Raw genomic sequence first — 56,189 nt, forward strand, 5'->3', positions numbered from 1 at the left:
TGATGTTCTGGTCGCGCTGGAAAGCCAACTCGTCGTGGCGGACGAGGCGCCGTCCGTGCCGGATGTGCTGGCGCTGGAGGAAATGCCATTCCCGGCGATCGATCTCGACGCGATGAAGGAACGCTATCCGGCGTTGCGCAACGCGCTGTAGAGGTGAGCGATGAGGGCGAACTACCGCCGTACCGCGTTGCCTCCCACCACCACCTGCGCGTAACGCTGCGCGCCTTCGGCGGACAGATCGGTCGTGATCGTGCGGGCGTGATCGAGCCCGACCACGGCGCCGCGCGGGGTTTCCGAAATCATGTTGTTGTTGACCAGCGCCATGCCGGCGCCCGGCAACACCGATACGCCGATGCCGACGAAGGCGTTGCGGATGACATTGCCTGATATCGCGACATCGCGGAGATATTTGCCCCACCCGGCGATGATGCCGAACGACGGCGCGTTCTCGATCACATTGCCTGTGACTGTGGAGTCCGCCTCGACATAGATGCCGATCCCGGCGTCGTCGTCGGGTGCAGTGCCGATCGGCCGCTTCGGCAGCAGGTTGCGGATGATGTTGCCTTGGACGACGGCGATGCGTCCGCCTTCGTTGAAATTGCAGACGGAGACGCCGACGGCGGCGCCATCCACCGTGTTGTTGGCGATCACGGCGCCTTCGAACGCAAATTCCGAATAGAGCGCGACCTCGCGGACATTGCTGACGCTGTTGTCGGTGATGTGAATATTAGACGCCGAATTGCCGCGCACGGCCGAATAGTCGCAATTCTTGATGCGGTTGCCCCGCACGATCACATTGCCGGCGCGGAAGGCGTTGATGGCGTTGCCATACTGCCCGGAGCCGCCAGGGCCGGCCTTGATGTCTTCGATGCGGTTGTCGAGGACGAGGGTGCCGTCGTCGCCGATCGCGGTGCGCAGGATTTCGATGCCATTGTCATTGGTATCGGTGATGGTATTGCGCGCCACGATCAGGCCGAGCGCGTCGAAGGATACGACGGCGGTGGTCGCAATTTTCGTGAAGGTATTGCCGGAAATATCGCCCGAGACCTGCTCGAGCCAGATGCCGTTGCCGCCGCTGCCTGATACTTCGCAGTCGGCGATCCGGACGTCGCGACCGCCGAGGCAGTGCACCAAGCCGCGGCGCGTCGGCAGCGGAATGCGACCGCCGTCGAAGGTGATGCCGGTCAGGCCGACGCTGTTGGCGCCTTCGCCCTGCAGCATCGAGGCGCCGCCGGTAAACACGAGCTTGGTCGCGCCGCGGACGCCGACCAGTTGCGTGCCGTTCGAAAGGCGCAGCATGCCGGTGCGATAGACCCCCGGCGGCAGCGCCAGCGGCACTTGCGCGCGTGCCGCCTCGTCGATCGCGCGCTGCAGTTTCACGGTCTGATCGTCCGGGCTGCCGGGGCGGACGCCATATTGCGTGACGTCGCGCCCGAGCGTGGACGTGAGGGGCGCTGCGCGCGCAGCGTCAGGCGACATCGCCAGCGCGCCGGCTGCACCGGCGGCGGACGCTCCAATGAGATGGCGGCGGTTCATGTCCATGGCTGATGACCCTAGCGCGATGCAGGTCGTGGCATTCGCGTTTCATAGGTATCGCGAAAATGCAGTGCAGCATGATGAAGACCGGGAAAGAGGCGGCGATTGTTGGGGGTAGGGTTAATGTTGGGTGCGATAAATTATGCTCGTCGTCCCGGCCAAGCCAACGGGTCGCGCGAATGCGCGCCCGATGACAGGCTCCGCGCGAGCCGGGACCCATACGCCGCGGCCCTTGGAAGGGGCACGAGCGCAGACGGCTTTTCTCACAATTGGCAACGGTGGTTATGGGTCCCTGCGTTCGCAGGGACGACGACGGAGTTAAGCCGCCGTTCTTGCCAGCCGCACCGTTTCCATGAGCATCGCTTCGCCGGCATCGACCAGCTCCTCCAGCGTGATGCGCGGAACACCTTTTCGTCTGGCCGCGCCGCTGCGCGCCAGCGGCGGGATGTGGATGAAGGTGGCAAGGCGGGGGCCGTTACCGGCATCCACGGCTTCAATCGCGCGCCAGCTCAGATAGTTGCAGAGATAGCTTCCGGCGTCGCGCGAGGCGCGGGCATCGAGGCCGGTGTTCTTGGCCACGCGCAGTAGTTTGGCTGTGTGCGGACCGAACCTTTGCGCATCGGCGCCGTCGGCGATCGATCCCTTGCGCGCGCGGGTTTGCGCGGCGTCAGGCCAGAGCATGGTGACGGCATTGCGGGCGCGGGTTTCGATCCGCAGATACGACGTGCGAGAAGCGAGGCCAAACATCAACAGCGCGTGCGGCTGGTGCTTTTGCAGCGCCAGCGGTAATTCGCGGTCGACCGCCTTGTAGGTAACGGGAAAGATGTGGCTGGACAGTTCGACGTCGGTGAAGGCCGGGCGACGCAGCCGCGTCAGACGTGCCACCAGCGACTGCGTGGGATTGTAGGGCGCACCTGGAAACGGGCCGAAGCCGGTGATGAGAATGCGAAGCTTGTCGCTCATCGCATCCACTCCGCGATCTGCTCGGCGGCGACCGCCGGCGTGATGCGGCCGTCGGCGACCTCGGCCTCGGTCTTCTTTACCTTGGCGCGGATCGCGGCATCGGAGCGGAGCCGCGCCATCATGCGCTGCTCCAGCATCGACCACATCCATTTCACCTGCTGTTCGCGCCGCCGGCCTGCGAACTCGCCCGAGGCGTTCATGGCGGTGCGGTGATCCAAAATCTTCTGCCACAGTGTGTCCATGCCTATGCCGGTCAGCGCCGAATAGGTCACGACTGGCGGATGCCAATGCTCCGAGCGCGGGCTCAAAATATGCAGCGCGGAGCGATAGTCGGCCGCCGCCAGATTGGCGCGCTTGACGTTGTCGCCGTCGGCCTTGTTGATCGCGATCATGTCGGCGAGTTCGACCAGACCTTTCTTGATGCCTTGCAGCTCATCGCCGGCGCCGGGCAGCATCAGGGCGAGAAAGAAATCGGTCATGTCACAGACCGCGGTTTCGGATTGGCCGATTCCGACGGTCTCGACCAGCACCACGTCGAAGCCGGCTGCTTCGCACAGCAGCATTGCCTCGCGGGTTTTTACGGCGACGCCGCCGAGCGTACCGGACGAGGGTGAGGGCCGGATGAAGGCGGCTTCGGAATTTGCCAGCCGTGCCATCCGCGTCTTGTCACCGAGGATCGAGCCGCCGGTGCGGGCCGAGGAGGGGTCCACCGCGAGCACCGCGACCTTGTGGCCGCGCTCGATCAGGAACATGCCGAGCGCATCGATGGTGGTGGATTTGCCGACGCCGGGCGAGCCGGTAATGCCGACGCGTACCGCCTTGCCGGTGTCTGATAACAGCGCCTGCACCAGTTCGCGCGCCGCGGCCTGGTGATCGGAACGCCTGCTTTCGATCAGGGTAATCGCACGCGCCAGCGCCGCGCGTTGGCCCGAGCGGAGTTCTTTGGCGAGTTTCCCGACATCGGGGGAAGGATTCTTCGGCAGGGTCATGACTTGGTTTACAACGCCCGCGCCGTGCAGGCGAGGGGGCGCAGTCCTTCAGCGGGCCGACGCGGCTGGGACGGGGCTGCGTTTGAGCTTCCGCCATATCCAGACCAGCACCGGCCAGATCAGCGCGCCGATCGCCATGGCGGCGAGGATCGCGGCGATCGGCCGCTCGAAGAACGGCAGCACGCTGCCGTCGGACTTGATCAGCGAGGTCACAAAACTCTGCTCGATCATGGTGCCCATGACGATGCCGAGCACCATGGCAGCGACCGGATAGCCGTTTTCTTCCATGACATAGCCGATGACGCCGAAGGTTGCGACGATAACGACGCCGAATATGTTGTTGCCGATGGCGAACGAGCCGACGGCGCAGCACAACATGATCACCGGCATCACCGTGGAGCGCGGCGCGCGCAGCACGAGGCTTGCGAGCCGGATCATGATGATGCCGAGCGGGATCATGATGATGTTGGCGATGATGAACATCAGGTAGATCGCATACATGCTCGACGCTTTTTCGGTGAACAGCGTCGGGCCGGGGTTGAGCCCCTTCATGTAAAGCACGCCGATCGCGATGGCCGCGATGGTGTCGCCGGGAATGCCGAACAGCAGCGAGGGCACCCAGCCCGAGGCGATGCTGGCATTGTTGCTGGCGCCGGCTTCGACCAGGCCCTCGACGTGGCCGGTTCCGAATTTCTCCGGTTCCTTCGAAAAGCGTTTGGACATGGCGTAGCTGACCCAGGCGGCCATGTCGGCGCCGGCGCCCGGCAGCACGCCGATGATGATGCCGATGATGTTCCCGCGCGTCATCTGCCAGTTGTACTTTTTGGTGAGCTTCCATTGGCCCGCCAAGATGCTTCCGAACCTGCGCCGCGGGATTGGCGGCGGCTCGGGCGTGAGCATCGCGCGCATGACCTGCGCCACCGCGAATACGCCGACCAGCGCCGGAATCGGTTCGATGCCGCCGAACAGATTGGTCATCCCAAACGTGAAGCGCGGCACGCCGCCGGGGTTTTCGATGCCGATGCAGGCGACGAGCAAGCCGATGAACATGCTGGCGATCGCCTTCACCGGGGAAGACCGCGCGACCAGCGTGGCGCACATCAGGCCGAGGAAAGCGAGCCAGAAATATTCGAAGGTCGAGAACGACAGCGCGATCTCGGCCAGCGGCGGCGCCAGGATCATCAGCGACAGCGTGCCTGCGATGCCGCCCACGGCGGAGAACCAGACACCGGCGCCGAGCGCGAGCTCGGCCTCGCCCTTGCGCGTCATCGCATAGGCTTCGTCTGCGTAAGCCGCCGAGGCGGGCGTGCCGGGAATGCGCAGCAGCGCGCCGGGGATGTCACCGGCGAAGATCGCCATCGTGGATGCGGCGACGATGGTGGCGATTGCGGCGATCGGTGACAGATAGAAGGTGACGGGGACCAGCAGCGCGGTCGCCATGGTCGCGGATAGCCCCGGCAGCGATCCGATGACGAGGCCATAGACCGATGCCGCGAGCATCGCGATGATGACTTCCCAGGTAGAGATGAGCGCAAGCGCTTGGGCGAGGGTGTTGAGCATCGATCACCAGGGCATCGGCAAAACGCCGGGCGGAAGCGGCACGCGCAGCAATTTTGAGAAAATCAGGTGGATGCCGATCGGCGCCAGCAGCGCGAGCGGCAACGCAACCTTCCAGCGGGCGCCGAGCGCCGTCGAGGTCACGTAGACGATCATCGCTGCCGTGAGGATGAAGCCGAGCCGGTCGGCGATAAACACGTAGAACAGCAACAGCGCCGGCGGGAGCAAAGCGCGCAGGCCATAGAGCTTGCCGGTTGGAGGCGGCGGTTGGCCGCCCTCGACCGGAATAAGGTGTTCTTCTTCCTCGAAGCTGCGGCCAATCCCGAACGCGATCGCGAGCCCGCACAGCGCGAGACCGGTGCCAATCACCAGCGGAAAGACGTTGGGCCCGACCGGCTGGCCGGGCACCGGCGGCAACTGCCAGCCGCCATACGCGGCAGCCGCGCCGAGGCCAACGAGAAACAATCCCGTGACGCGATCGGGTAGACGCATGAACTGGCTCCGCGGATATCGGGCGATGTCAGCCGATCAAGATCAGGCCTTGGAGAGACCGGCGGCCTTCATCGCCACGCCCATCTGGGCGTCGCCCTTCTCCATGAATGCGGCGAACTGGGCCGCATCGCCCCACACCGTTCGAAAGCCGCGATTGCTCATAAAGTCCTTGAACTCCTTGGAGTCGTAGACCTTCTTCAGCGACGCGGTGAGTTTCGTCGCCACGTCGGCCGGCAGACCCTTGGGGCCGGCAATGCCGCGCCAGGCGCCGGTCGAATAGTCGATGCCCATGGCTTCCTTCAGCGTTGGCACGTCCGGGAATGCAGGATTGCGGGCTGTAGCCATGACGGCGAGGCTGCGCGCCTTGCCGGCCTCGATGATCGCGCGGGCTTCCGGCACCGAGCAGGTGGTGAGGTCGAGACCGCCGGCAGCCAGATCCTGCATCGCGGGCGCGGCGCCGTTCGACGGCACCCAGGCCACGTGATTGGGGGCAAGTCCCATCGCCTGCATCCAGCCGACCAGTGCGAGATGCCAAATGCCGCCCTGGCCAGTGCCGGAGGCCTTGAACTTGCCGGCAGGGGCGGCCTTGATCGCATCCGCCAGTTCCTTCACGGTCTTGTAGGGCGAGGTGGAACTGACCTGGATGCCGGGCGGATCCTCGTTCATCAACGCCAGCGGCGTGTAGCTCTTGGGCGCCAGTTCAGTGAGCCCCTGCCAGTGCATCATCGAGATTTCCACCGTCAGCATGCCGATGGTGTAGCCGTCGGGCTGTGCGGTCGCGATCGCGGAATGGCCGACCACACCGGAGCCGCCGGTGCGGTTGACCACGTTGAACGGCTGGCCGAGGTCCTTTTCCAACAGCGCCGCGACAATGCGGGCGGTCGCGTCGGTGCCGCCGCCGGCACCCCAGGGCACGATCACGGTCACCGGCCGGGCCGGATAGGCCTGCGCCAAAGCCGGCTTGAAACCGAAGCCTGCGACAGCCGCGGCAGCAACGGATGAAGCCGCGAAGGCGCGGCGCGTGATCTTTTTGGACATTGATGGTTCTCCCTGCGGCGTCCGTGATGCCGGGCGCTCTTGTGATGAGACATTCTAGGCGGCTTTGTGTTGGGGTCGCAAGGCATTGGCGAATGATGGGGGTCGGCGCCGGGTGGCATCTCGCCACATCCGGAAATCGGGTGGCGGGGATCGGGCCACCCGAAATAGGTATCCATCTGCGGCCCCAGTCATCGCGCCGCGATCGCTTACGAAGAGAGAGCCATGACGACAGCCTATTACAGCACCGTGCTGGACCATCCCATGGAAACCGTGTGGGCCCTGATCCGGGATTTCAACAATTATCCGGCGTATATCGAAGGGGTCAGTGAGAGCGTGATCGAGGATGACAAGGGCGGCGACGAAATCGGCGCGGTCAGACGCTTCTGCTATCTCGGCAACTGGATCAGGCAGCAACTCGCCGCTCACTCCGATCAAGCGCATTCGCTGACCTATGCAGGCATCGAGCCGCTGCCGTTTCCGGCCGGGTTGGCGCCGGACGCGACCGGGCCGACGCGCTATGAGGGAACGATGCACCTGCTTCCGGTCGTCGAGGGCAACCGGACCTTCATCGAATGGTCGGTGAAGCTCGACAGCGCGCCGCAGGATGCCGATCGCTGGCAAGCGCTGTTCCAGTCATGGATTCCGGATTGGACGCATTCGCTCGAACGGTCGCTCGCCCGCCTTGCTGCTTGATAATCAATCATTGCGGCCGGTCTTCGTCTTTCTTCGGTCGCGCGCCGCCGAAAATCCTGGCGCCCTCCGGCGTCAGATATGGCTTCAACGTCTCCCAGGGCACGAAGGCGACATACTCGCCTTCGGCATAGGAGCCGACCGCGTAAGGTGCGTAGTAAAAGTTCAGGCCGGAGCTCTTGCCTTCCTCGGTCGATGGCGCCAGTGCGATCGGGCCGATCTTGAGAAGCTTTGGCTCGATGCTTTCGATGGCGCTGACGTCCGTGCCTTCCGCGCCGCGTTTCTTTTTCTCGGTCGTGAGAGAGGCAATGACGCCTTGCCGCATCGCTTTCAGCGTCGGGCCGTTGTCAGCCGTTTCGGTGAAGAACGGACGGATGCTGATGCGTTTGCCCGCTGACTTGTCCCACAGGATGGTGTCGGACGCGCTGTTGGGGTGCGCGCCGCCAGTATATTCGTAATCGGCCCTGACGATGCTGACATAGCGGCCATCGACCACCGAGCGCGTGTCGTATTTCCGTTCATACGACCACGCGTTGCGGAACAGGTCCGGATCCTGCTTGCGTTCCTTGTCGGCATCGGCGCGGCGCGCCGAAGCCCATTTCTTGCCTTCCGCCAGACAATCCGCGGCCAGCGGCGCGTCAGCCTTGATCTTGGCATCGAGTGTGACGCTGACCTCAACCGTTTTGGTCTTGATGGCGAAGTCCGGCTTGGTTTCGGCGGCGAGGGCAACACTCAGCGACGCGGTGCACGCCATTGCACCCGCAAAGCCCATTCTCTGGGCCGCAATGAAGACAGAGTTGCGCAAGGGCGATCCTGTGAAAGGGGCTGGCGGGGGAGCTACTCCGCCGCCTCGCTATGGCCGAGCCGGGCGTTGAGCTTGTGGATCAGCTCTTCGGCGGCGTCCGAGATCACGGTGCCGGGCGGGAAGATCGCTTCGGCGCCGGCCGCATAGAGCGCGTCATAATCCTGCGGCGGGACCACGCCGCCGATGATGATCATGATGTCCTCGCGGCCGTGCTTCTTCAGCGCGGCCTTCAGTTCCGGTACGGCGGTTAGATGGGCCGCCGCCAGCGAGGAGACGCCGAGGATGTGGACGTCGTTCTCCACTGCCTGCCGCGCTGCCTCGTCGGCGGTGGCAAACAGCGGCCCGATATCGACGTCGAAGCCGACATCGGCAAAAGCGGACGCAATCACCTTCTGGCCGCGGTCGTGGCCGTCCTGGCCGATCTTGGCGACGAGGATGCGGGGCCGGCGGCCCTCGGCAGTCTCGAACGCATCGATCAGCGCCTGCACTTTTTCGACCCGGTTGGACATGGCGGACGCCTCCCGCTTGTAGACGCCGGTGATGGACTTGATCTCGGCGCGGTGACGCCCGAACACTTTTTCCATCGCGTCCGAAATTTCGCCGACGGTGGCTTTCGCCCGCGCCGCGTCGATCGCCAGCGCCAGCAAATTGCCGTTGCCTTCGCCGGCGCTGCGCGTCAGCGCGGCCAGCGCCTGATCGACTTCCTTCTGGTCGCGCTCGGAGCGTAGCCGCTTCAACTTGTCGATCTGCAGGCGCCGCACGGTGGAGTTTTCCACCTTGAGCACGTCGATCGGCGCTTCGTTGACCGGCTTGTACTTGTTGACGCCGATCACGGCCTGCTTGCCGGCGTCGATCCGCGCCTGCGTCTTGGCGGAAGCTTCCTCGATCCGCAGTTTGGGCACGCCGGCCTCGATCGCCTTCGCCATGCCGCCGAGCGCCTCGACCTCCTGGATATGGCCCCAGGCCTTGGCCGCGAGATCCCGCGTCAGCCGCTCGACATAATAAGAGCCGCCCCAGGGATCGATGATGCGGTTGGTGCCGCTCTCCTGCTGCAGGAACAGTTGCGTGTTGCGGGCGATGCGGGCCGAAAAATCCGTCGGCAGCGCCAGCGCCTCGTCGAGCGCGTTGGTGTGCAGCGACTGCGTGTGGCCTTGGGTCGCCGCCATCGCCTCGATGGTGGTGCGCATCACGTTGTTGAAGACGTCCTGCGCGGTCAGCGACCAGCCGGAAGTCTGGCAATGCGTGCGCAGCGACAGCGAGCGCGGGTCCTTCGGATTGAACTGCTTCAACAGTTTTGCCCAGAGCAGCCGCGCGGCGCGCATCTTCGCCACTTCCATGAAGAAGTTCATGCCGATCGCCCAGAAGAACGACAGCCGCGGCGCGAAGCGGTCGACGTCGAGGCCTGCCGCAAGCCCGGCACGCAAATATTCGACGCCGTCGGCCAGCGTGTAGGCGAGTTCGAGATCCTGCGTAGCTCCTGCTTCCTGCATGTGATAGCCGGAGATCGAGATCGAATTGTACTTCGGCATCTTTTGCGACGTGTACGCAAAAATGTCCGAGATGATCCGCATCGAGGGCGCCGGCGGATAGATGTAGGTGTTGCGCACCATGAACTCTTTCAGAATGTCGTTCTGAATGGTGCCTGACAATTTCTCCGGCGGAACGCCCTGTTCCTCGGCAGCGGCTACGAACAGCGCGAGGATCGGCAGCACCGCGCCGTTCATGGTCATCGACACGCTCATCTGGTCGAGCGGAATGCCCGCAAACAGCGTGCGCATGTCGTAGATGGAATCGATCGCCACGCCGGCCATACCGACGTCACCGGAGACGCGCGGATGATCGGAATCGTAGCCGCGGTGGGTGGCGAGGTCGAACGCGACCGAAAGACCCTTCTGCCCGGCGGCGAGGTTGCGGCGATAGAACGCGTTGGAATCCTCCGCCGTGGAGAAGCCGGCATACTGCCTGATCGTCCAGGGCTGGTTGACATACATCGTCGGGTAGGGGCCGCGGAGGTAGGGCGCGCTGCCCGGCCAGGTCTCCAGGAAATCGATGCCTTCGAGATCGGCCTCGCTGTAGGTGGGCTTTACGGGGATGCCCTCAGGCGTCAGCCACGGCTCGGCACTGCCGGCGGGCTGCGCGGGCGCGGTGGGTTCAAAGGCGATATTCGCAAAGTTCGGTATGCGGCTCATGTTACCCATTATACCATATCTGGCTGGCCGAGATCGCCACCCCTAATCATGGTCCGGATGCTGGTGGCTGACGATGGTCGCCATCTTCTCCGGGCCGTAATTCTGCTGCGTGGTCTGGCTCGGCAGGTTGGCGATGCCGACCACCCAGCCGAGCCGGGATTCGGTGCCATATTGCCGGGTTGGCACGACGAGGTCTGGGCGGTCGAACGTGCCGGTCATGATCTCGATCCGGGGGCCGCCGATCAACCGGTAGGTCAGCGGCGTGCCGCAGGCCGCGCAGAAATCGCGCTCGGCGATAGAGGAGGACTGGAACGACGCCGGCTTGCCGCGGGTCCAGGTGAAATGCTCGTGCTCGATATCGGCCAGGGAGGCGAAGGGCGCACCCGATGCCTTCTGGCACATTCGGCAATGGCAGATGCTGACCTTGGGCGGCACTTTCGACACGGCAAAGCGGATGGCGCCGCACTGGCAGCCGCCGGTCAGGACCGTCTTGTGGTTGGTTTCCGTCATGCTCGCTCCATCCGCTGCCAGGCCGCTTGCAGCATCGCCAGCGCGTCGCCGCCGGCAAAGATGAAGTCGGCGACACCGGCGGAACGCAGCGCGGCCTCCTGTGTGCCAGGCCGCCCTGCCAAATAGATATGCTTCGCACCGGCCGCTTGAAGGGCCTTCGCGGCGTGTTCAGCGTGTTCCGCGTACACCTTGTCGGAGGAACACAGGCAAGCCATTGTAGCGCCGGACGCCGCGAAGGCGTTGGCAAGCGCCGCCGGGTCGGCAAACCCTTGGGTGTCCAGCGCCTCGATGCCGCCGGTCTCGAAGAAGCTCTTGGCAAAGGTCGCACGCGCCGTGAAAGCGGCGGGCGTGCCAAGATTAGCGAGGAAGATCTTCGGCCGGGCGCCCGATGCCTTGAGCTTTTCGTCCGATTTGTCGCGCAGCGCTTCAAACGGCGCGGCCAGCCGTATCGGCGTGAGCGGATCGAACTTGTACTTCGCCTCGCCATACGGCGGCAGCACGATCGGCGCAGCTTCCAGCACAGCGATTTCGTCCTCATGCAGGTTCGGAAATTCGCTGGCGCCGGTCAGCACGTCCCTGCGCTTGGCAATATTGGCCTCGCGCGCCGCGCGGGTTGCGGCGACCTTGCGCTGGATGACGTTTTGTTCGAGGCCGGCGAACATGCCACCAGCCTTCTCGATTTCCTGGAACAGCGACCATGCAGCTTCGCAGAGCTGCCTCGTCAGCGTTTCGATGCCGCCGGAGCCCGCTGCCGGATCGCTCACCTTGGCGAGATTGGATTCTTCCAAAAGCACCAGTTGCGTGTTGCGCGCGACACGCCGCGCGAACGGATCAGGCAGCCCAAGCGCCAGCGTGTGCGGCAATACGGTGATGGCGTTGGCGCCGCCGAGGCCGGCGGAGAAGGTCGCCATCGTCGCGCGCAGCATGTTCACATAAGGGTCGCGCTGCGTCAGCATGCGCCAGGCGGTATCGGCGGCGATGAACAGCGGTTTGGGCGTCAGGCCACAGGCCTGCTCGATCCGCGCCCACAACAGCCGCAGCGCGCGGAATTTTGCCAGCGTCAGAAACTGATCGGCATCGGCGGCAAGCCGTGCATAGACCATGCCCTGCGCATCTTCGAGCGTAATCCCGGCCTGTTCGATCGCGCGCAGGTAAGCGACGCCGGAGGCGAGCACGAATGCAAGCTCCTGCGCTTCCGATCCTCCGGCATCGTGGATCACCCGTCCATCGGCCGCTGCGAACGGACCCTTAAAGCCCATGGCGGTGAGGCCCTGGATCGCACTGGTAACCGCGGGCACGATTTCGTCCCAGCTATGGGGACTGGAGCCCGACACCGCACAGGATCCCAGCGGGTCGAGACCGAAACGGATATCGCAGGCCGCGGGATTAAGTCCTTTGCGTTTGATGTATTCGGCGACGTGAATGGCCGCCATGCGCGACTGCGGGCCGATCTGCAGCTCGATGCCGATGCCGGCGTCGAGATAGATGCCGTCGAGAACCGCTTCGACGGCTTCGGCCGAAGGGTCCAATCCAAACCCGTGGGCGGCATTGGCGCCAGCGAACACCAGTATCAGCCCGGTGGCGCCGTTTTCGAGATCGTGCAGCGCCTGCGCGTTGGCCGCTTTGGCGTCGGGATGATCGATCTGCTGCATAACCTGCCAGGGCACGGCGGCGGCACGACCGGCGACCGGCGCGGCGCCTTTCGCGCGGCGATAGATCGGATCGATTTTCAACCCGTCGGACGTCTTGCTGACCAGTTTCTCGAACGGTGCGCCTTTCAGCACCCCGTCGACCAGCTTGCGCCAGTCCTCGTAGGTCGCCGCCGGAAACTCCGCGGCCAATGTCAGCTCATCGTTATCGGTCATCCGGCCCATTCCTGGTCGTCTCTTGATTTGGCCGGAAATTGCCACGGGGCGGCCGCCAAGCCAAACGGTTGTTTTGGGTCTTTCGGGCTCAATCGAGGTCGGGTAACCGCTCAATCCCCTCGGTCGACAATTGTGCCAGCGCATCCCGCACGCGGCGTCCCGCAATGACACGGTCGGGAACGATCTCGACCAGCGGCACCAGCACAAAGGCGCGCTCGAAAACCCGCGGGTGCGGCAGCGTCAGTTCCGGCCTGTCGAGGCTGACGTCATCATAGGCGATCAGGTCGAGGTCGAGGGTGCGTGGACCCCAGCGTGTCTCATGAGCGCGGTCGCGGCCGAACTTTTTCTCGATCTTGTGCAGCGTGAAGAGCAGCGCATGCGGATCGAGGCTGGTTTCGATCTCGATGCAGGCGTTGATGAAGGGCGCCTGGTGTTCCTCGCCCCAGGGCGGGGTGATGTAGTCAGAGGAACGCGCGAGCAGCGCTGCCTGGGTCATGCCGCAAATACTGGAGATGGCCTTTTTGAACGTCGCGCGGACATCGCCGACATTGCCGCCGAGCGCGATCAGCACATCGGCCATGTCAGGGCGATTGCCGTTTGCGCACGAGTACCACGCCGACATCCTCGAAGATCTCGGCGATCGGCGCATGCGGCTTGTGCACGGTGACCTTGAGCGCATGGGCGCGTGGGAACGCCGCGAAAATCGCGTCGGAAACGGCGCCGGCCGCACGCTCCAAAAGCTTGTAGTTGGTGTTCGTGAACGCGGCGGTCGCGGTCTCGACCACGCTGGCATAAGACACTGTGTCGGACAGGCGATCAGAGTGCGAGGATTCTGACAGGTCGACGGAGAGTTCGATATCGATCACGAACCGCTGCCCGACTTTGGTCTCGTGCTCCATCACGCCGTGGCGGGCATGGATGACGACGCCGGTGATGAAAATCGTATCGCTCATTGCCGTTCCCTGATTGCCGCAGCCACCCGCAGCGCCTGTACGGTTTCGGCGACGTCATGCGCCCGGATGATCCGCGCCCCGTTTTGGGCCGCCAGCAGATGCGCGGCAATCGAGCCGCCGAGGCGTTGATGCGGTTCCGACGGCGTCACCGTGCTGATGAAACGCTTGCGCGATGCGCCGACCAATACTGGAAGGCCGAGCGACTGCAACTCGCCGAGCCGCGCCAGCGCGGTCATGCTCTGCTCGGGCGTCTTGCCGAAGCCGATGCCGGGGTCGAGCACGATCTTGTCGGATGAAATTCCCGCCTTCGCGGCGATGTCGAGAGAGCGCGCAAAGAAAGCGGCGATATCCTGCATGATGTCTACAGCAGGATCGGCCCGCTCGCGGTTATGCATCACGATGACGGGCGCACCACGCTCCGCGATCAGCCCGGCCATGCCGGAATCGCGCTGCAGCCCCCAGACATCGTTGGCGATTGTCGCGCCCTGATCGAGCGCCCAGGCGACGACGGCCGACTTCATGCTGTCGATCGACACGGGAATGCCGAGCGCGACGACATCGGACAGTACCGGCTGCAGGCGCTTCAATTCCTCTTCCGCCGAGATCGGTTCCGATCCGTAGGGCCGGGTCGATTCCGCGCCGATGTCGATGATGTCGGCACCCTCGGCGATCATCCGCCGGGCCTGGGCCAGCGCCCGCTCCGGGGTGACGAATTGACCGCCGTCCGAGAACGAATCCGGCGTCAAATTCAGTACGCCCATCACCGCCGGATAGGGTCTGGACAGCAGCGCAGGCAGCACCGATTGACCGGCCGGACCGGACGCAGCGGGAGGTCTGGGCTTGGCTGCCATCATGCGGTCGCTTTGCGCGGTCCGCGCCGCCGAGTCAAGGCGTGAGGGCCGGCACCGCGGGGCTGGTCTGGCGGTTCAGTCGCTGATGTTCAATAGCTGATTTTGGGCGGCAGCTTGCGCGCTTGCTCGATCAGTTGCTCGACTGATCGTTCGGAGGGCAAAACCCGGACGAGTTTGCACTTCGTGTTCACGTCTTTCATGTTCTGGGCGAGTCGCGCCGGGTTGCGATGGGCGAGTTCGCGCACCGTGGTGACGCCCGCGGCGCGCATCAGGCCCACCTTGGCCTTGCCCATCCCGGGAATGCGCATGTAGTCGGAAAAATTGGCCCATTCCAGCAGTTGCTGCTCGCTGATGCCGGTCTTCGCTGCGAGCGACTTGCGCCCTTTCACGGTGCGAGCGGCTTCCAGCAGCGCATCGGTCGTGCGAATGCCCAACGATTTCAGTTTCGAGGCAGAGTAGGCGGTCAAGCCGTCGATCTCGGAAAGGGGATAAGTCATGATACCAGATGAAAAAAGAATGTGCCCGGGCCGAATGTGTTCACCAAGATGCTATGCAAACTGGCTGAGGCCCGGTGTCCCTGAAATGATTTCGCCCATTTGATCTGCTCCGATTTTGTCGCGACCGAACCTGAAAAGTTCACGCGCCACGCTTTGAATTTCACTCATGCCCAGACCGAGCGCCATCAGCCTGGTGCCAACCGCCATCAAGCCTCCGCCCATCAGCTTCGCGAAGCCGCCATTGCTGCTGGAAGCCGCAATCGCAGCTTCGGCGCCCGGAATTTGGTCGATCAGAGCCTGAACCTTGTCGGAGGGGCCCTCGTTGCGGAGAAAACCCAGAACGATGCCGATGGTTTTTTCAGCGACAGCGCGATCGATACCGGCCTTGGAGGCCAGTCGCCCTACCAGTTCGTCCATATTGCCCCGTCCCCAAACCGGCTTTACCGGGTCGTCTACTTGCAAATTTATCTTGAGCGCCTGCGATCTGAAATACAAGCGATCCGCACGTGCGAAGACCTAGATCGAGTCGCGAGTGTTGCAGCAATGCAAGAGTGAAGGCCGGATTTACGCTGACTTGTTGCGCTGCGCTCTCGATTTTTCTGCCGAAGGTTGGAAAAAAGCATGAGAAGCATGAACGAAGAGGCGGGCGAATGCTCACGTATTTACCGCCGACGGTTTCAATCGGCGGGCAGGATGCGATATGATCGCCAACCAAATCCCCCGGCGCGCGAAGAGGCGATGCGATGGTGACTTCCGATAACAAGACGGCCGATACCGAAGAGAAGATCTTCATCGGAAAGGGCGAACAGACGGCTTGGCTGACGCTGGCGCTTGCCAATCGGCATGGCCTCGTCACCGGAGCGACCGGCACCGGCAAGACCGTGTCGCTGCAGGTGATGGCGGAGGGCTTTGCCCGCGCCGGTGTTCCCGTGTTCGCGGCCGATATCAAGGGCGATCTGTCCGGAATTTCCGAGATCGGCGAGGCCAAGGACTTCATCCTCAAACGCGCCGGCGAGATGGGCCTCAATTTCCAGCCCGACCAGTTCTCGACCGTGTTTTGGGACGTGTTCGGCGAGCAGGGTCACCCGGTGCGCGCCACGGTCACGGAAATGGGGCCGCTGTTGCTATCGCGAATGCTCGACCTGAACGACGTGCAGGAAGGCGTCCTCAATGTCGCATTCCGCGTGGCGGATGAAAACGGATTACCTCTGCTCGACATGAAGGATCTGCGGTCGCTGCTGGATGCGATCGCGCCCGCCGGCGGTAAAAGGGGGCCGGATGCCGAGGAGGATGAACACGCGGAGATCCGAAAGGCCGCGCAGAGCTTCGGCAATGTCAGCAAGGCAACGATCGGGACAATTCAGCGTCAGCTTCTGGTGCTGGAAAACCAGGGCGGAACGAAATTTTTCGGAGAGCCGGCGCTTTTGCTGAAAGACTTCATGAAGACCGACAGCGACGGCCGGGGAATGGTCAATATTCTGGTCGCTGACAAGCTGATGCAGAACCCGAGGCTCTACGCGACCTTCCTGCTGTGGATGCTGTCGGAGCTGTTCGAAGAGCTGCCGGAAGCCGGCGACCTGCCGAAGCCGAAACTGGTCTTCTTCTTCGATGAGGCACATCTGTTGTTCAACGATGCGCCGAAGGCATTGCTCGACAAGATCGAGCAGGTGGTCCGCCTGATCCGCTCCAAGGGCGTCGGCGTCTATTTCGTCACGCAAAACCCGATCGACGTGCCGGACAAGGTGCTGGCGCAGTTAGGCAACCGCGTGCAACACGCGTTGCGCGCCTTCACGCCGCGCGACCAGAAGGCGGTGAACGCGGCGGCGCAGACCTTCCGGCCGAACCCCAAGCTCGACACCGCTCGCGTCATCATGGAGCTCGGCAAAGGCGAGGCGCTGGTGTCATTCCTCGAAGGCGGCGGCACGCCGACCATGGTCGAGCGCGTCATGATCCGGCCGCCGACGGCGCGGATCGGGCCGATCACGCCGGAGGAGCGCAAGACGATCATGGGCAACAGCCCGGTCAAAGGCAAATACGACACCGCGATCGACAGGGTGTCCGCTTTTGAGATGCTGCAGAAGCGGGTAGCTACGACGGCGGCGCCTGCGGAGGGGCAGGATGGTGGCGGTGGCGGCATTCTCGGCCAGATCGGCTCGATCGTCGGCACGATCTTCGGCACCAACGTCAGGCGCGGCAGGCTGACGACTGGTCAAGTCATCGCTCGAGACGTCACCCGTTCGGTCACCAATAAGGTCGTCGGTGGCATCGTCGCCGATCTCGGCAAGTCGGTCGGCGGATCGCTCGGCGGTTCAGTTGGTCGCGCGCTGGTGCGCGGCGCGCTCGGCGGCTTGCTGCGCCGATAGGAGTTTTTGAGCGAAGATGGTAGTCGGTTCGCGTGAAGAGCTGCGACGTAATCTCCTCTGAATCCGGAACGAGCGTGTGCTGAGATATCCGTCGCTACGAAGGCCGCTCGATATCCTGTTTCTGGTATGTTGCGTCGCGCTGACGGCCGACGTGCTGGTCCCGGAAATCTGGGGGAGCGGCAAGACCAAGGACTATCCGCTCTGGTTCTGGGCGGGGCAGCAGGTGCTGCAGGGCAAGAATCTCTACCCTGACGACCCCGCCACCAATTTCGAATTCATCTATCCGCCGCTGTCGGCGGTGCTGCTGGCGATCCCGAGCTGGTTCGGCAAGATCCCGCTTTATCTCATCCTGTCGTTTCTCAACATCGTCGCATGGTGGATAACGGCGCAATTATCGCACGCGATGGCGGGATCGGGGAAGAAGCCCGGGCCATGGCTGGAAGCACTGCCCGGCTTCGTCACCGTCACCTTCGTGTTCGACATGTTCGACCTCGGCCAGCCCAATCTCGTGCTGCTGGCGCTGATGCTCTACGGGTTCTGGCTGCTGCGCGATCACCGCGGCTGGATGGCAGGAAGCATGTTTGCGCTCGCTACCGCGATCAAGGTGTTTCCGGTCGCGGTGTTGCCTTATCTGGTGTGGCGAAGACAGTGGGCGGCAGCCGCGAGCATGCTGGTTTTCATCGGCCTGTTTCTGTTCGTGCTGCCGGCGCCGTTTCGCGGCTTCCAGCACAATTTCACGGAACTGAGGACCTGGTACCAGGGCATGGTGGGTTCGAGTTCGGAGAAGGGGTTCGGGCAGCGCGACGCGCAGAACTGGTCGTGGGTCAACCAGTCGATCATCGCGGTGACACACCGGCTGACGCGGCCGGTCAACTACAACCAGGACAATCCGGCCAAACCCGCGCGCACGATGAACATCATCGACGTCGATTTCAGGACGGCGAACTGGATCGTAGTGGCGATCTCGCTCGCGATCGGGCTCGGCTATCTCGCTGTCATGCCGCAGGCCTCGCGCCGCACGGAACGGTCGGATGCCGAAGAGATCGGCATCCTGTTTTGCCTGATCACGATCGCTTCGCCGCTGGCCCGGCAATACTACTTCCTGTGGCTGTTCTTCCCGATCACTGTTTTGGTCCACCGCGCCGCTTACGATCCGCGTCCGGCGGTCAAAACCGGAACTTGGGCGTTGCTTGCCATTGCGGGCGGCTTGCTGTGCCTGTCGCTGCCGCTGTTCCCGGTTGATCTGCAGGCCTATGGCAACAATCTCGCCGCCACCATCCTGCTCGCGGCGGGGCTGGTCTGGCACATATTGCGTCCGCCTGCCGAAGACGTTGCCTTGCCTCAGGCCACGGGCAAGCTACAACTTGACGCTAACAACAAGGCTCACAGCCAGGGATAACAAGCCATGTCCAACGCCAAGATCCAGCCGGTCCTCGATCACATCGACGCCGATTTCGACAAGAGTCTCGAGCGGCTGTTCGCGCTGTTGCGGATCAAGTCGATCTCGGCCGATCCGGCTTTTGCCGGTGATTGCAAGGCGGCCGCCGATCATCTGGCGAAGGATATCGCGACGCTCGGCTTCAAGGCCGAGGTGAGGCCGACGGCGGGGCATCCCGCGATCGTTGCCAAGCTCAATGGCAGCAGCGACGGCCGGCCGCACGTTCTGTTCTACGGACATTACGATGTGCAGCCGGTCGATCCGCTGAATCTGTGGCACCGGCCACCGTTCGAGCCAGTTGTCACCGACCATGCTGACGGCCGCAAGATCATCGTCGCGCGTGGCGCGGAGGACGACAAGGGCCAGTTGATGACTTTTGTCGAGGCCTGCCGCGCCTGGAAGAAGGTCACGGGGGCGCTGCCGGTCGACATCACCATCATCATCGAGGGCGAGGAGGAAATAGGATCGAAAAACTTCGTGCCGTTCCTGGAAGCGAACAAGGCTGATCTGAAGGCCGACTTCGCGCTGGTCTGCGACACCGGCATGTGGGATCAGAACACGCCGGCGATCACGACTTCGCTGCGCGGGCTGGTCTATGACGAGGTCAAGATCAAGGCGGCCAATCGCGACCTGCATTCCGGCATTTTCGGCGGCGGCGCGCGCAATCCGATCCGGGTGCTGACCAACATTCTCGGCGGCCTGCATGACGAGAACGGCCACATCACCATTCCCGGATTCTACGATGGCGTAAAAGACCTGCCGCCGGACATCCTGGCGCAGTGGAAGAACCTGAACCTCACGCCGGAGTCATTCCTGAAGCCGATCGGCCTTTCCATTCCGGCCGGTGAAAAAGATCGCCTGCTGATCGAGCAGGTTTCCTCGCGCCCGACCTGCGACATCAACGGCATCATCGGCGGCTACACCGGCGAGGGCTCCAAAACGGTAATCCCGGCGGAAGCTTCCGCGAAAGTTTCGTTCCGGCTGGTAGAGGGACAAGACCCGGAAAAGATCCGAAAAGCCTTCCGCGACTATGTCCGGGCGCGCCTGCCCGCCGATTGCAAGGCCGAGTTCACCGACCATTCCAACGCGCCGGCGATTGCGCTCGACTGGAACATGAAACCGCTGGCGGCTGCCAAGCGCGCGCTGACGGACGAGTGGGGCAAGGAAGCGCTCCTGATCGGCTCCGGCGCCTCGATCCCGATCGTAGCCGATTTCAAGCGCACGCTCGGCCTCGACACCGTGCTGGTCGGCTTCGGCCTCGACGACGACAACATCCATTCGCCGAACGAGAAGTACGACCTCAAGAGCTATCACAAGGGTATCCGCTCCTGGGCGCGGATCCTCGGCGCGTTCGCGGAGGGGAAGTAGCCGCGTAGGATGGGTAGAGCGAAGCGAAACCCATCACCTCGCCGCATGGGCAAGTGAAGATGACCAGCTACCGTCGCAATTTCATCCCCGGTGGTTGTTTCTTCTTTACAGTCAATCTTGCCGACCGGCGGTTGAGGCTGCTGACGGAATACGTCGAAGCCCTCCGCTCTGCATTTCGTGAGATCCGCCAGCGTCATCCGTTCACGATAGATGCGGTGGTCGTTCTGCCAGATCATCTGCATGCGGTCTGGACGCTGCCCGATGGTGATCGGGATTTTTCGACCCGTTGGCGGCTGATCAAGTCGACGTTCTCACGCAATATCCCGCCCGGCGAGGCTGTCTCACGCAGCCGGGCCGCCAAGGGCGAACGCGGAATCTGGCAACGGCGCTATTGGGAACATACGATTCGCGATGAGGACGATTTGGCGAGTCACATCGACTACATCCATATCAATCCGGTAAAGCACGGCTTTGTAACTCGAGTCAGGGATTGGCCGCATTCGTCGTTTCATCGGATGGTAAGGCTTGGAATTTACCCGAGGATTGGGCAGGTGATATTGCGGCTGGGAATTTCGGCGAAAGGTCTTGATGAGGCGACGTGATGGGTTTCGCTGCGCTCTACCCATCCTACGACAGTGGATCAAATAAAAACGCCGCCCGGGATTGGACGGCGTTTGATTCCGAGACGTGTAGAGGGTGTGTGACAGGCAGTTTAGCGGATCCGCGCGGCTTGTCCACCGGATACTCTCGCCGCGCTCACTCTACCGGGTAGGGTCCCTCGCGAAAGACGCGGTCGTGATAGCCCTTGCTGCCGACCTCGCGCGCGAGTGAACTGCGGATATCCTCGCCGGCCCGCAGCCGCGCAATCAGCGCGCGGAAATCATGGCGCGGTTGCCAGCCGAGTTCGGCTCGTGCGCGGTCGTTGACGTAGACGCGATCGATGCCTGGAATCATCGTCCAGCCGCGCCGCGCAAATTCGGCCTCAAACTCCGGCACGTAACGGCGGACCACACGCGGCGCGTCGCTGCGCAGTTCCGCCGTGTCGTTCCGTGAGAATGGCGTGGTGGCGCTGATGATGTATTTGGCGAAACCGACCGATGGCGCGCGGTCGGCCGCCATCAGATGCGCGCTGACCACGTCTTCAATATCGACGCGCCGATAGAGGAACTCGTTGGTCTTGATGTTGGCGTCGGTGTAGGTCTCGCGTGTCGCGCGATTGTCATCCTCTTCAGGGAAGAAACGCGAGGTACGCAGCACGATGTTGCGAAGCGCGTGATTGCGCGCAAAGAGCTGGCACAGATCCTCCGCGGCAGCCTTGGTGACGCCATAGATATTTTTCGGCACGGCCGCGACGTCTTCGGTGATCCAGGCCGCCGGCTCGCCCGGCGGTGGCACCAGCGCCTCGCCGAAGACGCTTGTGGTGCTGGTGTAGACGAGCGTCGTGACGCCGGCTGCGGTGGCTTCTTCGAGCAAACAGAGCGTGCCGGTGATGTTGACGTCGATAAATTCCTGGCGGCTGTGGGTCGCCACATGCGGCTTGTGCAGCGTCGCGGCGTGCAGCACGGTCGTCACGCCCTTCATGCAACGGCGCACGAAAGCGCGGTCAGTGATCGAGCCTACGTGATGCGTAAACACGCCGGGCAGAACGTCAATACCGACGGCCTTGCGCCGCTGCGCCTGTAGCGTACGCATCAGCGCCTCGCCGAGATGGCCGGAACTGCCGGTCACCAGTACGGTCACGCCGCCATAACCTTTCGCACGCTCGAGAATTGTTGATTTTCGAGAGCGAGCGTAGCCCTGCGCCAGCTCAGCAGCAAGGCGCGGCCGGGCGCGGCTGTTATGCGGGATCAGGGCGCCGGAATAGCCAACAGCGTCGAGATGGCGCGGCCGCGGATGTCGTAGACGCGCGCGAACACGACGTCGTCGCGCTTGATTTCCACCATGACCGGCGCAGTGAGGCCCTTGCAGTAGAACTCGCCCAGCGTCATCGCGAAGTCGGCCGACTGGCTGTCCCAGCCGATCGTGAAGTCCGGGCCGAGCGCCACCTGCGCCGGACGCTGCGGGCCGCACACCGCGACCTTCCACTTGCGTCCCAGCGGAGGAAATTCCTGCCGTTCGACCAACTCCTCGCGCAGGCCGTCGGAAGCCTGCTTCAGCGCCAGCCCCCAGTAATCCAGCATAAACATCTTGTCGGCGCCGCGAACCGTGCCGGCAATGTGATTGAAATGAGTGTATTCATAAGGGTGCAGGCGGATCATCTCGCTGAGTGGCAGCAGCAAACCGAACGAGAACACCGCAAGCGCGGCGGGCTGCCAACTGCGGCGATTTTGCTTCAGCCATTTCATTCCCCAGGCGAACGCGACGCCCGCAAGCACCGTCATCGGCGGGACGACGAAGATGAAATGCCGGATGCCGTTGTAGAGCGCCGGCCGCTTTACCATCGCGATCACCAGCGGCAGTGTCGCCGCCAGCGTCAGCATCAACAGGATGGTCTTGCGGCGGGCAGCTATATCAGCGCGCGACAGCGACATGAAAGTGCCGACGACACCGCCAATCAGAAGCGCGAGCAATATCTCGGGAAGCTGCAGCGCGAACAGCGTCGGCAGATACGACCACGGCATGTCGGGCACCGAGACCAGCGCGCCGTCGAACATTTCCTTCCAGGGCTTTTCGAAGAAATGCGAGAAATAGGTCAGCGCCTGGAACGGATGGCCGGGCTCCATGATCGACCATGGCCACACCAGGCCCATGATCAGGTATCCGAACACGAGCCCCGGGACCAGGACGTACACGACATGGGCGAAGCGGCGTATCGCCTCGCGCGGGCCTTGCTTGCGAACGTCCTCGATCAACAGCGGGACGAAGCCCACCATTGCATAGACTACCGCCAGCCCACCGAGAATCCGGCAGCCGATCGAGAGACCGGCGCCGAGGCCTATGATCAGGATGGTACGCGGTGAGGGCGCGGGATACTCCTCGGCGAGGCGCACCAGACCCAGGATCAGGATCACCATCGAGACGGCAAACGGCGCGTCCTTCGGGTTCATGAACATGTGTCCGTAGAAGGTCGGGCACAGCGCCAGCAGCAGCAGCGTCGCGAGCCCGGCAAGCGGGCCGCCGACACGCCGCGCCAGCCGCCAGGTCACGGCAAGGCCGATCAGGCCGACGACGGCGCCGAGCAGGCGGCGCGTTTCGAACAATTCGAGCGGAATGACCTTGTGCAGCAGGGCGGCCGCCATGTCGAAGCCACCGCCATACATGTAGAGATTGGCGAACGACAGCGCGCCGGTGTCCTTGAAGCCGGAACCGTACATCCGCAGCAGCAGATCGGCATATTCGGCGTGCGTGTAGTCGTCCCAGCCCAGCCCATAGTCACGGAAGGTCAGGCCAGCAACGAGCGTGACAACGGCCAACGCGAAGATGGCGAGGTCATCACAGGTCCGCTCCATCGAGCGCCGCGCAGGCGTATCGAGAGCAGAAGTTGTAATGGATGACATGGCGATTGGTAACCCAGAGTCCCCTATGGCCCAGCTTGGATATTCTTGAGCCTCATTCCCCGGGTACCCATATAGCGCAGTTCCATTACCAAGTAATTGGGAATTGTGGCGTAAATCCCTGATGCAATGCAACAAAAGGGCAGTAATTGGTAGGCGGTAAAGTTACGGGCGCCGGAGTGAACGGCACCTGAATGGCACGAAACACCTGCGTCCAGGATTCCTGTAACCGAACAACGCCATGCGGAACCCAGTGTGCAATTGGCGGGTGGCGATGCGCACAATATGACGGTATCGTGGCGTTGGGCGGCTTGCGAGCGTTTCGGGCGCGGCTGAGGGGTTAGTTCTATGATGGTTGTTATGTTGGTCGCCGGGATCGGCCTCGTTTTGGCGGGGCTGCTGGCGATCGGCTTCGGGATCCCGATCAAGGAATTCAGCACCGGCAACACGCTCATCATCGCCGGCGTGATAGGCGTCTGCGCCGGTGCGATCATGCTCGCGCTCTGGATAGCGGTCCGGGAACTGAAGAACGTTGCGCGGCGGCTCGGCGCTAGTATGGCTGAAGCGCGCGGCGAGGCCGCGGTGCGGCCGGTGCTTCCTGCTGCCGCGACGCGGGATTCCGCTCCCTTCGGCGGCGGTTTCCCGGCCGCCGAACTGCCCGCTGGTCCCGGACCGTTCTCCCCAACGGCACCGCCGCCTTTCTCGTCAGCGGCGCCGCCGCCTTGGCAGAACGAGGCTGTCCTGCGGGATCACCCGATCCCGGAGCCGACCCACCCCGAACCGCCACCATCGGCTCCGAAACCGAAGCGCAATTTGCTGTTTTCATCGACGTCACGAAGGGAGCGCGAGCGCGCGCAGGGGCGCGCCAGTGAGCCGCTGCCGCCGGATCTTTTGTCATCGGACCTTCGTTCCAATCCACCCGCCGTGCCGCCGGTCGAGCCGGACGAACCGCCGCGGGCGTCGTTCGAGAATGCCTGGCCGAAAGCGGAACGCGCAAAATCCAGCGAACACCCGCTGCAGCGCCGCGGCGGCCGCACACCCCCGGCACCCGCGGAAGCCAATGGTGGACCGCCGCGCACGGAGGATCAGCCGGCGGTGACCGTGCTGAAGTCCGGTGTCGTCGATGGCATGGCCTACTCCCTCTACTCCGACGGTTCGATCGAGGCCCAGATGCCGGAGGGGATGATGCGCTTCGCCTCGATCGACGAACTGCGCGCGCATCTCGATCAGCGGTCCTGAACCGGCAATACTTGCCGGACGGCGACTATTGGAAATAAAGCAGCGCCGTTCTTGTCAATTTCCCGGCACTTCGTTCTTATACGCCAAGTTGTACAGGATGCCGCCGATGTATAGGCGCGGTTGGATACTGTCCGAACCGTACAGATGCATCGTGATCCCAGAAGGTTGAGCCATGACCGATCCCGCAGGCAAGACGCCCGTCGAACTGACCGCCAATATCGTATCGGCCTATCTCAGCAATAATCCGACCCAGGCCTCGGAAATCCCGAACCTGATCAGCCAGGTCCACGCCGCGCTGATGCGGGTGTCGAGCGGCCGGCCCGAGACCCCGCTAGAGCCAGCCAAGCCGGCCGTGTCGGTGAAGAAGTCGATGACGCCGGAATATCTGGTCTGTCTGGAGGACGGCAAGCGCTTCAAGTCGCTGAAGCGCCATCTGCGCACGCAGTACAACATGACGCCGGAGCAATACCGCGACAAATGGGGGCTGCCGCCGGATTATCCCATGGTGGCGCCTAACTACGCGGTGGCGCGTTCGCAACTCGCCAAGAAGATGGGACTTGGCCAGCAGGCGCGGAAGCGGAAGTAAGCCCGGTCAATGCGACGGTGTCTACGAGGCCGCGGCAAGCGCCTCACGCGCGTCGGAGCGGATGCGCTCGACCATGGAGCGTAGGCCGTTGGAACGCTGCGGCGTCAGGTGCTCGCGAAATCCGAATTCGTCGAATACCGCGAGCGCATCGGTTGAAAGGATGTGCTGCGGCGTGCGGCCGGAATAGAGCGTGAGCAGGATCGCGATCAGGCCGCGCACGATGTGAGCGTCGCTGTCGCCCAGATATTTCAGCCGCGGTTCGCCGTTGCCGCTGCGATCGATCTGCCTGGAAAGCCAGACCTGGCTGACGCAGCCATTGACCTTGTTCTCGGCGGAATGCTCGGCCTCCGGCATCGGGTCGAGCGTGCGGCCGAGTTCGATGACGTACCGGTAGCGGTCGTCCCACTCGTCAAGCAGTTCGAAATTGTCCCTGATTTCGTCGATCGTCATCTTGGCCCGCGTCCGTTTCAGTACGCCTTATATAGGATGCCGACCGCACGAAAGCGACGGAAACGGAACCGGTTCCGTGGCCTTATTTTGAAGCCAACGGCGTCCGCGGCAGCCGCCATTCGATCGCCATGTCGTCCTCCGTCAGCGCTTCCGTGGGCGAGGCGGCCGCGGTCACGGCCTCGGCGTCGCCGGCGGTGCCGATCGAGCTGGTATGGTCGGGCTTCTTGTCGGGGACGGCGGGCGGCTCGGGCTTCTTGTCGGTGATGATCTTGTACAATTGGCGGGCGCCCTCCTGGGCGCGCTGGCCGAGCGCGGTGGCGGCCTGGCCACCGACCTCGCAGGCCGCCGGCTGGCGCTTGCAGAACTGGCCCATGTCGGAGACGGCGGCGGTCGCAGCCGATACGGCCTCGGACGCGCCGATCTGCGGCACCTTGTCCGATTCAGGCGTCTTTTCTCTGGGCAACAGCACGAGCACGAGCCCGAGCCAGAATGCCATGCGAAGCAGAAAAAACATCTCGCGACCCCGGTCGTCTCTTATGGTTGTGTTGCGGTTAAGTCCGCTGGCTTTGTTTCTGACTAACAGCCCTCGATAAATCGCAAGTGTTTGCATTGAGGTAAAATCGCCGAAAATTTTCTGAAAACCGCAACGATTCGATTCGGCGTAAATTTTCGATTGACGATCACCGCCGCGCGAAAATTCGCGCCGTTCGCGCATCCACCATTTCGAAACCATAGATCGATCGCGCTGGAAACCTGTCGTTCACCATCCGGGTCGAATGACCGTCGCGTGAGACGTCAAACCTCCGCGGATGCGCGTTGTTGGTCGGCCATGCGCCGGGCCTTAGCGTTCGCTTAAGCTCACTCTGACACGGTGACGCAAAGATAAGGGGGCGTTCCGGTGCGTCTGTCTGACGAACAAGCCGAAGCGCGAGAGCCGTGACTGTTTTGAGTATCATCCGCGATTGTCTCGATGCGCTGCTGCATCCCTCGGCACGATATGATGCGCTGACGAGTGCGCGTCATCGTGCTTTCATGGCGCCGCGGCTGCTCGGCAGCCTGGTGGCGCTTGCGGCCTTTCCGGTCTATCTGGCGATGCGCGGGGCACCCACGGCGCTCGAGGTCGCGGCCTTCGCCTGGCTGATCGCACCCATCCTGTTGTCCTGGTTCCTCTCGCGCACCGGCCGCTACGAGAGCGCGCATATCCTGTCCGCGCTGGCGCTGGCGGGCCTTGTCATGATGGTCGCCGTGACCACCGGCGGTATCGAATCGTTCGCCGCGGTCTGGCTCATCGTCGTTCCCCTGGAAGCGGCGCTGTCGGCCTCGCGCCGCGTGGTCGTGTTTGCCTCTGCGCTTGCGCTGTCATGCGTCGCCTTGCTGATCGCGCTCGAGCATTTTCACCTGCTACCGATGGCGGAGCCGAACGCGGCGCTGCACGGCGTCCTGATGGGTGCTGGCGTTGCGTCGGCAACGCTCTATGCGGCGGGACTGGCCGTTAGCGCGGAATCGCTGGCGCGCACTTCAGTGTCGCTACTTTATCTCGAAGAAGACCGCTATCGCTTGCTGGCGCGAAACATGAGCGACGTGATTTCGCGTCACAACCGCAGCGGCGCCGTGGAGTTCATTTCGCCGGCGGCGGAAGCCATGCTCGGCGCGCCCGGCGCCCGGCTCACCGGCCATGGACTGTTCGACCGCGTCCATGTCGCCGATCGTCCGGCCTATCTCACGGCCCTGTCGGATGCCGCGCGCGGCAGCGAGCAGCGCAGCGTCGAATTCCGCCTGCGCCGCGACGCGGTCCGCGGCCAGAACGCTTCCGCCGATTTCATCTGGGTAGAGATGCGTTGCCGACCGCTCGAGCAGGTTTCGCCCGAGGCGGATGTCGTCGCCGTGATGCGCGACGTCACCGACCGCAAGATCCAGGAGCAGGCTCTTGAAATGGCGCGCACCGCCGCCGAGCAGGCGGATGCCTCCAAGACGCGGTTCCTGGCTACCATGAGCCACGAACTGCGCACCCCGCTGAACGCCATCATCGGCTTCTCCGAGATGATCGTGCACGAAGAGGCGATGATGCTCGACGCCGCGCGCCGCAGGGAATATGCGCAGTTGATCAACGATTCCGGCCAGCATCTGTTGTCGGTCGTCAACGGCATCCTCGACATGTCCAAGATGGAAACCGGCAATTTCGAAATTTCGCCGGAGCCGTTTGCGCCGCGCGCGGCACTGCTGCATTGTTGCAATTTGCTGGCGCTGAAGGCGCGCGACAATGGTGTCGACCTGATCACTCGCGCAGCAGAGGACTTGCCCGTGATGAACGGCGATCCCCGCGCGTTCAAGCAGATCGCGCTGAACCTCATCACCAACGCCATCAAGTTCACCGAGCGCGGCGGCAGCGTGACGGTTTCCGCTGCGGTCGAGGGATCGCGGCTGATGCTGAGCGTCACCGATACCGGGGTCGGTATCGCCGCCGAGGATCTCGCGCGGATCGGCGATCCGTTCTTCCAGGCCGGCAAGACCTATCAGCGCAAGCACGAAGGCACCGGCCTCGGCCTGTCGATCGTCAAGGGTCTGGTTGGATTGCACAACGGCGAGATGAACGTGCAGAGCAGGGTCGGCGAGGGTACCACGGTGGCTGTTACCTTGCCGCTTGACTTTGCGCCTTCGCTGACCACTTCGAACAAAGTCGCGACGCTGAAACCAGCGGAGCGACCCGAATCTCAGGATCCGGAATCTCAGGATGAAATCCATCAGGTGAAGAAACGTGCCTAGGCGTATTGACGACGATGACGAGATGCCGCGCCGCCGCCGTCGCGGCGCGAAAGCGGTTGCGATCGAAGCGGAGCAAGAGCGCGGCCTCGTGATGCGCATTCTCCTGCACAGTCCGAAAGACATGATCGCGGGCCTGCTCGCGGCTGCCGCAATCTGCGCCATTGTCGCCAATGCGCTGTTCCTGCAGGCCGGCCGCCATCCCTCGCCGATGTTCGGCTCAGTCGTGACGCTGCCGGCGCCGCAAGTTGCCGTCGTAAGTCCGCTGCCGCGCCCGCGCCCGGTCGAAATAACAAGGCCGGTCGATTCTGATCCGCCGGAAATCAGGCCGGTCGAGGTGAGGGGTGCCGATCCCAAACACGTCGAGACCAAGAGCGCCGAGTCCAGGAACAACGATTCCAAGAACGCCGATCCGATGGCCAATCTGGTGGTCAAGTCGACCGGCGCGCCCGCCGCGGCCCCTTCCAATGTGGCGCGACCGCCGGCGCCGATTCCGACGAATGGGCAAAGCGCCGGCGCGCGCCGTGTCGCGGCGGTGCAGCGCGCACTGACGCAATATGGCTACGGCCAGTTGAAACCGACCGGCGCGGTCGGTGCGGACACCCAGGCCGCGATCTCGAAATTCGAGCGCGACCGCAAGCTGCCGGTGACCGGCCAGATGTCCGATCGCCTGGTGAAGGAACTCACGGCGATGATCGGGCATCCGATCGACTAGCATCCGCCCGGTCGCTGGCCTATCGTCGATCCCATGCGATTGAAATCAAGCATCTGGGTGGCCGCATACCTGCGCCGCTGCCAGAACGAGGGAATTTTTGGCGCCGTGCGCAAGCGCGGGGCAGAGGAGGCGGGGGCGGTGTTCGTCAAGGTGGCGCTGCTCGACGGCAACGCCATGCTGTATGCGCCTGCGCCGCAGACCGTCTATGACGAGAGTCGTCCAGCCGAGCGGCTGTTCGCGCCGGCCTCGCCGCAACCGGTGCCCGAGCAATCGGTGGAGGAGCGTCTCGCCAAGGAACTCCGTTTCGATCCCGACGCCTGGATCGTCGAGACCGAAGATCGCGCAGGGCGGCACTTTCTCGATTTGGCCAAAGCCTAGAAGCGCCGAACGCCTAGCGCTTCGAGCCGTCGGTGCCGGTGCGTACCGGCGCGGTTCCAGGCTGCACCGCGGGACGTGTTTGCGAACCCGCCGCACGCGAGCGGTGCCGTTCTTCGTCGTACAGCGCGGCGCGATATTTGGCGCGGCTGACTGCCATGGTCGAGCCGCGCCATGCGGCCAGCATGACGAGCGCGGATCGTTCGCTCAAACGGTCGTAAAGTCGCGACAAGCGATAGACGTTGTGCACGGATGAGCCGAATTCCGGATTGAGGAACAGCAGCACGCGCTGGAAGATTGCGCTCGACATGCCGAGCGCCTTCGCTGCGCATGCCAGCGGCTCGCCGCCGGGATCATTGACAACTTGCGTTGCGATCCGCGATGGCAGGATCAGGGCGTCGCCGAGTTCGAGCGCGAAGCTTTCGGCGTCCTCGGCGAACGCGGCCATTTCCAGGATATGAAGCGCGCGGGCGACGCGGGCTGCGGGAATTCGCGCCGAGGCTTTCAGCGGCGTATCGGCGAGATTGTGCAGGATCAGCGCGCGCTCGCTGGGACCGGCCGTGAAGAACATGTCGCTGATTTCGGCAGCATCGTTGGGCCGCATTGCCAGGTTGGACGCCATCCGCAACTGCGCCTCGGTCGGCGCCTTCACCGTCGGCGCGTCGGTCGGGGGAGCGGTGATTGCAGCCGCGAGCGGCAGGGGCTGATCGGGGTGCGCACGCCGCAGGCCGAGCCTGTCCATGATCTCGGCCGGTGTCGCCGGATAGATCGCGAGCCGCGCCCGCACCGCCGCGCGGGTGGCGTCGTCGACCTGGTCGATCAGGCGGGACGTCAGTTCAACGAACTGCCGCTCCTCGTCGGCGGAATGGGCGCTGGTCTGGACATAAAGGTCGGTCAGCACGCGCAGCAAGGTCGGGCGGATATCGACGCCCTCGCGGCGCGAGAGCGTCATCAGCCCGTCGAATCCCGGAAACAATGGAGCTGCAGTCATGTCAGGTGTACGCGACTTCGATAATCCTTCGCGTCAGCCTACGCAGGGCGTTTTAAGAGTTGGTTAAGGAAAACAGCCCCTGAAGAAATCCGATAAAATGCGAGCTTTCGGCAGGCGGCATGAGCCGCGCAACCCGTAACTGTACCGCCTGCACAAATTAAGATGCCGTTAACCACGTTCTGTTCTGAATAATGGCATGTCGCCGGTCAAAATCGTGACCGCGGCAACCAGAGAGAACGGAATATGGGCACCATCATTGAATTTCCGGCGGATGCGGCTTCGCGGCGGCCGGGCTCAACCATGGATGGCGCTCCACGCGATGGCCTGGGTACCGTGCTGATTCTTCCTGTTGTCCGTATCGAACGCGAAGCCGGCGGAACCGGTGATGGGCGCGGGCCGGAAGAGGGGACGGCGCCTGGTCGCCGTCGCCGTCGGCGCCCCTGAACGACGGACGTTTGAAATGCCGGAAAAGTGCCTCCCGATCCGGACCACCGGGCTTCGGTCACTCCCGGCTCTCATGCTGCTTGTTGTAAGCGCGGCGCTCGGCGGTTGCAGCGGCGGCGATTTCGGCCGCACCCGCGCCGACATGCGTAACGACGACATGCACCGCTGGTTAGGCGCCGAGGCCACGGCCAGCGTCGGCCTAAAACCTTCGCATTTCCAACTCACCGAAAACGAACGCCAGCTTCGCGATCTCGCCTATCCCCTGATCGAACCGCCGCATTCGCGGCCCGCCTGGAAGAGCGTGTTCGGTGATTACCAGCCGCTGCCCTCGCCATGGCGGCAGAAGGTGGTGTTCGACCGCACCACCTACGGACGCGCTTTGATCGACGAGCCGCACCGCTCGCACACCTCGCGTTATCAGCAGTTGATCGAGGACGTTCGCAACGACATCGCGAGGTTCGAGCCGTTCTTTGCCTCCGCCATCCGCGTCATCGAGCTCGACCGCAAGCGCAGCGCCAGCCTGAAGATGGTGTCGGAATTGTCGCCGCGCGAACAGGCGGATGCGATCGCGCGCATGGAAGAGAACACGCTGATCGTGCAATGGGTCCAGCAATGCCTGGAGCGGCGCATTTCATCGTACCGCTGGGCGCTGGAGCGGCTGGTGATCCACGCGCCGGACGGTATCGCCGCCGACGCCGACCGTCTGATCGGCGAGCTCGCCGCGCAAACAGCCAATCCGCCAGTTGCGGCCCAGCCTGTGATCGGGCGCGCCGTGACGGTGAAGGGGTAGTCACGCGAATCTAAAGTTCGTCACATAGGGTTTGCTGAGCTTTGTGACAGAAGCCGCGCACGGAAGGGCGGCACCTTTCGCTCTTCGCATCTGCAAACCGTGTACGCTGACGGCTCACCGCGAAACTACGCGAGGAAAAGGCATGACTGACAGTGGGCAAAAGCTCTTGGTAGCGCTCGTCTTGATCGTCGATCAAATATTTGGACAAGTACGGCGACGAAGTCGACAGCCGCTCAATGTGGGCCGGAGAACACGCAATTGAGGCGCTTGCGAGCGTCGGCTTGATGGAGATCGTCAACATCCGGTTTGGGCGATGGACGGAGGCGGATAAGCAGTTTCGCCGAGAGGAAGCCGGAATACGCGATCCTGAGCCGATCGACTATCCGGGCCAGATAAAGTTGGTCGGGAAGTCACAGCCGGAAAACTGATCCCGACAATATGTTCGCTAACGTCGACTATTGGCATCTTTGCGAAGTCGAGCCCTCTCCCAAGATGTCCGCTTATTGGGGTAGAGCGGAAGTCATCCGCGCATCATCAGAACGACGTGATTGACCCAAAGCGGTCTTTGCGCGAACGCCCGAAACGGACATCATTGCCGTCATGATTTGCGCTTGTGGACGGTCGCCGCACCTGACGTCGCCCATTGGCTAAAGACCCGGCGTGTCTTTTCGTTCATAGGAAAGAAGCTCTCGATGCGCATTTCCTGCAAGGTAGCGTCTTGAGGCATGCCGAGGATCGTCAGGGTCGTGAACAGTTCGAGCGAGACCTGGCCTTTCGCGAACCGCATCGGCAGTATCGGCACGGCTACGGTCTCGGCGGATGATGGCATTGTAAGACTTTCCTGGACTCCCGGATAGCTCAGCAACCGGTCGCGCAGGGCCGCAGTCTCCCTTGTCGCGTCGGCAGCGGCGTCGGCCTCAACGCTTCGCACAAAGTAAGCCACGACTTCCTGCCAATTCGTCAGGTAAGGTCGCAACACGTCGGGCGCGACCAGCGCGTCGGCAAGATTGACTGCGGCGCCGGGTGTGAGCGGGCCCACCAGAAACTCCACCATCGCGACGGTGCCCTTGTTGGCTTGAAGCAGATTCCAGCGGCGGTCCACGACAACGGCAGGGTACGGCTCCTGCTGCTCCAGCATAAAATTCAACGCCTGTCGGACAGGAGCAAGCGTCTCGGCATCAAAGGGAGTATCCGACCAGATGGGCGAAAATCCTGCGGACAGGAGCAGATCGTTCGACTGCCGGAACGAAAGCCCGAGCGCGGCCGACAGGCGTCGCATCATCTCCCGGCTGGGCTGAGTCCGCCCGAGTTCGAGGAAGCTGATGTGGCGCTGCGAGCAGTTCGCCGCCGCAGCAAGCTGCAGCTGCGACAAGCCGCGCCATTTCCGAAGGCTGGCGAGCCGTGCCGGAAAGCTCGATTTCTTGTCCATGACTACCTGGCATGTAGTTGATTGCAGTCACCTGTGCCGCGATAGTGCCTGCGAGGTCTGTTCGCGACAAGTGTCACCGGCGAGAGGACAACAATTGAAAGCTGCGTTCGCCGGATCGTTTGCCGTGCGTTTGATCGAGCCCGTTCGCAAGCGGCTGACAATTCCCTGCGAGATCGTCTCGGGCGATGAGGCCGGCATCCTCGATCAACTCGGCGACGCTGACGTTCTGGTTTCCATGGCCTTTACAAGAGAGATGGCAGCAGCCGGCAACATGCTGCGGCTCGTGCAGGTGCCGGGGGCCGGCCTGGATCGTATCGACCGTTCCCAGCTTCGCGCAGGCTTGGCGCTTGCCAATGCGTTCGGCCACGAGGCAGGTATCGCCGAATACATCGTCGGCGCAATGATCGCGCTCACACGCTCTTTCCACCGCCTCGACCAGAAACTCAGGGCGGGAGAATGGGAGAGCCAGTGGTCGGTTGGCACGCCGGCACCTCCGCTGTGGCCGGAGCTGGCGGGAAAGACCCTGGGCATCCTGGGGTTTGGCCATATAGGCGAGGCGCTGGCGCGACGCGCGCATGCCTTCGACATGAAGGTGTGCGCAGTCCGGCGGCACGCACAAGCGGGCCCACCGCACGGATTGATGTTCGTAGGCGGGCCGGAACGGCTCGACGAACTGCTCGGTCGATCCGATTATCTCGCGATTACCCTGTCGCTCTCGGCTGAAACGCGCGGTCTGATCGATGCCCGCCGGCTCCGCCTCATGAAGCCGTCGGCTTATCTGATCAACGTGGCGCGCGCGGAGATCGTCGAAGAGCAGACGCTCTACGATGCGCTTGCGGGAGGTCGTCTCGCCGGTGCCGCGCTCGATGTCTGGTACCGCTACCCGACAAGCGCGGGGAGCACGGCGCCCGCGACGGCCCCGTTCCATGGATTGAGCAATGTCATCATGACCCCGCATGTGTCCGGATGGACCGAGGGCATGCTCGAGGCGCGCGCCGGTGTGATCGTCGAAAATATCGCTCGGACGGCGCGCGGCGAGGCCCCGGTCAATGCCATCGCGCTCGCTGATTGATCGCTGTATGGAGCAGATTTCAAAACATTGGTGGGCGCGGCTGCCGTTCTATTATGGCTGGCTCATCGTCGGCATCGCGTTCGTGACGATGGCCATCGGCGTGACGGGACGCACGGCATTCTCCCTGCTTCTGCCGCCATTGATCGACGAGTTCAAATGGGACCGCGGCCTTGCGGCCGGCGCTTTCTCTTTCGGCTTTCTTTTCTCGGCGGTCGTGAGCCCGTTCGTCGGGCGGGTGGTTGACACCCGCGGTCCCCGGATCGTCATCTGGACTGGCGTCGCCTTCATGTCGGCCGGCCTGCTGCTGGCGCCATACGTGACGAGCCCGTGGCAGCTTTATGCCACGCTTGGCGTGGCGGTCAGCGGCGGCGCCAACATGATGACCTACACCGTGCATTCTCAGTTTCTGCCGCATTGGTTCGTGCGCCGGCGCGCACTCGCCATCAGCATCGCGTTCGCGGGCGCCGGTGTCGGGTCTGTTCTCCTGCTGCCCTGGCTGCAGACCATCATTCTCACCGAAGGATGGCGCGCATCCTGTGTCGCAATGGGATGGCTTGTGCTGTTCGGAATTGCACCGCTCACGTTTTTCGTAAAGAAAAATCCTGCCGACGTGGGACAAAGTCCGGACGGCGATCGCGCTTCGTCGGACACGGCGGGCAAGCGGTATGCCGCAGTGATCATCCATGGGGAGTGGACGGCAACCGAATGGACGCTTCGCCGAGCGTTGCGCACCGCTCGGTTCTGGTGGATCGCGGTCGGTTACTTTCTGGCGCTGATTGCGTGGTATGCCGTGCAGGTGCATCAGACGAAGTATCTCGTCGAAATCGGCTTCTCGCCGCTGGTTGCGGCCTGGGCGCTTGGCGCTGTCAGCGTCATTGCCATTCCCGGCCAGATTCTGCTCGGGGCCTTGTCGGATCGCATCGGCCGCGAGTGGATATGGACGGCGGGGTGCCTCGGATTTGCAGTGTCATACGCGGCGCTACTTGGCCTGGAGTATTGGCAGTCGACCGTGCTCCTCTATTCCATGGTCCTCGCGCAAGGATTTTTCGGATATGCCCTGACCTCCGTCATGGGACCGATCGTGGCGGAGATCTTCGAGGGACCGCATTACGGTTCGATCTTCGGCACCCTCACCATCGGCCTGATCGGCGGCGGTGCCGCAGGACCGTGGCTGGCCGGCGCCATTCATGATGCAACCGGCAGCTATCGGCTGGCCTTTTTCTTGATCATCGGCTTTTGCCTCGTGTCTGTCGCGGCGATCTGGATTGCTGCGCCACGCAAGATCCGCCTTGTTTCCGGACAGATCCCGCAGTCATGATGCGGGAAGGTATGTCCGCTTCGGAGCGCTAGAAATCTATCGGCGCTCGTCTTCTGTTGGCACTTTTGAGACATGCCCGCCTATCCTGAGAATCCGTTCACCGGGGTAGACCGGAAGTCGCCGTGGTCCGGCCCAACCGACGCGAATGACCCAAAGCGGCTCCTAGCGACTTGAGTGTAGCAAGCGCCTTTTGTATTTTGCACCGATGCAGAACGAAGCCAGCAACATCTTGCAATTCCTTGCGTTGTCCGAGCGGCTGAAACGCGAATTGCGACACAGCTGGTTATCCGACGGGCGCCGGGAAAGCGTGGCTGAACACACATGGCAAATGGCGCTCATTGCTCTCCTTGCGTATCGACATCTTGAGCAGCAAGTTGAAATTGGGCGAGTTCTCAAGATGATCCTCGTTCACGACTTGGTAGAGGCAATTGCGGGTGACGTGCCGTACTTTGAGGAGGGAACCCGAAAGGAGCTGAAAGTGCAGCGGGAGCTCGCCGCGATCGAAGAAATTCGAACCAAGGTGCCTGGTGAGACAGGTCAAGAATTGTTCGATTTGTGGCATGAATTTGAGGCTCGCACGACGCTAGAGGCGAAATTCTCTGCCGCATTGGATCACCTCGAAGTTCAAATCCAACACAACTTGGCCGACATCAAAACGTGGGAGCCTATCGAGTACGACCTAGTTTACACGAAGATGCACGATCGCTGCTCATACGACCCTTTTTTGGCGGCACTTTGCGCGGCTGTCAGGTCTCAAGCTGAAAGCAAGATGGTATCGTCCGGCATAGACCTGGCGTTGATCAAAAGGCGAATTGGCATCGAATAGCCGGACGTCCGAATCTGGCACATCGCGTCACTTCGCTGCGATGCGGAATTTGGTCGCTATCCGGGGCATAGCGGACATCGATCAGCCGCGCCAATCAATCTCGATTTGTGAGTACGCATCCTAGTCAGCTACGCCGAGCCTTCGATCTGGCGCGGCCCGCTTTGGGCCGCTGGCTCTGCAGTTTCGCGATAAAATTCTGCAGCACCTCCGACGGCGGCCGTGCTGCGCTGTAGGCGAGCCCCACCTCGCGCTTCACGTCGACATCGATCTCGCGCACCGCGACATCGGAATTGGCGCGCGCCACGCCTTCGGGAACGATGGCAATGCCGACACCGGCGGCCACCAGCGCCATCGCCCAGTCTTCGGATTCGGCAATCGCTGCGGGCTGCCGCGCGGCCGGTGCGGCGCGGCCGAAAAATTCGCTCTGCTCGCAATGACAGCGATCGACCATGGCGACGCCGGCGAGGTCGGCGGTGCGCAGCCGCTCCTTCAGCGTCAGCGGATGCGATGGCGGTAACACGGCGACGTAGCGCTCGACCCAGAGCGGAACGAAATGCTCGTCGGCGCGCAGTAGGTTTTTGGAGACGATCCGTGCATCCGCGGCGTCATCGACGCCAACGAGGCGGAGCGCGATGTCGGCGCTCTCGGTCAGCGGCTTCAGAAGCGCAATGGTTCGTGGCCGGTCGAGCGTGCGCATCAGGCCGAGCGTCAGCGCGTTCCGCGTCGCAGGTTTTCGGAACAGGTTTTTCGCGGCGTCCGCCTCATCGATGATGCGGCGGGCGACGGCATGGAATTGTTCGGCCGCTTCCGTCGGTGCCACGCCCTTCTTGTGCCGGATGAACAGCGCCGTGCCGAGCTCGGCCTCCAGATTGGTGATCGCCGCCGAGATCGAGGGCTGCGAGATGAAGCAGCGCTTGGCGGCCGCCGTCAGGTTGCGCTCCTTGAACACGGCCGCGAAATAGCGGAGTTCGCGGATATCCATAGGCTAATCCTATTGGTACTATCAGATATCGATATTTTACCTATGGTTTTCTGGATGGCAAGCAAGGCGACTGACCTCGAAGGAGACATTGTCATGCGCGTCCACCATCTCAACACCGGCACCATGTGCCCGATCGGCCGGCGCCTGGTGAACGGCACCGGCAGCATTTTCCAGCGCGCGCGCATGGTGTGCCATTGTCTGATGATCGAGACCAATGACGGGCTGGCGCTGGTCGATACCGGTATCGGATTGGACGACATTGCCAACCCGCCACGGCTGGGACCCAAATGGGTCCGGCAGACCACGCCGCGGCTCGATCCGGCCGAGACCGCCGTGCGGCAGGTCGAGGCGCTCGGCTATTCCAAAAGCGACGTGTTGCATCTCTTGCTGACGCATCTCGATCGCGATCATGCCGGCGGCATTCCGGATTTTCCGAACGCGAAGGTGCACGTCCATCGCCGCGAGTACGACATGGCGGTGACCGGCCGGACGCCGGCGCCGAAGGGGCGCTACATTACCGATCAGTGGAAGCATGGGCCACAATGGGCGTTCTACGACGAGGGTGGGGAGGACTGGTTCGGTTTCAAGGGCGTGCGCGCGCTTGGCGATCGCGAGCCCGACATCCTGATGATCCCGCTTCCGGGTCATACGCTCGGCCATTGCGGCATCGCTGTGCGAAGCGGAGACAAATGGCTGCTGCACGCCGGCGACGCTTATTTCTTCCACGGCCAGATGCAGGCTTCGCCGCGAATGCCGCTGGTGCTCGGCATGTTTCAGCGCCGCGGCGATATGGATCGCGCCATGCGGATCGAAAACCAGGAGAGGTTACGAACGCTCAAGGCCAATCACGGCGATGCCGTGACCATCTTCAACAGCCACGATCCGGTCGACTACGAGAATTGCCGCTGCGGCCAACACCAGGAAGTGCCGGCTCACGCTAGAGCAGGATGAGATTAGGTTGGGCCGTGACGACGGACCATCTCGTGCTCCGGACGCAAGCGGCGTGAGTGCTGCGAGCCGGGGCCCATTCTACTTTGCATGGGGTTGTTTTCGCGATTTTTGTGTCTAGGCCCTGCGGTGTACCACCGAAGAGTATCTGCACTGCGTCCGGGACACGAGATCGTTGGCTTCGCGCTAATGAGGAATCGATTCGACTCCTACCCATCCCGCTCGAGGCCGTGATCAGCGCTTGGACCGCGGCGCCGGGGGTGGCGGGGGGGGGGGGGGCGGGTGGTTCGGGTTGCTTGGCCGGTGGAGGCTCGATCTCCGTGGTGCAACGCGACGCCGCGAGCGCGGCTTGTGCCTGTGTCACATTGTCGTCGCTCCCCTCGTCCTTGCCAAACAGCACTTGCACCACCATCCGCGTGCGGACCTCTATGCTGCCAGAAACGGTATCTCGACCGCCAGTGTGTAGCCGTTGACCATCAGCAGGCCACCTGCGGCACCGACGATGCCGCCGACGATCGCAAGCCAGGGCAGCGTCGCGACGATCGAGACCGAGATCAGCACGATGGCGATCTGCAGAAGAGCTTCGGCATAGTCGAAGTAGGGATCCTGCTTCAGCGCATGGTCGCGCCTGCTCTCGTAGTCCTTGGCCCGCGCCATCAATTCCTTCTTGCCCTCCTGCGTCTCGGGCTCGGACTCGTAGCGTGCCGCCGTCTTGCGATAGGCCTCCGCTTTTGCCTTCAGGGCCGTCCTGGCCTCGGCGTTGAGGCTTCCGTCCTGCAGGAACGCCAATTCGATCGCGTCGGCCGCGAGGTTGTAGTCGGTCTGGCGGATGTTCTTGGCCTGGTAGAAGGCATAGTGGTTCGCGGCATAGATGTTGTTGTTGGTCGCCTCCTTGCCGGCGTTGGCGCCGCCAAGCCCGGTGATGGCCAGCAGCATCGCCAGAATGGCGATGCTGACCGCCGCGCGCTGCTTGAAGCGGTCGTTCTCCTTCTCCTGATCCATCATGTCCGCGGCGTCTTCGGCTTTCATCGATCGGCTCCTCCTCGCTCCTAAAGGGCAGGCACGATAAACAACGGCGTTATGTCACCATCGCGACGCATGAGCACGTTGATTTGTTCCACAGAATGCGGCAGGCGCGATCGGTCATAGGAAGGGATCGGCAATTCCCACGCAGCGATCAAGGTTTACGCTAGGTAAGTGTCGGCCCCGACCAAGTCGTCATTCAGCGCTTGGATCTTGGCGCGGGCGCAGGGGCTGGCACGGGCGGTGCGGGCTCGGGCTGCTTGGCCGGCGTCGGCTCGGTCTCCACGGTGCAACGCGATGCCGCGAGCGCGGCTTGCGCCTGCGGCATCAGGCCGGGCTCCGGCGCCAGGGCCTTGAGCACGATCAGGCCTGTCGTGGTGGGAGAGTCGATGATCAGCCGGTCGGCGGCGGTGACTTCCTCATCCTCCGGCAATTCGCCGTGTTGCTCCTCCGTCATCAGATCGAGCTCGATAACCTTGCGGCCGGCCGAGCGGTCGTTGATGGCGTAGTAGGCGACCTCGTTGCGGGTATAGAACGACACCGACGTATAGGCCTGACTGACCGGCACCGTCAGCTTGAGCGGTCCCCCGGAGAGGTCGTAGCGGCAGATCGCGACCGCAAAGGCCGGGTCCATGAACGGCATCGGCGCGTTGTTCGGTTCGGCGAGCGGCAGCGCCGTGACGGCGTTCTCTTTGGTCATCGGCGTCAGCCGCGAATAGGCGTCTTGCGTCGCGATGCGCGGCAGCGCCAGCACGCTGACGAGATGCACCACGCCGCCCAGCAGCACGCCTGCGATGATGGTGAATGCCAGCCGGATCATGGGCAGTTCACCGTGGTGATGGCGGGCATCGGCGCATCGCGCTGCGTGCGCGTCGCAACGCCGACCGGCGTATCGTAAAGCCGCAGCATCAGCGCGTAGCGCTCGATGCCGCCGGTCGGCAGCCAGTTGCCGGCCCGCGAGCGCGCCGCCACCCGGATCTCGAACCCGCCGTCGGAGCCGCGGACGATTTCCTGGCTGGTGAAGCCGTAACGTTGCAGCGAATTGGCGACCAGATGCCCCTTGCGGTCGAACAGCGTCAGCGTCCAGAACCGGGCCGCCGGCGTCACCCCGCTGACGATGACGTCGCAGCGCCCGTCGAGCGGCTTGTTCTTGTCGTCGGTGGTGGCCGTGAAGGCGATGCCGTCGCCGGTGCCAACAGGCAATTCGCCGCTGCGGGCGATCGAGGCGCGCGAATAGGGATCGATTTCGGAACTGCCGGCCTTGGGCCGTGCGGTCCAGGCGCCGATCGTGAGCGTGCCGAGATCGGTGCCGCGCGTCGCCGTCAGGTAGGTCGAGCCGAGACCTACGGCCGTGGCAAGCGCCAGTGCCAGCAGGGTGATGAAGATCAGCCGCACAGGCCAGTGCTCCGAACTCTCACGGCATCAAATTCCGCTTGAACCGGCTTCATCCGAAACCTGAAGCGCTGCTCTTGTTTCGAATATGTCGGGGCGGACGCTTCGCATCTGCTCCGAGGAACGCCGGTTAAGGTTCTGCCGGATCATGCCTTTTAATTCTTTCGCTCCGCCGGCGCGGGCCGCTCGCCAGCGGCTGCCACGTAGTTCTCCGGAAACGCCAGCGCGCCTGACGTGACCGGCTTGGAGGGCTGCTTCTGGTCGTTGGACGAGGTCTTGCCCGCGGCCCTCCCGGCCTCGTCGAGCAGTTTCTCGACGCGCACCAGAATATCCGCGCCGCGCTTCGTCAATACCGGCGGCGGCCCCGGCTTGGTCTCCGGCGCCCGTGCCGCGCCGTTGGCCGCGGCGCTGGCGGATTGGGCGGGCTGGGGCTGCTTCGTGCCCATGCCGAAGCCTGGGATCTCCTTCACCTCGACGCCCTGATGCGCGACGACCATGATGTCGTGCCAGGTCTGTGCGGGAAGCGAGCCGCCGGTCATGCGGTTGGTGGGCGAGTAGTCGTCGTTGCCGTACCAGACCGCGCAGGTGAAATTGCCGGTGAAACCGACGAACCAGGCGTCGCGGTAGGCGTTGGTGGTGCCGGTCTTGCCCGCGGTCGGGATGCCGTCGATCGCGGCGCGGCGGGCGGTGCCTTCGCTGACGACATGGCTCATCATTTCCGACATGTCGGCCGCGACGGAGGCGGGAATGGCTTGCACCGGCTTCTTGCCGTCGCGGTCGAAGCGCCAGACCAGGTCGCCGGCGCCGGTGCGCACTTCCAGCACCGCGTGAGGTTTCACCGCCTTGCCCTTGTTCGGGAAGGTCGCATAGGCGACCGCGTGTTCGAGCACGGTGACCTCATCGGAGCCGATCGGCATCGAGGGCGTATCGGGCAGGGGCGCCGTGAGGCCGAACCTGCGTGCCACCTCGGTAATCTTGGCGCGCCCGGCCTTGGCCGGGTTCGCCACCTTGCCGCCGAGCGCAATCGACAGCTTCACCGGCACGACGTTGATCGAGCGGGTGATCGCCTGCGTCAGCGTCACCGAACCGGAATAGGAATGGCCATAGTTCTGCGGACACCAGTTGCCGATGCAGACCGGGCCGTCGACCACGATCGAGGTCGGCTTGTAGCCGTTCATGAGCGCCGTGGCATAGACGTAGGGCTTGAATGATGAGCCCGGCTGCCGGTAGGCGTCCGTGGCGCGGTTGAACTGGCTCGCGCCATAGTCGCGTCCGCCCACCATGGCGCGGACGCCGCCGTCGAGGTCGGCAACCACGACGGACGCCTGCGTCGCGTGGTAGTCGCGGCCGAACTGGCGGAGCTGGTTCTCGACCGTTTCCTCGGCGGCGCGCTGCACGTTCATGTCGATCGAGGTACGGACCACGAAGACGCGCTCGGTGTAGGACTTCGGGAAGGTATCGACCAGCCTGCGCATTTCCTCAAAGGCGTAGTCGAGATAGTAGTTCGGCGAATTCTCGTCGCGGCGGTCGACGGCGAAGGCCGGGTTGCGCCGGGCGCCGAACACCTGGCCTTCGGTCATGAAGCCCGCATCGACGAGGTTGTCGAGCACGATGTTGGCGCGGGCGCGGGCGGCGGGCAGGTTGATGTGCGGGGCGTATTTGGTCGGCGCCTTGAACAGCCCGGCCAGCATCGCCGATTCCGCCAGAGTGACGTCGCGCGCCGACTTGTTGAAGTAGAAATGCGCGGCGCCGTCGACGCCGAACGTGCCGCCGCCCATATAGGCGCGGTCCAGATATAGCTTCAGGATTTCGTTCTTGGTCAGCCGCGTCTCGAGCCAGATCGCAAGGAAAGCTTCCTTCACCTTGCGCTCGATGGTGCGCTCGTTGCTCAGGAACAGGTTCTTCGCCAATTGCTGCGTGATCGAAGAACCGCCCTGGCGCACGCCGCCGGCTTGCGCGTTGGTCACGAGCGCGCGCGCGGTACCGGGGAAGTCGATGCCGAAATGGTCATAGAAGCGGCGATCTTCGGTCGCCAGCGTCGCCTTGATCAGATTGTCCGGAAAATCTTCCAGAGGGATCGAGTCGTTATGTTTGATGCCGCGGTTGCCGATCGGGTTGCCGTAGCGGTCGAGGAACTGTACCGCGAGATCGGATTTCTTCAGCCAGTCGTCATCGGCGGTTTCGCGAAACGCGGGGATTGCCAGCGCCAACATAACGATCAGCCCGCCAAGGCCGATGGTGGCGGCTTCCGAAAACGGCTCGATGAACACCCAGCGCTTCCAGCGGCCGACATAGAAGCGGTCCATGAAGGTGGAGTAGCGCTCATACAGCTCGCGCAGGCCCTTGCCCGACGAGAACAGCGTCGAGTCGATACGGGCATCCAGATCCAGAAGGAAGTTCCGGATCTTCTGCTTCAATTCTGGAGGTACGATCTGGCGCACCGGGGCCCTTGATCTGTTCTAGTCGCGCCCGGCGGGGCCGGTCGAGACGTCTTGCTTGGATGTTGCGACAAACCCAAGGCGCTTTTACGACCTCGGGGACTCGCCATTGTTCTATCCGAGCGGGGGCTATAAACCAATGCTCTCGCTCACCATTTTGACGGTCAGCCCTAACGCTGCCGTTGGCTTTTGGCTCCGTAGTGAGACCCGCTTGCGCCCCCGTCGCCGGACCTCCTAGAAGGGCCGCAGCCGACCGACCCGAGAAAACGATTGATTGCATGACCGCGCCGCGCAAATCGCCTTCCAGCCAGGAGGGTTTCTTCTGGAAAACCAAGACGTTGGAGGAGATGTCCAGCGCCGAATGGGAAAGCCTGTGCGATGGTTGCGCGCGGTGCTGCCTGGAAAAGCTCGAAGACGAGGATACCGGCAAAATCTACTTTACCCATGTTTCCTGCAAACTGCTCGATTCCGGCCTGTGCACCTGCAAGGATTACCAGAACCGTTCCGACAAGGTTCCGGATTGTGTCCGCCTGACGCCCGAGAACGTCCGCACCCTGAGCTGGCTTCCGCCGAGCTGCGGCTACAAGCTGGTTGCCGAGGGACGCGATCTCTATTGGTGGCATCCGCTGATCTCGGGCGATCCCAATACCGTGCATGAAGCCGGCGTTTCGGTGCGCGGACGGGTCCAGGGCACCGAGGACGAGATCCCCGACGAAGACCTCGAGGACCACATCGTGCAATGGCCGGCCTTGTTGCCGAAGCGGGCGCGGCTCAAGAAGCGGCCCAAAGCCTGAATCTCCCGTCCTGATCGATCACGGAAACGCGACGATATTCTCGCGGGATGCACCCATGCGCACGAGGCGCTGCCCCGAGAGGAATTTGCCCTCTAAGGTGCTGGCTATATGGCGAATCCATCTCGGCGGCTTTGGTCGCGCAGAACAATATTACGTCCGACATGAACCAGCACCAGCGGCAGGGCCGTGAACCTGCCGACCAGACGACATTGCCCGACGATATCGGCGACGAGCTCTCGCGCATCACGACAGAGGTCATTGAGGTCAGCGATGCGCCGCCGATTGCGCCGCCCGCGCCGCTGACCCCGGACGAGGTCCGCACCATCCTGATGAGCCTGCTGCTGACGATGTTCCTGGCGGCGCTCGACCAGACCATCGTGGCGACGGCGCTGCCGACCATCGGCCGCCAGTTCAACGACGTCAGCAATCTGTCCTGGGTCATCACCGCCTATCTCCTGGCCTCGACCGCGGTTGCACCCGTATTCGGCACGCTGAGCGACATCTACGGCCGCCGCGTCATGATCACGGTTTCGCTTGCCCTGTTCACGGTCGGCTCGATTCTTTGCGCGGTGGCGCCCAACATGCCGGTACTGATCGTTGCGCGCGGCCTGCAGGGGCTTGGCGGCGGCGGCATCATGCCGGTCGTGCAGACCGTGATCTCCGACGTCGTGAGCCCACGCGAGCGCGGCAAGTATCAGGCCTATTTCAGCGGCGTCTGGATGGCGGCTGGGCTGATGGGCCCTGTGCTCGGCGGCGTGTTCGCCGAGCATCTGCACTGGTCGATGATCTTCTGGATCAACGTGCCGCTTGCGGTCGGCGCGATGTTTCTGCTGCTGCCGAAGATGGGCAAGATTCCGGTGTTCCACCGACGCCGCAAGGTCGACTGGCTCGGCGGCGTGCTGCTGATGGCGTCTGCCGTCGTGGTCATGCTGGTGCTCACCTGGGGCGGCAACCGCTATGCCTGGCTGTCGCCTTCGATCATGGCGATGATCGGCGCCTCGGTGGCGCTGGCGCTCGCCTTTGTCTGGCACGCGCGCAATGCCGAGGAGCCGTTTCTGCCGCTGCCGCTCCTCGGCGGGACAGTGGTGCCCTACGCCATGGTGGCGGGCGCTTGCGCGCTGGGCGCCATCACCGGGCTGACCGTGCATCTGCCACTGTATTACGAGGTCGTCTATCATCTGACCGCGAGCGAAGCGGGGCTTGCGCTGATTCCACTCGCCGCGATCTCCACCTGTGGTGCGGCGATCGCCGGACGGACCATGGCGCGCGCCAAGCACTACAAGCGCGTGGCTCTCGTGGGTACGTCGGCGGCGGCGATCTTCGGTATGGTGCTGACCGTGGCGACGCTGCCGCTGTGGGCCTTGCTGATCGTGCTGTCGCTGTTCGCGCTTGGGCTCGGCACGACATTCCCGGTCAGCGTGGTCTCGCTGCAGAACGCGGTGGCGCGCCCGCAGATCGGCACCGTCACGGGCGCGATGAACTTCTTCCGCGCGCTGATGTCGTCGTTCACGGTCGCCGCCTTCAGCGCGATCCTGTTGATGGCGCTGGGCGCCGGTATCTCGCTCGGCGAACACCGGGGACCGGCGAATGCGATACCAATAGCCGACATGATCACGGCGTTCCGCTACGTGTTCGGAGCCGCCGCCGCGCTCTTGGCCTGCGCCGCGGTGTGTATCATCGCGATGGAAGAACGGCCGCTGGCCGGTCCGTCGACGCCTTCGGAGATGGCGGAGTAGGGCGCCTATTCGATTGGCATGCGAGCGCCCTTCGCGCCGTTTAGCAATCGCTTGAGGTGAAAGTTGGCCAGGGGATCCTCGGCGTGCGAACCGACAAGTGCGGCAAAGGCCGGCATTGCACTGCCATCGCCGGCCTCGAGCTTGGCGAAAGCTTCGCCATACAGTGAAGTCGCTGGCGCCCCAAAACTTGCTGCCGATAACGGCTCGTAGGCGCGCAATGGTTCGCTGCGCCCACGCAGCACGAGATCCCCGATCGGCCGGCCCCTGAAGTTCTCCACCGCGTTTGCAATTGTCGCGCTGACGCAGATTCGCGTGCCGAGAAACTTGTTGGCGGCTTCGAGTCGCGCCGCCGTGTTGATGGTGTCGCCGTAAGCGGTGTAGTCAAAGAAGCGGCTGCCCCCGAAATTGCCCACCAGCGCAGGACCCGCATGAACGCCGATGCGGGTGGCACCGAAATTCACGCCCTTCGCCTTCCACCGTTCGCGAAACGCCTCCGCCCATACGTCAAGCTCTTGCGCGCAGGCGACTGCGCGCGTCGCATAGTCGGGCTGGTCGCTGGGTGCGTTGAACAGAACCTCGATCGCATCGCCGATCACCTTTGCCACGGTCCCCTCATGGGCAAAGGTGACATCGGTCATTCCGGTCACATATTCGTTGAGCAGCTGCCCGAGGAGTTCGGGCGCGGCAGCCTCAATGAGTGAGGTGAAGCCGGTTATGTCGGTGAAGATGACCGCAACGTCGCGCCAGGTCACCTCCGTGCTGTCGCCCACACTGGCCGCAAGCCGCTTGGCGAGCTCGGGCGAGAAATAGCGGGAGAGCGAAGCATGGGCTCGCTCGGCTTCCGTCTGACGGCGACGTGCCTCGCGCAGCATTTCGATGTGCCGCAGGGTCTTATCGATCGTCGCTTCGAGATCGGCAAAATCGATCGGCTTGGTCAGGAAGTCGAACGCACCGCGATTCATCGCGGTGCGGATGTTGCTCATGTCGCCGTAAGCCGACACGATAATGGTCGATTTCTTGTCCTCGGATTCTTGCAGCTTGGCGAGCAGCGACAGGCCGTCCATTCGTGGCATGTTGATGTCGGCGACCACCAAGTCGACGTGCGGATGCTCTTCTAGCGACTGCAACGCCTCGAGCCCGTCACGCGCAAACATGAAGCTGACCAAACCCTCGCGAACCTGCCGTCGGAATTTCTGAAGGACCAGCGCCTCCAGATCCGGCTCATCATCAACCACGAGGATTGTTGCGGTCATGCGGCTTGCTCGAGTCTGGCATCGATCTTCTGACGCAGCGTCACGAAATCGATCGGTTTGTTCAGAAGGTCAGTTGCGCCGTTCTCGAGCGCCTTGCGCCTGGTGTCGGCATCGCCATAGGCCGTGATCATGATGACCGGCACCTCGGGCCGCATCTCCTTGACCTTCGGCAGCATTTCCAGCCCCGTCATGCCGGGCATGTTGATGTCGGACAGGATGAGGATCAGCGAATGCTCGATGGTTGAGCCGACGCGCGCCAAAGCGTCCGGCGCGGACCGGGCGAAGTCCATGACGAATCGCTGTGCACGCAGGTCGCGGCGGAATTGCTGGCGGAACAACGCTTCCACGTCGGGCTCGTCATCCACAACTAGAACCAGAACACTCACGGCTATCCTCTGGACTTTTCTGCAAAATTGCTTGTTCGCGGCAACACGATACGGAATTCAGTGAAATGGCCTTGTTCAGTATCCACCTCAATGGTGCCGCCATGTTGCTTCACGATGATATCGTGGCTCATCGATAGTCCCAAACCGGTCCCTTCGCCGGCCGGCTTGGTGGTGAAGAAGGGGTTGAACATCTTCTCCTTTACCTCGGGCGGAATGCCGGTGCCGTTGTCGCGGATGCGGATTTCGACGGCATCGCCGAGGTCCTTGGTGCCGGCCCGCAGCGTCGGCTCGAAGCCGGGTTCACCGCTTTCCTTTCGGCGCTTGGTCACGGCATAGAACCCGTTCGAGACGAGATTGAGGAGCACGCGGGTGATCTCCTGCGGGAACAGGTCGATCTGACCGGCGGCCGGATCGAAATCGCGCTCGAGTGTGACGTTGAAACCCGGCTGCTCGGCGCGGGCGCCGTGATAGGCGAGGTTGAGGCTCTCGTCGACCAGCGCGTTGATGTCGGACGGCCGATGCTCGCCGCCGCCTTCGCGCGAATGCAAGAGCATGTTCTTGACGATGGAATCGGCGCGCTTGCCGTGCTGCACGACCTTTTCCAGGTTGTCTTTCAACAGCCCCGTCAACTCATGGACTTCCGCACGGACCTCTTCGGCAAGCTCAGTGGGCTTGAGGACGTCGTTCAGCTCTTCGGTCAACTCCGCTGATAGGGCTGCGAAATTGTTGACGAAGTTCAGCGGGTTCTTGATCTCGTGGGCGATGCCCGCGGTGAGCTGCCCGAGCGAGGCGAGCTTTTCAGTCTGCACGAGGCGGTCCTGCGCGGTGCGGAGGTCCTCGAGGGATTTTGACAGCTCGCGCGTCCGCGCCTGCACCTCCTCGAACAGCTGCACATTGCCGATGGCGATCACCGCCTCATCGGCAAAGGTCCGGAGCAGGGCGATTTGCTTGTCGCTGAATGGCTCCACCTCTTGGCGGCGAAGCGTGAGGGCTCCCAGGCTCTCGCCCTCGCGCAGCAGGGGGACGCTCAGGACGGTACGGACGCCGTCGCCGCCGGTGTGATGCGACAGCTCCCGGCTGCCGGCGAAGTCGTTCGCTTGTTCCGAGAAAACGTCGGTCACGTGGACTGTGGTCTGGTCCAGGAAAGCCCGGCCGGCTGCCCAGTCGCGGCCGATCGGCCATTTCTCGACATTGATCTCGATGGGGCCATGATGCGCCCTGAAGCGCAGATCGTCGCCGTCCCGGAGCTGCACGACCGCATCGCTAGCCGCACACAGATCACAGGCGCTTTCGACGATAGACTGCAGTACCGGATCGAGGTCGGTCGGCGAGGAGGCGATCACCTGCAGAATGTTGGCGCTGCCGGTCTGGTAGGTGAGGGCTTCGGAGAGATCACGCGTCTTGGCCTGCACCTCATCGAACAGGCGGACATTCTCGATGGCGATGACGGCCTGGTCGGCGAAGGTCTGCACCAGCTCGATTTGCCTGTCGGTGAAGGGTTGCACGGCGGTCCGGCAGAGGAAGATCACGCCGATTGGCTGCCCCTCGCGGAGGAGGGGAACGCCCAGCAGTGTGCGATAGCCGGCAACTCTCTGCTGCTCGGAATAGGTGTACTCTGGATCGGCTAGTACGTCCGGAATCTGAACCGCCTTGGCCGCAACGAGAACACGTCCGACGACGCTGCCGCGGCCAGGATACAACCGCACGGAAACATTCAACCGTTCCCATTCCGGAGAGAAGTTATATCGCGTTGCATGATAATAGCCGCCATCGGGGTGCTGCCGTGTCATCGCCGCCATGTCGGCGTCGCAAAGCCGCGCGGCGGATTCGGTCAACGTATTGAGCACGGTCTCCAGATCGAACGCCGAGCGGCTGATCACCTTGAGCACGTCGGCGGTCGCCGTCTGCTGCTGCAGCGCCTCGCTCAAATCCTCGGTGCGCGCCTTCGCCTCGTTGAACAGTCCGACATTCTTGATCGCGATCACAGCCTGATCAGCGAACATCTGCAGCAAGCGGGTATGTTGTTCGCCGAACGGGCCGGGCGCGACGCGGGTGACGGTGATGATGCCGATCGCCGCGCCGTCATTCATCAGCGGCGCGAACAGCATGCTGCGATAGCCGCGCGCCCGCGCAATGTCGCGCGCCGCCGGCTCGCGTTCGGTATCAGGCAATTCCGCGGGCGCGCCTTCACGCGTCAGGTGGTAGGGCGGAAACTTGTCGAGGGGAGCCGGGAATGAGGCTTGCAGGACGGCATCGCCGACCGCGTCGGTCGGCGTATAGGCAGCCAGATGGATCTTGCCATCGATGTAGCGGAACACCGCGGCCGAAAAACCGCCGATCAGGCGGTTGGCGCTGTCTGCAATGGCATCGAATACCGGCTGAACGTCAGAAGGCGAGGACGCAATGACCTTGAGGATTTCGGCCGTGGCGGTCTGCCGCTCCAGCGCTTCCTTTGTCTCGTTGAACAGCCGCGCATTCTCGATTGCGATCACCGCCTGGTCGGCGAAGGTCTGAAGCAGCTGAACATGGTGCGGCGCGAAGGCGCCGGGCTCTTTGCGCGTCACGCTGATCATGCCGACCGCCGTGCCGCGGTTCATGAGCGGCGTGAACAGCACACTGCGGAAGCCGCGCAGCCGGGCCAAGTCCCGGTTCGCTTCCGGCACCTCTTCGGCTTCGGTGTCGGCGAACTGGATAGTTTCCCCGTTGCGGACCAGCGCAAAGATCGGGAGTTCCGCGAGCTTGCGCGGGAAGGAGGCCTTCAGCGCTTCATTCGCCTCGGGACTGGTCGGTGTGTAGGCGACCAGATGAAGCTCATCGCCGATGAAATGCAGTACCGTGGTCGAGAACCCGCCCAGCAAATGCTTGGCGCTTTCTGCGATGGCTTCGAACACCGGCTGCACGTCCGACGGCGAGGAGGCGATCACCCTGAGGATGTCTGCGGTGGCCGTCTGCCGTTCCAGCGCCTCGCGCGTCTCGTTGAACAGCCGCGCATTCTGGATCGCGATCACGGCTTGATCGGCGAAGGTCTGGACAATCGCGAGCTGCCCTTCCGAAAAACGGAATCCGGCCTGCGGATGGGTAAAGATGATCGTACCGATGCCTTGCTCTTGATCGATCAACGGCACGAAAGTAATGGATCGAAAACGGCCGGCGATTGCGGCCTTGCGCGTAAACTCCGGTGTGTCGGGAGCGGTAACGTCGGGGATCTCAATGATACGACGTTCGAGAATCGCGCGAGCCGAAGGAGAGCGGTCCGGATCGAACGGAATAGGATATACCGAGCGGGCGCGATCGACATCAAAGCCGGTGATTGAAGCTGCTGTCGCACTCCAGTGCAGCTCGCCGTCTTCGAACGTTGTGATTGTCGCGCTGCAGGGTTCGAACAGCTTTGCCGCGCTGTTGACGATCGCCTCGAACACTGGCTGAACATCGGCAGCCGATCCAGCGATGACCTTCAGGATGCCGGCCGTGGCGCCTTGGCGGTCCCGCGCGAGGTTCAGTTCCCGACGCAGATTTGCGTTCTCGATCTCAAGCTCGATCTGGCGTGCCTTCGCCTCGTCGCGCTCGGCGCGGGCGGATTCGAGGCGCGACTCCATCTCGGTGATGGCTGATTCCAGCTCATCGATCGCGACCGACTTGTTCTCGGGAAGCGTCGCCATTCCAACTATCCATGCCCGGAGCGCGGGGCATGACCGATTGGCCCCTCGCGCCGCGGTTCCAACCGGATTATTTCATCCCGGAAGCCTTAGAGCCAGCGCTCATAGAGGTCTTAAGACGGCCTTTCGGTGCTCACGTCACCTTGATCGGGCGAGGAAACGTGTGATTGCGCCCCCAAGTCTTGCGCCTTCCAAGGGCTCAGCGAGCGAGGCTTTTGCGGCTGCGACAAGGCCGTCGGGCGCATGGCCCTTGCTCCCGGCTATCTCGCAGCAGGCCAGCGCGTAGCCGACAGAGAATTCCGGATGCGGCTGCACCGAGAGCGTGGTGCCGCCGGGATAGAGCAGTCCGGCATATTCGGTGAATGCCGATGACAGGATGGTTTTGGCGCCCGGGGGCGGCGTGACGACCTGATCCTGATGCGAGGCGGCCAGCGCTATGCGCGGGCCTTCGACGACGCCGTTGCCGGGCGCCACGTCGTAAACGTGCCGCCCGATGCCCCAGCCTTTCTCGGACTTGCGCACGGTGCCGCCCAACGCCTGTGCGATCAATTGATGGCCGAAGCAGACGCCGACCATCGGCACCTTGTTCTCGTGGGCTGCGCGCACGAAGTTCTCGAGCGGGGCGATCCACTCGAACCCGTCATAAACGCCGGCCGCGGAGCCGGTGATGAGGATCGCCTCCAGACTTTCGATGTCCGGCAGCGGATCGCCAGCGGGAATGCGGACGGTATTGAAGGTGAAGTCGGCGTCGGCGGCGCCGATCATCTGCTCGAACATCTGCGGATACGATCCGTAGAGTTCGCGGTTTTTGGGACTGACCAGCCCGGTTTCGATGATGGTGACGCGCGACATCGGCGATTGATGGTCTCTCTGCGTACCCTCAGATTCCCGGCCTTGACACCTCGGTCTCCTTGCTGGTGATGAATTCCAACAGCACCGGGACGCCTTCCTGTGTCTTCTGGATACCGCGCCTGATGGCGGGGATGATGTCTTCCGGTTTCGTCACCCGCTCGCCATAGCCGCCGAACGCGCGCGCCATCGCGGCGTAGTCGCCGGAAATGTCGGTGGAGCGGTATTTCTCGGTCGAGATCGGCATCACCTTCAACTCGATCGCCATGGAAAAATTGTTCAAGAGGATCGACATGATCGGGATGCGTTCGCGCACCGCCGTTTCGAAATCCATGCCGGTGAAGCCGATCGCGGCATCGCCCCAGACGTTGATGCAGAGCTTGTCGGGTTTTGCCAGCTTGGCGCCCATCGCAAGGCCAAGGCCGTAGCCGAGCTGCGTGGTCTTGCCCCAGCCGATATAGGACAGAGGCTCGACCGATTTCCAGAACGGCGAGAGCTGGTCGCGCGGGCTGCCGGCGTCGTGAGTGATGATGGTGTTGTTGATGTCGACGGTGTGCTGCAGGTCCCACAACACCCGATAGGGGTTCAGCGGCGCTTCGTTATGCGTCAGCTTCGGCATCCATTTCGCCAGCCATTCCTTGTGAGAGGCGGCGATCTCGGCGGCGACCGCGGTTGCGTCGCGATCGGACGTAACAGTCTTGCCGATCTCTTCCAGCAAGGCATCGAGCACCAGGGCAGCATCGCCGACCAGGCCGATTTTGGCCTCGACATCCTTGTTAAGATGGTTCGGATCGAGCGTGGAATGAATGATGGTCTTGCCCTTCGGCATGGCGATGCCGAACGAGGTTTCGGTGAACGAGCAGCCGATTCCTAAGATCACGTCGGCGTCGCCCAAGAATTTCGGCACCGCGCGTGGCACGGCGAGGCCGCCCGAGCCCAGCGATAGCGGATGCGTCTCCGGAAACGACGACTTGCCGCCAAGGCTGGTCGTGACGGGAATGGCGAGGCGCTCCGCCAGCCGTCTGAGCTGCGGCCAGGCCTTTGCGTAATGCACGCCCTGACCGGCATAGATCACCGGACGCTTCGCTGCGACGAGCAGGGCGGCCGCTTCCTTTACATGCAGGGGATCCGCGCCGTAACGGGTGCGCAGCACCGGTGTATAGTTGAGAGGCTCCGGCACTTCCTCGTTCCACATGTCGGCCGGGATTTCGACAATGACCGGTCCGCCGCGGCCATTCTTCAATTTGGTGAACGCTCTCCGGAAGATGTTGCAGACTTCCGCCGCGATGTTGATCGGCTCGGACGACTTCGAGAACGCCTTCATCGCCTGGCTGGAATTGAAGTTCGGATCGATATTGGCGAGACTTCGCGCGTAGCCCATCGGCAGCACCAGCACGGGGACGGATTCGCCGTAGCATTGCGCCACGCCGCCCATCGCGTTCTCGGCGCCGGGCCCGTGCTGCATGCAGAACGCGCCGATCGAACGGCCCGAGGTGACGCGCGAGATAGCATCCGCCATGTGAACGCCGATGCGCTCCTGCCGCACCATCACCGGGCGGATGTCGGCATTGGCGGCATATTCGATGAGATGATTGACCGGATAGCCGCAGAGGATTTCGATTCCCTCGCGCTTCATGATTTCCGCGATGGCGGCGCCGAGTTTCATGACGGTCTCTCCCCCTGGATGCAGGCCGGTTTGGGTCCGGCCAATTTGCGACAGTAGGAACAGGATTTCCACGCGAGGTAAAGCGAAGCTGCACGTGCGCGCGGAAGTGCTGATATGCGTTTCGTAGCCTTTGGCCGCGATCGACCGTCAACAGGGGCGCGGTTCCTCGTCAGCCTTAATCAATCGTTCATTCTGTTCTTCAAGGCCTCTTCAACCGTTCCGCCCTAGAGTTTAATCAGTATGGCGCGGGAGAAATTTCGGGGGGGCGTCGACAGGAGCTTGTCTATGCGTCGATTACTGGCACGATTTGTAGACGATGAATGCGGCGCTACCGCCATCGAATATTGCCTCATTGCGGTCGGCCTCAGCATCGTGATCGTCGCCGCCGTCGACGGCATCGCCATCGTGCTCCGCGAGATATTCACCGACGTCAGCACCGGGCTCAAGTAGCGGCAAGGCCGCACAGACATCATGCTGGAACTGCTGTTTGGGCCGCTGTTGGTGTCCTGGGGGCCATCAATCCTGGCCTATGTCCAGCAACATCCGTGGCGCGTGTTCTCCGCGATATTGGTCGCAGCCTGGTTGCTCGATTGGATGGTCAACGACCGGTCGTCTGGTGGTTGCGATGGCGGGTTGGACTTTGGCAGTGGGGACGGGGACGGCGGCGGGGATTGAACCGGCGCTATTTGTCTTTTGGGTCTGCATTGAGAGCCCGCAGCATCGCGATCCGCGCGAACATCATCCAGCCGCCGCCGGTCTCGGCCGCGTTGATCAGATTTTCCACCGCGACCTGCCAATGCGCCTCGTGCTGCACTTTCTCCGGCAAGGTCATGACATAGTCGGCGGCCTGCTGCAGTGTCGCGAGCTTACGGCCGCTGCGAAGCGGTATCGGATCATCGAACGGCGTCGACCACGGCATCGCGCGCTAGATGGTGCTATCTATCGCGCTCCTTGCCCGATCATCCGGCCTTCTTGGTGCGGGCGGCGGTACGCACCGGCTTTTCCGCCTTCTTCGGTGCTTCCTTCGCCGTCTCCTTGGCGGCGCGCTTTCCGCTACCGCTGATCGGCAACAGCATCTCGCGCTGGCCGGCGGCGGCCTTCTTCGGCTTCTTGCCCTTGGCCTTGGCGGCGGCAGGGGCGGCCTCTTTCTCGCTGGCGATGCTGCGCTTCAGCGCGTCCATCAGGTTGATGACGTTGCCGCTGGTCTTCGGCGCCGCCTTGGCCTTCGTGCTCAGGCCGTTGCGCTTCTGGTTGATCAGATCGATCAGCGCCTGCTCGTAGCGGTCCTCGAACTGCTCGGGCTCGAATGAGGCGGATTTCTGCTCGACGATATGCTTTGCCAGATCAAGCATATCCTTGGTGATCTTTACGTCCTGGATATCGTCGAAATATTCCTTCTCGTTGCGCACTTCATAGGGATAGCGCAGCAGCGTTCCCATCAGCCCATTCTCGAGCGGCTCCAGCGCGATAATGTGCTCGCGGTTGGTCAGTACCACGCGGCCGATCGCGACCTTGTCCATGCTGCGGATGGTTTCACGGATAACCGCAAACGCATCGTGGCCGACCTTGCCGTCCGGCACGAGATAATAGGGGCGGATCAGATAGCGGCCGTCGATATCGGATTTCGGAACGAATTCGTCGATCTCGATGGTGCGGGTCGATTCCAGCGCGATGTCGTCTAGCTCATCCTTCGACACTTCAATGTAGGTGTCGGTATCGATCTTGTAGCCCTTCATGATGTCTTCGCTGGCGACTTCCTCGCCGGTCTCGGCGTCGACCTTGGCGTATTTGATGCGGTGGCCGGTCTTGCGGTTGATCTGGTTGAACGAGACCTTCTCGGTGTCCGACGTCGCCGGATAGAGGGCGACAGGACAGGTCACGAGCGACAGGCGCAGAAAACCCTTCCAATTGGCGCGGGGGGCCATGGGCTACTCCGAAAATACGCAACAGACGAACGGGAAGGATACCACCGGATCACCCCGTCTCAAACATGCCGGGCTGCGGAATCTCGGAACGGCGTTAACCCTCGAGGGGCCCGTTCTGAGCCGGACCTGCGACCTTTTTAACACGGCGACCGCGCGACACGGCCCAAATACCCGGAACATCACTTTTGATCATGCGTTGCTTTCACAGCCGGTGTCGGAGCATCGCTGACATTACAGGCACTTACTCGAAGAGGTCCCCATGGCAACGAAACGACATGGCCAGATCGTCGAAACCCCGACCGAGGCGCGCCAAGCTGAACCCGGTCCGTCCGTGCTTGCACTCCTGACGGTATCGACCGGGCTCGCAATTCTGATCCTTGGCATCGTCTGGTTCATATTCTTCCGCACATAAGGGACTGACCGAGGCTGCGCGACCTGGGTGTTTATCCGCGCGGCTGGGCCGTGGGTCCCGCTTTTCGGGAGCCATTGCCGCAAGCAACCTGCCGGCCCCCTTGGGGCCTCCGATCGGGCATGTTAGGCGTTGGGCC

Annotated in this window: 55 protein-coding genes and 2 pseudogenes (1 of these 57 cut by a window edge); 23 read left to right on the forward strand and 34 right to left on the reverse strand. The window is 63.1% G+C overall.

Features of this window, described 5'->3' with window-relative positions:
* A protein-coding gene (locus V1290_RS31000; RefSeq protein ID WP_334367887.1) for a TIGR03809 family protein crosses the window boundary here: on the forward strand, positions 1–151 show its end. It extends 389 nt beyond the left edge of the window; 151 of the gene's 540 nt are visible here — the last part of the coding sequence; the start codon falls outside the window, past its left edge; it ends in the stop codon at positions 149–151.
* 20 nt (positions 152–171) lie between these two features.
* Here V1290_RS31000 and V1290_RS31005 read toward each other — a convergent pair whose 3' ends face one another.
* From V1290_RS31005 to V1290_RS31030, 6 genes are all read right to left on the reverse strand, one after another.
* Complete coding sequence (locus V1290_RS31005) at positions 172–1,542, reverse strand: TIGR03808 family TAT-translocated repetitive protein (protein WP_334367888.1); 1,371 nt, start codon at positions 1,540–1,542, stop codon at positions 172–174.
* A 312-nt stretch (positions 1,543–1,854) separates the two neighbouring features.
* The gene (locus V1290_RS31010; RefSeq protein WP_334367889.1) at positions 1,855–2,499 is read right to left on the reverse strand and encodes a pyroglutamyl-peptidase I; all 645 of its coding nucleotides are present in this window, start codon (positions 2,497–2,499) and stop codon (positions 1,855–1,857) included.
* Positions 2,496–3,488: a methylmalonyl Co-A mutase-associated GTPase MeaB gene (gene meaB, locus V1290_RS31015; protein ID WP_334367890.1), complete on the reverse strand. Its 993-nt coding sequence runs from the start codon at positions 3,486–3,488 to the stop codon at positions 2,496–2,498. The genes V1290_RS31010 and meaB overlap by 4 nt, the downstream gene beginning before the upstream one ends.
* A 48-nt stretch (positions 3,489–3,536) precedes the next feature.
* Entirely contained in the window at positions 3,537–5,048 is a 1,512-nt protein-coding gene (locus V1290_RS31020; RefSeq protein ID WP_334367891.1) for a tripartite tricarboxylate transporter permease, read from the reverse strand.
* 3 nt (positions 5,049–5,051) lie between these two features.
* Entirely contained in the window at positions 5,052–5,537 is a 486-nt protein-coding gene (locus tag V1290_RS31025; RefSeq protein ID WP_028348941.1) for a tripartite tricarboxylate transporter TctB family protein, read from the reverse strand.
* A gap of 42 nt (positions 5,538–5,579) precedes the next feature.
* Positions 5,580–6,575, reverse strand: a complete 996-nt coding sequence (locus V1290_RS31030; protein WP_334367892.1) for a tripartite tricarboxylate transporter substrate binding protein — start codon at positions 6,573–6,575, stop codon at positions 5,580–5,582.
* A gap of 222 nt (positions 6,576–6,797) precedes the next feature.
* Between V1290_RS31030 and V1290_RS31035 the strand changes: the two genes are divergently transcribed.
* Positions 6,798–7,268: an SRPBCC family protein gene (locus V1290_RS31035; RefSeq protein WP_334367893.1), complete on the forward strand. Its 471-nt coding sequence runs from the start codon at positions 6,798–6,800 to the stop codon at positions 7,266–7,268.
* A gap of 7 nt (positions 7,269–7,275) precedes the next feature.
* Here the strand turns inward: V1290_RS31035 and V1290_RS31040 are convergent, their stop codons facing one another.
* From V1290_RS31040 to V1290_RS31080, 9 genes are all read right to left on the reverse strand, one after another.
* Positions 7,276–8,037: a DUF3298 and DUF4163 domain-containing protein gene (locus V1290_RS31040; RefSeq protein WP_334369230.1), complete on the reverse strand. Its 762-nt coding sequence runs from the start codon at positions 8,035–8,037 to the stop codon at positions 7,276–7,278.
* 65 nt (positions 8,038–8,102) lie between these two features.
* A complete protein-coding gene (gene scpA / locus V1290_RS31045; RefSeq protein ID WP_334367894.1) occupies positions 8,103–10,259 on the reverse strand; it encodes a methylmalonyl-CoA mutase in 2,157 nt (718 codons plus the stop codon).
* A 42-nt stretch (positions 10,260–10,301) separates the two neighbouring features.
* Positions 10,302–10,769 carry a GFA family protein gene (locus V1290_RS31050; protein ID WP_213285179.1) on the reverse strand — a complete coding sequence of 156 codons (468 nt, stop codon included), beginning with the start codon at positions 10,767–10,769 and terminating at the stop codon, positions 10,302–10,304.
* Positions 10,766–12,634, reverse strand: coding sequence for a methylmalonyl-CoA mutase family protein (locus tag V1290_RS31055; protein WP_442895027.1), 1,869 nt, complete (start codon positions 12,632–12,634; stop codon positions 10,766–10,768). The genes V1290_RS31050 and V1290_RS31055 overlap by 4 nt, the downstream gene beginning before the upstream one ends.
* Before the next feature lie 88 nt (positions 12,635–12,722).
* A complete protein-coding gene (folK, locus tag V1290_RS31060) occupies positions 12,723–13,214 on the reverse strand; it encodes a 2-amino-4-hydroxy-6-hydroxymethyldihydropteridine diphosphokinase (RefSeq protein ID WP_334367896.1) in 492 nt (163 codons plus the stop codon).
* A gap of 1 nt (position 13,215) precedes the next feature.
* On the reverse strand, positions 13,216–13,587 hold the full coding sequence (gene folB, locus V1290_RS31065) for a dihydroneopterin aldolase (protein ID WP_334367897.1): 372 nt from the start codon (positions 13,585–13,587) through the stop codon (positions 13,216–13,218).
* On the reverse strand, positions 13,584–14,438 hold the full coding sequence (gene folP / locus V1290_RS31070; RefSeq protein WP_442895088.1) for a dihydropteroate synthase: 855 nt from the start codon (positions 14,436–14,438) through the stop codon (positions 13,584–13,586). The genes folB and folP overlap by 4 nt, the downstream gene beginning before the upstream one ends.
* An 89-nt stretch (positions 14,439–14,527) precedes the next feature.
* Complete coding sequence (locus V1290_RS31075) at positions 14,528–14,935, reverse strand: DUF4332 domain-containing protein (RefSeq protein WP_057848113.1); 408 nt, start codon at positions 14,933–14,935, stop codon at positions 14,528–14,530.
* 51 nt (positions 14,936–14,986) lie between these two features.
* Positions 14,987–15,352, reverse strand: a complete 366-nt coding sequence (locus V1290_RS31080; protein WP_065744201.1) for a hypothetical protein — start codon at positions 15,350–15,352, stop codon at positions 14,987–14,989.
* 326 nt (positions 15,353–15,678) lie between these two features.
* On the opposite strand from V1290_RS31080, the gene V1290_RS31085 reads away from it, so the two are divergent.
* From V1290_RS31085 to V1290_RS31100, 4 genes and pseudogenes are all read left to right on the forward strand, one after another.
* On the forward strand, positions 15,679–17,298 hold the full coding sequence (locus tag V1290_RS31085) for a helicase HerA-like domain-containing protein (protein ID WP_334367899.1): 1,620 nt from the start codon (positions 15,679–15,681) through the stop codon (positions 17,296–17,298).
* A 79-nt stretch (positions 17,299–17,377) separates the two neighbouring features.
* Positions 17,378–18,697: a glycosyltransferase family 87 protein gene (locus V1290_RS31090; RefSeq protein ID WP_442895089.1), complete on the forward strand. Its 1,320-nt coding sequence runs from the start codon at positions 17,378–17,380 to the stop codon at positions 18,695–18,697.
* 6 nt (positions 18,698–18,703) lie between these two features.
* Entirely contained in the window at positions 18,704–20,104 is a 1,401-nt protein-coding gene (locus V1290_RS31095) for a M20/M25/M40 family metallo-hydrolase (RefSeq protein ID WP_334367901.1), read from the forward strand.
* Between the two features lie 59 nt (positions 20,105–20,163).
* Positions 20,164–20,693: pseudogene (locus V1290_RS31100) on the forward strand (REP-associated tyrosine transposase).
* A 167-nt stretch (positions 20,694–20,860) separates the two neighbouring features.
* Here the strand turns inward: V1290_RS31100 and V1290_RS31105 are convergent.
* Positions 20,861–21,844, reverse strand: a complete 984-nt coding sequence (locus tag V1290_RS31105) for an NAD-dependent epimerase/dehydratase family protein (protein WP_334367902.1) — start codon at positions 21,842–21,844, stop codon at positions 20,861–20,863.
* A 107-nt stretch (positions 21,845–21,951) separates the two neighbouring features.
* Positions 21,952–23,601 (reverse strand): glycosyltransferase family 39 protein, encoded by a 1,650-nt coding sequence (locus V1290_RS31110; RefSeq protein WP_334367903.1) that lies wholly within the window; start codon positions 23,599–23,601, stop codon positions 21,952–21,954.
* A gap of 345 nt (positions 23,602–23,946) precedes the next feature.
* Here V1290_RS31110 and V1290_RS31115 point away from each other — a divergent pair, with 345 nt between their 5' ends.
* Positions 23,947–24,837 (forward strand): DUF308 domain-containing protein, encoded by an 891-nt coding sequence (locus V1290_RS31115; RefSeq protein WP_334367904.1) that lies wholly within the window; start codon positions 23,947–23,949, stop codon positions 24,835–24,837.
* Positions 24,838–25,009: 172 nt separating this feature from the next.
* Entirely contained in the window at positions 25,010–25,423 is a 414-nt protein-coding gene (locus V1290_RS31120) for a MucR family transcriptional regulator (protein WP_065728006.1), read from the forward strand.
* A gap of 21 nt (positions 25,424–25,444) precedes the next feature.
* Here the strand turns inward: V1290_RS31120 and V1290_RS31125 are convergent, their stop codons facing one another.
* A complete protein-coding gene (locus V1290_RS31125) occupies positions 25,445–25,873 on the reverse strand; it encodes a SufE family protein (RefSeq protein WP_028348922.1) in 429 nt (142 codons plus the stop codon).
* Between the two features lie 82 nt (positions 25,874–25,955).
* The gene (locus V1290_RS31130) at positions 25,956–26,387 is read right to left on the reverse strand and encodes a DUF5330 domain-containing protein (RefSeq protein ID WP_028348921.1); all 432 of its coding nucleotides are present in this window, start codon (positions 26,385–26,387) and stop codon (positions 25,956–25,958) included.
* 422 nt (positions 26,388–26,809) lie between these two features.
* Between V1290_RS31130 and V1290_RS31135 the strand changes: the two genes are divergently transcribed.
* From V1290_RS31135 to V1290_RS31145, 3 genes are read left to right on the forward strand one after another with little or no spacing between them, the layout of a single operon-like run.
* Complete coding sequence (locus tag V1290_RS31135; RefSeq protein WP_334367905.1) at positions 26,810–28,636, forward strand: ATP-binding protein; 1,827 nt, start codon at positions 26,810–26,812, stop codon at positions 28,634–28,636.
* Positions 28,629–29,348 (forward strand): peptidoglycan-binding domain-containing protein, encoded by a 720-nt coding sequence (locus tag V1290_RS31140; protein WP_334367906.1) that lies wholly within the window; start codon positions 28,629–28,631, stop codon positions 29,346–29,348. The genes V1290_RS31135 and V1290_RS31140 overlap by 8 nt, the downstream gene beginning before the upstream one ends.
* A 33-nt stretch (positions 29,349–29,381) precedes the next feature.
* Positions 29,382–29,726: a DUF1491 family protein gene (locus V1290_RS31145; RefSeq protein WP_028348916.1), complete on the forward strand. Its 345-nt coding sequence runs from the start codon at positions 29,382–29,384 to the stop codon at positions 29,724–29,726.
* A 13-nt stretch (positions 29,727–29,739) separates the two neighbouring features.
* Here the strand turns inward: V1290_RS31145 and V1290_RS31150 are convergent, their stop codons facing one another.
* On the reverse strand, positions 29,740–30,714 hold the full coding sequence (locus V1290_RS31150; protein ID WP_334367907.1) for a DUF2336 domain-containing protein: 975 nt from the start codon (positions 30,712–30,714) through the stop codon (positions 29,740–29,742).
* Positions 30,715–30,957: 243 nt separating this feature from the next.
* On the opposite strand from V1290_RS31150, the gene V1290_RS31155 reads away from it, so the two are divergent.
* From V1290_RS31155 to V1290_RS31165, 3 genes are all read left to right on the forward strand, one after another.
* Complete coding sequence (locus V1290_RS31155) at positions 30,958–31,158, forward strand: hypothetical protein (protein WP_028348914.1); 201 nt, start codon at positions 30,958–30,960, stop codon at positions 31,156–31,158.
* Between the two features lie 16 nt (positions 31,159–31,174).
* Positions 31,175–31,948, forward strand: a complete 774-nt coding sequence (locus V1290_RS31160; protein ID WP_334367908.1) for a hypothetical protein — start codon at positions 31,175–31,177, stop codon at positions 31,946–31,948.
* Positions 31,949–32,148: 200 nt separating this feature from the next.
* Positions 32,149–32,376 carry a hypothetical protein gene (locus V1290_RS31165; RefSeq protein ID WP_334367909.1) on the forward strand — a complete coding sequence of 76 codons (228 nt, stop codon included), beginning with the start codon at positions 32,149–32,151 and terminating at the stop codon, positions 32,374–32,376.
* Positions 32,377–32,546: 170 nt separating this feature from the next.
* On the opposite strand, the gene V1290_RS31170 is transcribed toward V1290_RS31165, so the two are convergent.
* A complete protein-coding gene (locus V1290_RS31170) occupies positions 32,547–33,377 on the reverse strand; it encodes a helix-turn-helix domain-containing protein (RefSeq protein ID WP_334367910.1) in 831 nt (276 codons plus the stop codon).
* Positions 33,378–33,471: 94 nt separating this feature from the next.
* Between V1290_RS31170 and V1290_RS31175 the strand changes: the two genes are divergently transcribed.
* From V1290_RS31175 to V1290_RS31185, 3 genes are all read left to right on the forward strand, one after another.
* Complete coding sequence (locus V1290_RS31175; RefSeq protein WP_334367911.1) at positions 33,472–34,449, forward strand: 2-hydroxyacid dehydrogenase; 978 nt, start codon at positions 33,472–33,474, stop codon at positions 34,447–34,449.
* A gap of 7 nt (positions 34,450–34,456) precedes the next feature.
* On the forward strand, positions 34,457–35,767 hold the full coding sequence (locus V1290_RS31180) for an MFS transporter (RefSeq protein WP_334367912.1): 1,311 nt from the start codon (positions 34,457–34,459) through the stop codon (positions 35,765–35,767).
* A 205-nt stretch (positions 35,768–35,972) separates the two neighbouring features.
* The gene (locus V1290_RS31185) at positions 35,973–36,593 is read left to right on the forward strand and encodes an HD domain-containing protein (protein WP_334366928.1); all 621 of its coding nucleotides are present in this window, start codon (positions 35,973–35,975) and stop codon (positions 36,591–36,593) included.
* Between the two features lie 124 nt (positions 36,594–36,717).
* Here the strand turns inward: V1290_RS31185 and V1290_RS31190 are convergent, their stop codons facing one another.
* Positions 36,718–37,575 (reverse strand): LysR family transcriptional regulator, encoded by an 858-nt coding sequence (locus V1290_RS31190; RefSeq protein ID WP_334367913.1) that lies wholly within the window; start codon positions 37,573–37,575, stop codon positions 36,718–36,720.
* Positions 37,576–37,668: 93 nt separating this feature from the next.
* Here V1290_RS31190 and V1290_RS31195 point away from each other — a divergent pair, with 93 nt between their 5' ends.
* Positions 37,669–38,526 (forward strand): MBL fold metallo-hydrolase, encoded by an 858-nt coding sequence (locus tag V1290_RS31195; protein WP_334367914.1) that lies wholly within the window; start codon positions 37,669–37,671, stop codon positions 38,524–38,526.
* A 423-nt stretch (positions 38,527–38,949) separates the two neighbouring features.
* Here the strand turns inward: V1290_RS31195 and V1290_RS31200 are convergent, their stop codons facing one another.
* The 4 genes from V1290_RS31200 to V1290_RS31215 form a co-directional block, all read right to left on the reverse strand.
* Positions 38,950–39,552 (reverse strand): DUF4337 domain-containing protein, encoded by a 603-nt coding sequence (locus V1290_RS31200; protein ID WP_334367915.1) that lies wholly within the window; start codon positions 39,550–39,552, stop codon positions 38,950–38,952.
* 193 nt (positions 39,553–39,745) lie between these two features.
* Positions 39,746–40,366 (reverse strand): DUF1254 domain-containing protein, encoded by a 621-nt coding sequence (locus tag V1290_RS31205; RefSeq protein WP_334367916.1) that lies wholly within the window; start codon positions 40,364–40,366, stop codon positions 39,746–39,748.
* Positions 40,363–40,941, reverse strand: a complete 579-nt coding sequence (locus tag V1290_RS31210) for a DUF1214 domain-containing protein (protein WP_028348906.1) — start codon at positions 40,939–40,941, stop codon at positions 40,363–40,365. The genes V1290_RS31205 and V1290_RS31210 overlap by 4 nt, the downstream gene beginning before the upstream one ends.
* 152 nt (positions 40,942–41,093) lie before the next feature.
* On the reverse strand, positions 41,094–43,379 hold the full coding sequence (locus tag V1290_RS31215; protein ID WP_334367917.1) for a transglycosylase domain-containing protein: 2,286 nt from the start codon (positions 43,377–43,379) through the stop codon (positions 41,094–41,096).
* 275 nt (positions 43,380–43,654) lie between these two features.
* Between V1290_RS31215 and V1290_RS31220 the strand changes: the two genes are divergently transcribed.
* Together V1290_RS31220 and V1290_RS31225 are read left to right on the forward strand one after the other, a co-directional pair.
* Positions 43,655–44,170, forward strand: coding sequence for a YcgN family cysteine cluster protein (locus tag V1290_RS31220; RefSeq protein WP_334367918.1), 516 nt, complete (start codon positions 43,655–43,657; stop codon positions 44,168–44,170).
* 161 nt (positions 44,171–44,331) lie between these two features.
* Positions 44,332–45,906, forward strand: a complete 1,575-nt coding sequence (locus tag V1290_RS31225) for an MDR family MFS transporter (protein ID WP_334367919.1) — start codon at positions 44,332–44,334, stop codon at positions 45,904–45,906.
* Positions 45,907–45,911: 5 nt separating this feature from the next.
* Here the strand turns inward: V1290_RS31225 and V1290_RS31230 are convergent, their stop codons facing one another.
* The 6 genes and pseudogenes from V1290_RS31230 to V1290_RS31250 all read right to left on the reverse strand — a co-directional run bounded on the left by V1290_RS31230 (position 45,912) and on the right by V1290_RS31250 (position 53,716).
* On the reverse strand, positions 45,912–47,159 hold the full coding sequence (locus tag V1290_RS31230) for an adenylate/guanylate cyclase domain-containing protein (RefSeq protein ID WP_334367920.1): 1,248 nt from the start codon (positions 47,157–47,159) through the stop codon (positions 45,912–45,914).
* Positions 47,156–47,545, reverse strand: a complete 390-nt coding sequence (locus V1290_RS31235) for a response regulator (RefSeq protein WP_334367921.1) — start codon at positions 47,543–47,545, stop codon at positions 47,156–47,158. Before V1290_RS31235 ends, V1290_RS31230 begins: the two co-directional genes overlap by 4 nt.
* 2 nt (positions 47,546–47,547) lie before the next feature.
* Complete coding sequence (locus V1290_RS31240) at positions 47,548–50,553, reverse strand: GAF domain-containing protein (protein ID WP_442893817.1); 3,006 nt, start codon at positions 50,551–50,553, stop codon at positions 47,548–47,550.
* Positions 50,551–51,204, reverse strand: a pseudogene (locus V1290_RS36650) (GAF domain-containing protein); the annotation flags it as partial. The pseudogene V1290_RS36650 and the gene V1290_RS31240, both read right to left, overlap by 3 nt.
* A gap of 135 nt (positions 51,205–51,339) precedes the next feature.
* Positions 51,340–52,053, reverse strand: a complete 714-nt coding sequence (locus V1290_RS31245) for a type 1 glutamine amidotransferase (RefSeq protein ID WP_334367923.1) — start codon at positions 52,051–52,053, stop codon at positions 51,340–51,342.
* Positions 52,054–52,081: 28 nt separating this feature from the next.
* Positions 52,082–53,716 carry a thiamine pyrophosphate-requiring protein gene (locus V1290_RS31250; protein ID WP_334367924.1) on the reverse strand — a complete coding sequence of 545 codons (1,635 nt, stop codon included), beginning with the start codon at positions 53,714–53,716 and terminating at the stop codon, positions 52,082–52,084.
* Between the two features lie 285 nt (positions 53,717–54,001).
* On the opposite strand from V1290_RS31250, the gene V1290_RS31255 reads away from it, so the two are divergent.
* Both V1290_RS31255 and V1290_RS31260 read left to right on the forward strand, forming a co-directional pair.
* On the forward strand, positions 54,002–54,166 hold the full coding sequence (locus V1290_RS31255; RefSeq protein WP_334367925.1) for a Flp family type IVb pilin: 165 nt from the start codon (positions 54,002–54,004) through the stop codon (positions 54,164–54,166).
* 21 nt (positions 54,167–54,187) lie between these two features.
* Entirely contained in the window at positions 54,188–54,391 is a 204-nt protein-coding gene (locus V1290_RS31260) for a hypothetical protein (protein ID WP_334367926.1), read from the forward strand.
* Positions 54,392–54,398: 7 nt separating this feature from the next.
* Here the strand turns inward: V1290_RS31260 and V1290_RS31265 are convergent, their stop codons facing one another.
* Both V1290_RS31265 and ku read right to left on the reverse strand, forming a co-directional pair.
* Positions 54,399–54,635 carry a hypothetical protein gene (locus V1290_RS31265; protein ID WP_334367927.1) on the reverse strand — a complete coding sequence of 79 codons (237 nt, stop codon included), beginning with the start codon at positions 54,633–54,635 and terminating at the stop codon, positions 54,399–54,401.
* Between the two features lie 40 nt (positions 54,636–54,675).
* Positions 54,676–55,641: a non-homologous end joining protein Ku gene (gene ku, locus V1290_RS31270; RefSeq protein WP_334367928.1), complete on the reverse strand. Its 966-nt coding sequence runs from the start codon at positions 55,639–55,641 to the stop codon at positions 54,676–54,678.
* 259 nt (positions 55,642–55,900) lie between these two features.
* Between ku and V1290_RS31275 the strand changes: the two genes are divergently transcribed.
* A complete protein-coding gene (locus V1290_RS31275) occupies positions 55,901–56,053 on the forward strand; it encodes a hypothetical protein (RefSeq protein ID WP_176722012.1) in 153 nt (50 codons plus the stop codon).
* The last annotated feature ends 136 nt before the right edge of the window (positions 56,054–56,189 follow it).

This window comes from Bradyrhizobium sp. AZCC 1578 (assembly GCF_036924675.1).
In the GTDB taxonomy this organism is placed as follows: Bacteria; Pseudomonadota; Alphaproteobacteria; order Rhizobiales; family Xanthobacteraceae; genus Bradyrhizobium.

Excerpts from the sequence above, each read along its gene's own strand:
- folB (WP_334367897.1), bottom strand. The coding sequence starts at position 13,587 with ATGAGCGATACGATTTTCATCACCGGCGTCGTCATCCATGCCCGCCAC.
- V1290_RS31130 (WP_028348921.1), bottom strand. The coding sequence starts at position 26,387 with ATGTTTTTTCTGCTTCGCATGGCATTCTGGCTCGGGCTCGTGCTCGTG.
- V1290_RS31120 (WP_065728006.1), top strand. The coding sequence starts at position 25,010 with ATGACCGATCCCGCAGGCAAGACGCCCGTCGAACTGACCGCCAATATC.
- V1290_RS31095 (WP_334367901.1), top strand. The coding sequence starts at position 18,704 with ATGTCCAACGCCAAGATCCAGCCGGTCCTCGATCACATCGACGCCGAT.
- V1290_RS31275 (WP_176722012.1), top strand. The coding sequence starts at position 55,901 with ATGGCAACGAAACGACATGGCCAGATCGTCGAAACCCCGACCGAGGCG.
- V1290_RS31220 (WP_334367918.1), top strand. The coding sequence starts at position 43,655 with ATGACCGCGCCGCGCAAATCGCCTTCCAGCCAGGAGGGTTTCTTCTGG.
- V1290_RS31265 (WP_334367927.1), bottom strand. The coding sequence starts at position 54,635 with ATGCCGTGGTCGACGCCGTTCGATGATCCGATACCGCTTCGCAGCGGC.
- V1290_RS31190 (WP_334367913.1), bottom strand. The coding sequence starts at position 37,575 with ATGGATATCCGCGAACTCCGCTATTTCGCGGCCGTGTTCAAGGAGCGC.
- V1290_RS31085 (WP_334367899.1), top strand. The coding sequence starts at position 15,679 with ATGGTGACTTCCGATAACAAGACGGCCGATACCGAAGAGAAGATCTTC.
- V1290_RS31030 (WP_334367892.1), bottom strand. The coding sequence starts at position 6,575 with ATGTCCAAAAAGATCACGCGCCGCGCCTTCGCGGCTTCATCCGTTGCT.
- V1290_RS31205 (WP_334367916.1), bottom strand. The coding sequence starts at position 40,366 with ATGATCCGGCTGGCATTCACCATCATCGCAGGCGTGCTGCTGGGCGGC.
- V1290_RS31150 (WP_334367907.1), bottom strand. The coding sequence starts at position 30,714 with ATGACTGCAGCTCCATTGTTTCCGGGATTCGACGGGCTGATGACGCTC.
- meaB (WP_334367890.1), bottom strand. The coding sequence starts at position 3,488 with ATGACCCTGCCGAAGAATCCTTCCCCCGATGTCGGGAAACTCGCCAAA.
- V1290_RS31225 (WP_334367919.1), top strand. The coding sequence starts at position 44,332 with ATGAACCAGCACCAGCGGCAGGGCCGTGAACCTGCCGACCAGACGACA.
- V1290_RS31170 (WP_334367910.1), bottom strand. The coding sequence starts at position 33,377 with ATGGACAAGAAATCGAGCTTTCCGGCACGGCTCGCCAGCCTTCGGAAA.
- folK (WP_334367896.1), bottom strand. The coding sequence starts at position 13,214 with ATGGCCGATGTGCTGATCGCGCTCGGCGGCAATGTCGGCGATGTCCGC.
- V1290_RS31195 (WP_334367914.1), top strand. The coding sequence starts at position 37,669 with ATGCGCGTCCACCATCTCAACACCGGCACCATGTGCCCGATCGGCCGG.
- V1290_RS31245 (WP_334367923.1), bottom strand. The coding sequence starts at position 52,053 with ATGTCGCGCGTCACCATCATCGAAACCGGGCTGGTCAGTCCCAAAAAC.
- V1290_RS31145 (WP_028348916.1), top strand. The coding sequence starts at position 29,382 with ATGCGATTGAAATCAAGCATCTGGGTGGCCGCATACCTGCGCCGCTGC.
- ku (WP_334367928.1), bottom strand. The coding sequence starts at position 55,641 with ATGGCCCCCCGCGCCAATTGGAAGGGTTTTCTGCGCCTGTCGCTCGTG.
- V1290_RS31025 (WP_028348941.1), bottom strand. The coding sequence starts at position 5,537 with ATGCGTCTACCCGATCGCGTCACGGGATTGTTTCTCGTTGGCCTCGGC.
- V1290_RS31115 (WP_334367904.1), top strand. The coding sequence starts at position 23,947 with ATGATGGTTGTTATGTTGGTCGCCGGGATCGGCCTCGTTTTGGCGGGG.
- V1290_RS31155 (WP_028348914.1), top strand. The coding sequence starts at position 30,958 with ATGGGCACCATCATTGAATTTCCGGCGGATGCGGCTTCGCGGCGGCCG.
- V1290_RS31050 (WP_213285179.1), bottom strand. The coding sequence starts at position 10,769 with ATGACGGAAACCAACCACAAGACGGTCCTGACCGGCGGCTGCCAGTGC.
- V1290_RS31075 (WP_057848113.1), bottom strand. The coding sequence starts at position 14,935 with ATGACTTATCCCCTTTCCGAGATCGACGGCTTGACCGCCTACTCTGCC.
- folP (WP_442895088.1), bottom strand. The coding sequence starts at position 14,438 with ATGGCAGCCAAGCCCAGACCTCCCGCTGCGTCCGGTCCGGCCGGTCAA.
- V1290_RS31010 (WP_334367889.1), bottom strand. The coding sequence starts at position 2,499 with ATGAGCGACAAGCTTCGCATTCTCATCACCGGCTTCGGCCCGTTTCCA.
- V1290_RS31125 (WP_028348922.1), bottom strand. The coding sequence starts at position 25,873 with ATGACGATCGACGAAATCAGGGACAATTTCGAACTGCTTGACGAGTGG.
- V1290_RS31185 (WP_334366928.1), top strand. The coding sequence starts at position 35,973 with ATGCAGAACGAAGCCAGCAACATCTTGCAATTCCTTGCGTTGTCCGAG.
- V1290_RS31180 (WP_334367912.1), top strand. The coding sequence starts at position 34,457 with ATGGAGCAGATTTCAAAACATTGGTGGGCGCGGCTGCCGTTCTATTAT.
- V1290_RS31055 (WP_442895027.1), bottom strand. The coding sequence starts at position 12,634 with ATGACCGATAACGATGAGCTGACATTGGCCGCGGAGTTTCCGGCGGCG.
- V1290_RS31005 (WP_334367888.1), bottom strand. The coding sequence starts at position 1,542 with ATGGACATGAACCGCCGCCATCTCATTGGAGCGTCCGCCGCCGGTGCA.
- V1290_RS31035 (WP_334367893.1), top strand. The coding sequence starts at position 6,798 with ATGACGACAGCCTATTACAGCACCGTGCTGGACCATCCCATGGAAACC.
- V1290_RS31080 (WP_065744201.1), bottom strand. The coding sequence starts at position 15,352 with ATGGACGAACTGGTAGGGCGACTGGCCTCCAAGGCCGGTATCGATCGC.
- V1290_RS31160 (WP_334367908.1), top strand. The coding sequence starts at position 31,175 with ATGCCGGAAAAGTGCCTCCCGATCCGGACCACCGGGCTTCGGTCACTC.
- V1290_RS31020 (WP_334367891.1), bottom strand. The coding sequence starts at position 5,048 with ATGCTCAACACCCTCGCCCAAGCGCTTGCGCTCATCTCTACCTGGGAA.
- scpA (WP_334367894.1), bottom strand. The coding sequence starts at position 10,259 with ATGAGCCGCATACCGAACTTTGCGAATATCGCCTTTGAACCCACCGCG.
- V1290_RS31040 (WP_334369230.1), bottom strand. The coding sequence starts at position 8,037 with ATGGGCTTTGCGGGTGCAATGGCGTGCACCGCGTCGCTGAGTGTTGCC.
- V1290_RS31255 (WP_334367925.1), top strand. The coding sequence starts at position 54,002 with ATGCGTCGATTACTGGCACGATTTGTAGACGATGAATGCGGCGCTACC.
- V1290_RS31230 (WP_334367920.1), bottom strand. The coding sequence starts at position 47,159 with ATGACCGCAACAATCCTCGTGGTTGATGATGAGCCGGATCTGGAGGCG.
- V1290_RS31260 (WP_334367926.1), top strand. The coding sequence starts at position 54,188 with ATGCTGGAACTGCTGTTTGGGCCGCTGTTGGTGTCCTGGGGGCCATCA.
- V1290_RS31250 (WP_334367924.1), bottom strand. The coding sequence starts at position 53,716 with ATGAAACTCGGCGCCGCCATCGCGGAAATCATGAAGCGCGAGGGAATC.
- V1290_RS31110 (WP_334367903.1), bottom strand. The coding sequence starts at position 23,601 with ATGTCATCCATTACAACTTCTGCTCTCGATACGCCTGCGCGGCGCTCG.
- V1290_RS31200 (WP_334367915.1), bottom strand. The coding sequence starts at position 39,552 with ATGAAAGCCGAAGACGCCGCGGACATGATGGATCAGGAGAAGGAGAAC.